Source organism: Rhizobacter sp. P2_H2, from assembly GCF_056403375.1.
The window spans coordinates 1-48,447 of record NZ_JBFUFP010000005.1; the positions used below are offsets into that span (position 1 = coordinate 1).

Here is a 48,447-nt window from a genome sequence, read left to right on the forward strand (position 1 = left end):
GGCGCAGGCCGCCGGCGTGGCCGCGCCGCCGCCGGCCGCGCCGCGCCTGCCGGTGCTGGTGGTCGACGATTCGCTGACGACGCGCATGCTGGAGCAGAGCATCCTCGAATCGGCCGGCTACGCCGTGCATGCCGCGGTGTCGGCCGAGGACGCGCTGGAGCAGGCGCGGCGCCAGCGCTATGCGCTGTTCCTGGTCGACGTCGAGATGCCGGGCATGGACGGCTTCAGCTTCATCGAGCACGCGGGCGCCGATCCGGCGCTGCGCGACGTGCCGGCGATCCTCGTCACCTCGCGCTGTTCCCCGGAAGACCGCCGGCGCGGCGAGCAGGTCGGCGCGCGCGGCTACATCGTGAAGAGCGAGTTCGTGCAGGCCGACTTCCTGCGCCAGGTCGAGCAATGGGTGCAGGTGCCATGACGCGCGTGCTGGTCGCCGAGGACTCCGTCACCGTGCGCAAGCGGCTGTGCGAGGTGCTGGCGGGCGACCCGGCGATCGAGGTGGTCGGCGAGGCGGCCAACGGCAAGGAGGCGGTCGCGCTGTGCCAGGCGCTGCGGCCGGACGTGATGACGATGGACATGATGATGCCGCTGATGAGCGGGCTGTCCGCCACCGAGTACATCATGGCGCACTGCCCGACGCCGATCCTGGTGGTGTCGTCGTCGACCAACCGCGGCGAGCTGTTCAAGACCTACGACGCGCTCGCGGCCGGCGCGGTCGACGTGCTCGACAAGGCGCCGGCCGACGCGGCCGAGGGCGCGTGGGAGCAGCAGCTGGTCACGCTGGTGAAACGGGTGGCGCGCATCCGCGTGATCACGCACCTGCGGGCGCGCCAGGCCGACCGGGTGCCGCGCGCCGCGGACCCCGGCCGGGCCGCCTGCCGCCTGGTCGTGCTCGGTGCCTCGACCGGCGGGCCGGGCGCGATCGTCGACGTGCTGCGCGGGCTGCCGGCCCCGCTGCCGGTGCCGATGCTGGTGCTGCTGCACATCAACGAGCCGTTCGGCACCGCCTTCGCGGAGTGGCTGGATGCGCAGACGCCGCACCGCGTGCGCTGCGCGCGCGACGGCGAACCGCTGGCCGGGCTGGCCGGGCAGATCGTGACCGCGCCGCCCGGCCGGCACCTGGTGGTCAGCGCAGGCGTGCTGCGCCTGACGCAGGAGCCGCCACGGCATTCATGCCGCCCGTCGGTGGACCGGCTGTTCGAATCGGTCGCCGCCGAGTGCGGCGCAGCGGCCGCCGCCGGCCTGCTGACCGGCATGGGCCGCGACGGCGCCGCCGGCCTGCTGCAGATCCGGCAGGCCGGCGGCGTGACGATCGCCCAGGACGAGGCGAGCAGCGTGGTCTACGGCATGCCGCGCGAGGCGGCGCTGCTCGGCGCCGCCGGGCAGGTGCTGCCGCTGGCCGAGATCGGCCCGGCGCTCGCGCGGGCGGTGCACACCCTCGGAGGACCGCTGCCATGAGCGACAGCGTGCTGATCGTCGATGACAGCCTCACGGTTCGCATGGACCTGCGCGAGGCCTTCGAGGACGCCGGCTTCGGCGTGCAGCTGTGTGCCACGGCGGCGGCCGCCCGCGCGGCCTTTGCGCGCGGTGCCGCCGACGTGGTGGTGCTGGACGTGCTGCTGCCCGATGGCGACGGCGTCCAGCTGCTGGGCGAACTGCGCGCCGCACCCGGCGCCGCGCAGGCGGTGGTGCTGATGCTGTCGAGCGAGGCCGAGGTGAAGGACCGCTTGCGCGGGCTGCGCACCGGGGCCGACGAGTACGTCGGCAAGCCCTACGACATCCACTTCGTGGTGGCGAAGGCGCGCGAGCTGCTGCGCGCACGCCGCGCGCAGGCGGTGCGGCAGGGCCCGACGGTGCTGGTGATCGACGACAGCCGGACCTTCCGCGAGGCCCTGCGGGAGGCGCTGGAGCCCGCCGGCTATCCGGTGCTGGTGGCGGCGAGCGGCGAGGAGGGCCTGCGCGTCGCCGCGGCCGAGCGGCCCGACGCGGTCATCGTCGACAGCGTGCTGCCGGGCATCGACGGGCCGACGGTGATCCGCCGGCTGCGGCTGGACATCGCGCTGCGCGCCGTGCCCTGCCTGTTGCTGACCGGATCGGAGGAGGGCACGGCCGAGGCGCGCGCGCTGGACGCGGGCGCCGATGCCTTCGTGCACAAGGACGAGGACGTCGAGGTGGTGCTCGCGCGGCTGGCCGCGATGCTGCGCAGCGCCGCCACCGGCCTGCCCGCGCGCAGCGGCAGCCTGCTCGCGCCGAAGCGCATCCTGGCGGTGGACGACAGCCCGACCTACCTCGCCGAAACGGCACAGCTGCTGCGCGGCGAGGGCTACGACGTGGTGGCGGCGCGCTCCGGCGAGGAGGCGCTGGACCTGCTGGCGGTGCAGAAGGTGGACTGCATCCTGCTGGACCTGCTGATGCCCGGGCTCGGCGGGCGGGCCGCCTGCCAGCGCATCAAGGCCGCGCCGGTGATGCGCGAGATCCCGCTCATCATGCTGACGTCGATGGAGGACCGGGCGACGATGCTCGACGCGCTCGAGGCCGGCGCGGACGACTTCATCCAGAAGTCCAGCGAGACCGAGGTGCTGAAGGCGCGCGTGCGGGCCCAGCTGCGGCGCAAGCAGTTCGAGGACGAGAACCGGCGCATCCGCCTGGAGCTGCTCGCGGTGGAGCACGAAGCCGCCGAGGCCCGCGCCGCGCGCGCGCTGGCCGACAGCCGCGCCGAACTGGTGGAGGTGCTGCAGCAGAAGCAGCATGCGCTGGAGGCGCTGAACACGCAGCTGGCCAGCGCCAACCAGGCCAAGACCGAGTTCCTGTCGACCATGTCGCACGAGCTGCGCACGCCGCTGAACGCCATCATCGGCTTCTCGGAGATCCTGCGCGAAGGCCTGGGCGGCGCGCTCGAGCCGCGCCAGCGCGAGTTCATGGTCTACATCCACGACAGCGGCAAGCACCTGCTGGCCCTGATCAACGACATCCTCGACCTGTCGAAGATCGAGGCCGGCAAGGCCGATCTCGATCTCGAAGCCATCGAGCTGGACGGCCTGCTGCACGGCGCGCTGGCGGTCGTGCAGGACCGGGCGGCGAGCCACCGGGTGCGGCTGACGGTGCAGGGTGCCGGCTGGCCCGAGCCGATCCGCGCCGACCGGCGGCGCCTGAAGCAGATCGTCTACAACCTGCTGTCGAACGCGGTCAAGTTCACGCCCGACGGCGGCGAGGTGGTGCTGCGGGCCAGCCGCGTCGACCGCCGGCAGGCCGGGCACGGGCTGCCGGGCTTCGCAACCGGTCGCCACCTGCCGCTGCCCGACAGCCCGTTCCAGTCCTTCCTGCAGATCAGCGTCACCGACAGCGGGATCGGCATGGCGCCCGACGCCCTGGACCAGCTGTTCACGCCCTTCACGCAGATCCGCAACGAGCTGACGCGCCGCGTCGAGGGCACCGGGCTGGGCCTCGCGACGGTGCTGCGGCTGGCCCAATTGCACGAGGGCACGGCGGCGGTGACGAGCGAGCCGGGGCGCGGCAGCTGCTTCAGCGTCTGGCTGCCCTGGCGCGGCAGCGCCGCCGCCGCGCCGGCTTCGGCCGACGCCGCTGCGCAGGCCGAAGCCGAGGCCGAGGCCGGCCTGCGGCCGCTGGCGCTGGTGGTCGAGGACGACCAGCAGGCGGCCGCGCTGATGCGCGTGCAGCTCGGGAGCATCGGCTTCCGGGTGCGCCACGCGCCGTCCGCGGAGGCCGCGCTCGCCCTCGCCGGCGACTGCCGGCCGGACCTGATCACGCTCGACATCCGGCTGCCCGGCATGGACGGCTGGGACCTGCTCGCGCGCATCAAGGAGCTGCCGACCTGGCACGACATCCCGGTGGTGGTGGTGTCGGTGGCCGACGAACACGAGATCGGGCTGTCGGTGGGCGCGTCGGCCGTGCTGCAGAAGCCGGTCGGCCGCGGCGACTTCGCGCACGAGCTGGCGCGCATGGGCTTCGCGCCGACGCCGTCGCGCGGGGTCAGCGTGCTGCTCGTCGACGACGACCCGGCCGCCGTCGAGCTGATGAGTGCCTACCTGAGCCAGCCGGGCTACCAGGTGCTGCGCGCCTTCGGCGGGCAGGAGGGGATCGAGCTCGCACGGCGCCACCGGCCCGACCTGGTGGTGCTGGACCTGCTGATGCCCGACATCGGCGGCCTCGAGGTGATCGAGGCCTTGAAGCGCGACTCGCACACCGCGAACATCCCGGTGGTGATGGTGACGGCGCGGCAGTTCAGCGACGAAGACCGGCAGCAGCTGGAGGGCCACGTGCTGAGCGTGGTGCGCAAGGGCGAACTGGGCGAGGAACGCTTCCTCGGCGAGGTGCGGCGGGCCTTCGGCCAGCCGGAACGGCTGGAACCGGCCGCCGATCCGTGAGGACGGCCGGCGGCGCGCGTCAGCCGCTGCCGCTGTCGCGCCGGTAGTCGGCCGGCGCGACCCCGCACCAGCGCTTGAACTGCCGGCTGAAGTGCGCGCCGCTCGCGTAGCCGAGCCGCTCGCCGACCTCGGCGATGCCGAGCTGCGCATCCATCAGCAGCAGCTTCGCGCGGCGCAGCTTCAGCGTCGAGCGGTACTGGCGTGCCGACATGCCGTACACCTGACGGAAGAGGGCATTGCCGTGGTCCGGCGTGTAGCCCAGGCGCCGGATCGCGGCCTCGAGCGAGGTCTCGGCGCCGCCGCTCTGCACCTCGCGCTCGATCAGCTCGGCCAGCCGGCCGGCGGTCTGCAGCGCGAGCTGCGGCACCGGCGCGGCGGCGATGTCCTCTTCTTCGAGCCCGCGCGTCAACGCGGCGAACAGCGCCATCAGCGAGGCGCCCAGCTCCAGCCGGTGCACCAGCGGCGACAGCGCCGCATGGTCGGCGGCCAGCGCCAGCATGCGCTGCAGCGCCGGCTGCAGCCGCTGCGTCAGCGCGCTGTCGGCCGCGAAGATGCGCGTGCCGGCACGGCACAGCAGGCGGCGCAGTTCCAGGTCGTCGAGGTCGAAGTGCACGCAGTACAGGCGCGCGGCGACCGGCGTGCTCGACGCATGCGCCTCGAACGGCGTGATCAGCAGCAGGTCGCCGGCCTGTTGCGCGAGCGTGCGGCCGGTCAGCCGCACCTGCTGCTGGCCCGCGAGCAGCAGGCACAGCTCGAAGTACGGATGGTCGTGGCGCGGGTACTGCCAGCGCGGGCCGACGCGGCGCGTGTGCGCGTCGGTCATCGTGACGGTGGTGCGCACGTCCGGCTGCTTGGCGTAGTCCGGCAGGGCGGTCTCGGGGCGGACGGGGTACATGAAGGAGTGGGTCGATCGTCGCGGCTCAGGGCAAGCCCGTCCCGCATCGGGACATGGCCCGGCACGGGCGGCGCTCGCAGAATCGCGACCTTACACCGAGGCTGCCGATGAATCGCTTTTTCAACACCCAGCATGCGCCGGTCGGCGCCCACGCCAGCCTGACGCTCGGCTTCCCCGGCGCCCGCGGCGGCATGGACCTGGAGCTGTGCGGCGCGCCCGGCCAGTCGGTGCTGGTCGCGCTCGAATCGGCGCAGCAGCCCGGCCTGTTCGAGACGCTGCCGTTCTGCGAGCCCCCGGACGATGCGGAACGCCAGCGCTTCGTCAGCGACCAGGGTGATTCGCACCTCGGCGTGTCGGGCCTCGGCGCGCGGCTGTTCGCGCTGGACGAGGTGCAGCGCGAGTTCTCGCTCGCCACCGACAGCTGGCAGGCCGGCGACCTGCGCTTCACGCTGTACACGCCGGTGCGCGACCTGCCCGATCCCGATACCGGCGAACCGCTGGCCGCGAAGCGCGCGTTCGTGCCCGCGGTGCGCGCCGAGATCGAGGTGGACAACCGGGCCGGCACGCGGGCCCGCCGGGTCGCGGTCGGGCTGTCGGGCATCGATCCGCTGCGCGGGATGCGCCATCTGTCGCTTGACCAGGGCGCTGGCATTGGCGACGGCCTGGAGCAGGGCTTCGCCACCGACGCGCCCGGCGCCTGGTCGGGCATCGGCTTCGACCCGCTCGCGGTGCTGGGCGACCGGCACGCGAGCAACCGCGCGACGATGCTCGGCCGCTGGGGAGTGGTCTGCGCCGAAGTGCCGGCCGGCGAGCGGCGCACGCTGCGCTTCGCGTTCTGCTTCCACCGCGCCGGCGTCGTCACCGGCGGCATCGCGACCCGCCAGCTCTACAACCGCTGGTTCGATTCGGTGGAGTCGGTGGCGCGCTTCGCGCTGTCGGATTTCGACGAGGCGGTGCAGGCCAGCCGCGCCGCCGACCAGCGGCTCGCGGCGAGTGCGCTGTCGCCGGCGCAGCGCTTCACGGTCGCGCACGCGACCCGCTCCTACCTCTACTCGACCCAGCTGCTCGAACGCGACGGCCGTGCGCTGTGGGTCGTCAACGAGGGCGAGTACAACATGCTGAACACGCTCGACCTGGTGTCCGACCACTCGCTGTACGAAGGCCTGCACCACCCGTGGACCATCCGCAACGTGCTCGACCAGTACGCCGCCGGCTACTCGTACGACGACGAGGACGGCGTCAGCTTCACGCACGACATGGGCGTCGACGGCATCTTCTCGCCGCCGGGCCGCTCGGCCTACGAGCGCGCCGGGCTGACCGGCTGTTTCTCGCAGATGACCACCGAAGAGCTGCTGAACTGGACGCTGTGCGCCGGCCTGTACGTGCACCAGGGCCGCGACCTCGCCTGGGCACGCCGCCACGCCGCGCTGCTGGAGCGCTGCCTGCAGAGCCTGGAGCGGCGCGACCACCCCGAGCCGGCCCGGCGCAACGGCGTGCCGCGTGCCGACAGCAGCCGCTGCGAGGGCGGGCGCGAGATCACGACCTACGACTGCCTCGACCCGTCGCTCGGCCAGGCCGCCGGCAACACCTACATCGCCGGCAAGGCCTGGGCGGCGCAGGTCATCCTGCAACAGTTGTTCACGCAGCTCGACCGGCCGGCGCTGGCCGAACGGGCCCATGCGCAGGCCCGGCGCGCCGCCGCGACGGTGGTGGCGGTCACCCGGCCCGACGGCCTGATCCCGGCGCTGCTGGAAGCGCCCGACGACGACGCGGTGATCCTGCCGGTGATCGAGGCGCTGGCCTACCCGTGGTTCGCCGGCTGCCGCGACGCGCTGGCAGCGGACGGCGAATACGCGCCGTACCTCGCCGCACTGAAACGCCACGTCGGCGAGCATGTGCTGCGCGAGGACACCTGCCTGTTCCCCGACGGCGGCTGGCGCATCACCTCGCGCAGCGACAACACCTTCCCGGCCAAGGCCTACGTCTGCCAGTTCGTCGCCCGCGAGATCCTGCAGATGGACCTGGGCGCCGCCGGCGCCCGCGCCGACGAGGCCCATGCCGCCTGGCAGCTGCATCCGGAGCTCAGCGTGCACTGCTGGAGCGAGCAGGTGAAGAACGGGCTGGTGTTCGCGGCCAAGTACTACCCGCGCGGCGTCAGCAGCCAGATCTGGCTGACCGAGGGTTGACCGGGTTCACGCCGGCCGCCTTGTTTGAAACCAAACGTAAGCTGTGCGACAGGACGAGTACCAAAGCAGACCGGTATATAACCAATTCAATACCTGTTGATCGCTCGCATTGACGACCGATGGCACCGGCTTGGCGGCTGGAGCCAGCATCGTTACGTTTCTGAAAGCGCTCGCATCTTGTTGCAAGACACACGTCGCTGCCTGTGAAGGCGGCTTCGAGAATTCCCTCAGTGCTTCGTTGTCAACAACACTGAAAGGGACAGATCATGAAGAGCGTGGGAATGACCGTGGTGGCCGTGGCCATCGGCGGTTTGTGGTCGCAGGTGCAGGCAGCGACCCTGCAGCCGGCGACGGCGGCCGTGGCCGCACAGGCCTCGTCGTTCGACGGGATGCTGCTGGCGCAGGCCACGACGGCCCCGGCCTGGCAGGAAGGCGTGACCTACACCGCCGGCACCATCGTCAGCTACAACGGGGTGCTGTACGTCGCCCTCGTGACCCACACCGCATGGGCGGGCACCAACTGGAACCCGGCCGCGACGCCGACGCTGTGGTCGCCGACCGGCTCTGCCCCGGCCCCGGCGCCCGCTCCGGCACCTGCTCCCGCGCCTGCGCCGGCCCCCGCGCCGAGCCCGGCGCCCGCCCCCGCGCCCGGGACCTGCGCGATGCCGTGGTCGGCCAGCACCGCCTACAACGGCGGCGCAGTCGTCAGCGTCAACGGCGTGAACTACAAGGCCAACTGGTGGACGCAGGGCMASAACCCGTCSWCCAACARCGGCCCGGTCGGCAGCGGCCAGCCGTGGACGGCCACCGGCAACTGCAGCACCGCCCCGGCGCCGGCACCGGCCCCCGCGCCGTCGCCTGCCCCGGCTCCTGCACCCGCACCGGCGCCGGCCCCGGCTCCCGCTCCCGCGGGCGACCTGCCGGCCGGCGCGCTCTCGGCCAACCAGAGCAAGCGCGTCTACGTCGGCTACTACCCGAGCTGGAGCGACAACTGGTTCGACGCCACCGGCAAGAGCCCGGCCGAGGTCTACAACGCCAGCAAGCTGGCGCGCGTGCCGGCGACCTACACGCACGTGATGGCCTCGTTCGCCGACCCCAACTTCTCGTGGGCCGGCATCGCGACGAACAGCTTCTCGGGCACCGGCATCAACTTCAACGCGACGCCGCGTGACATCAAGGCCGCGATCGACGTGCTGCACAAGCGCAACCAGAAGATCATCCTGGCCGTGGGTGGCGCGACCTACAACAACTGGGGTCCGATCGCGGCGGAAGGCGCGGCCGGCGGCGGCCCGATCATCAACGCCCTCGCGAAGATCCAGACCGAGATGGGCTTCGACGGCCTGGACGTCGACTACGAGGTCGACGGCGACGTGGACCGCTACGCCAACGCCATCAAGGCGCTTCGCAAGGCGGTCGACCTGGCAGGCGGCGGCCGCGTGCTGACGCTGGCCGGCTGGTCGAGCGGCGCCGATTGCACCTCGGGCACGACGGCCGACTCGCGCTGTGCCGGCAAGCTGTCGTACTGGGGCGGCAACGCCGGCCGCGAACGCGGCGTGGTGCTGAAGTATCCGGCGACGGCGGCGATGCTCGACCTCGTCAACGTGATGAGCTACGACGCCCGCTACGAGCACTTCGACGGCGTGGTCGCGTACAACCAGTACCGCAGCCTCTACCCGTCGTCGACCATCGTGTCGATCGGCTTCGAGCCGGCGCCGGAAGGCTGGGCGGGCGGCCAGCTGGTCATCAACGACGGCGACGCGCAGTGCGAAGGCTCGCGCAACCTGCAGGACCAGTACGGCGCCACGCTGAACCTGCCGTACTCGGTGCAGCGCTACACGACGGCGGTGCTGAACAGCACGGCGTCGAACCGCAACCCGCGTGACGGCGCGATGCTGTGGGCCATCATCAAGCCGGCCAGCGGCTCGTGCGGCAGCGCCGCATTGGCGGCCCCGGGCACGGTGGGCCAGAAGGTCGGCAACAGCTTCGGCCTGCCGGTCGACCCGCTGCTGCAGTCGGCCGACTGGAAGTAGACAGGGCCCCCCAGTCGCTGCGCTCCTGCCCCCAAGGGGCGCCGCCTGGCGGACCGGCAAAGCCGGATCCGCGGGCGTAGCTGGATCCTTCAGCGCCTTCTCCCTTCGCGGGGGAAGGCGTCTTTCATTTCAAATTCGCTATCCGCATGACCTGATCCGGTTTCATTCGTTGCGACGGCCGCGCCGCGTGCCCATCATCGATGCTCACTCTCACCCCGAGGTCATTCATGAGCATCACCGCCATCAACGTGCGCAACCAGTTCCGCGGCAAGGTCAAGGAAATCATCGAAGGCCCGGTCGTCTCCGAGATCGACGTCGAGACGCCGTCCGGCCTGATCGTCACGTCGGTCATCACGACGCGTTCGGTGAAGGAGCTGAAGCTGGCCGTCGGCAAGGACGTGATCGCGCTGGTCAAGTCCACCGAGGTGTCGATCGCGACGCTCTGACGCAGCGTCCGAAGGAGACGGCGCGATGGCATTCCACGGCAGTCCGGTGCGCGTGCTGGTGATTCCCGGCTTGCGCGGCAGCGGTCCGGCGCACTGGCAGAGCTGGCTGCAGGGTCACTTTCGCCGCGCGGTGCGCGTCGAGCAGGACGACTGGGACAGCGCCGACCTCGAGGCCTGGGCCATCCGCATCGGCGAGACGCTGGCCGCCGAGCCGGCCGGGCCGTGGGTCGCGGTGGCGCACAGCTTCGGCTGCCTGGCGCTCGCGCAGCACGTGCTGTCGACCTGCGGCCGCACCGCCCACGGCGTGCGCGGCGCGCTGCTGGTGGCGCCGGCCGACCCGGGCCGCTTCGCGCTCGACGACCTGCCGCTGCGCCAGCGCCTGCGCGTACCGGCCACGCTGCTCGCGAGCGACACCGATCCGTGGATGAGCGCACCAAGAGCAGAATCGTTCGCCCAGGCCTGGGGCAGCGGCTTCGTGAACCTGGGCGACGCCGGCCACATCAATGCCGAGGCGGGCTTCGGCCCGTTGCCGGCGGCGAAGAAGCTGACCGAGTTCCTGATCCACCGTGTCGAGCAATCGCGCCGGCCGGAGCGCGCCGACCTGCACGAGTTCTCGTTCGCCGTCTGACCGGCCATTCGACCTGTCATTCATCCATCACCAGGAGACCACCATGAGCTTGCGACTGGGCGACATCGCCCCCGACTTCGAACAGCAATCCTCCGACGGCCCGATCAGCTTCCACAAGTGGCTGGGCGACAGCTGGGGCGTGCTGTTCTCGCACCCGGCCGATTTCACGCCGGTGTGCACCACCGAGCTCGGCCTGACCGCCAAGCTGAAGGACGAGTTCACGAAGCGCAACGTGAAGGCGATCGCGCTGAGCGTCGACCCGGTCGACTCGCACACGAAGTGGATCCAGGACATCAACACGACGCAGAAGACGCGGGTCAACTTCCCGATCCTGGCCGACGCCGACCGCAAGGTGGCCGAGCTGTACGACCTGATCCACCCGAACGCCAGCACCACCGCCACCGTGCGCTCGCTGTTCGTGATCGACCCAGCGAAGAAGATCCGCCTGACGATCACCTACCCGGCGAGCACCGGCCGCAACTTCGACGAGATCCTGCGCGTGATCGACTCGCTGCAGCTGACCGATTCGCACAGCGTCGCGACGCCGGGCAACTGGAAGGACGGCGACGACGTCGTGATCGTGCCGTCGCTGCAGGATCCGGAGGTCATCAAGAAGAAGTTCCCGAAGGGCTACACGGCGGTGACGCCGTACCTGCGGTTGACGCCGCAGCCGAACAAGCCTTGAGAGGTAGGCGGCAGGGGTTTGTTGGACGCATGACTTGCCGACAAGTCATGCGGAAACTAAACTCCGCCGATGGCATCCACCCAGGCCGACCAGATCCTCGAACTTGCGCGGCGGCAGCGCCTGCTGAAGGCCGCCGACGTTCGCGCCCGGGGCTGGTCGCCGCAACTGCTGCTCAAGCTTCATCAGGCCGGCAAGCTGCAACGGGCGGCCCGCGGGCTCTACAGCCTGCCGGATGCGCAACCCACCGAGCACCAGACGCTGATCGAGGTCTGCCACCGCGTGCCGAAGGCGGTGGTGTGCCTGCTGTCGGCGCTGCAGTTCCACGGCATCGGCACGCAGCTTCCGCACGAGGTCTGGATCGCACTGCCTGAAGGCACSCAGACACCGGCCATTGACTACCCGCCGCTGCGCATCGTGCGGCTGCGCGGCGATGCCGGCACGGCCGGCATCGAGACGGCGGTCGAACAGGGTTCGCCGATCCGGGTCTACGGCATCGCGAAAACGGTCACCGACTGCTTCAAGTTCCGCCACAAGATCGGGCTGGACGTCGCGCTCGAGGCCCTGCGCGATGCCTGGCGATCGCGCCGGCTCGGCATGGACGAAGTCACCCATTTCGCGCGCATCAACCGCGTCGAGACGGTGATGCGGCCGTACCTGGAAGCGCTGGTGGCATGAGCGACGCGAGCGCGGCGTCGGTACTGGCCCGGCTGTTGAACCTCGCCAAGCAGTCCGGCGAAGACTACAACCTGCTGCTGAACCGCTTCGCGCTGGAGCGCCTGCTCTGCCGCATCAGCGTGTCGGAGCATGCCGAGCGATTCCTGCTGAAAGGAGCGCTGCTGTTCACGCTCTGGTACGACACGCCGCACCGGCCGACGCGAGACGCCGATCTCCTCGGTTTCGGCCCCGACGGCCCGGACCACCTGACGGACACCTTCCGCAGCATCGCCGGCATCGACCTCGGCGATGGCATCACGTTCGCGCCCGACTCGGTCCGCGTGGAGTCCATCCGCGAAGACACGACCTATGGCGGCTGGCGGGTGCGGCTCGAAGCCCGCATCGGCAACGCACGCTGTGCACTGCATGTCGACGTCGGGTTCGGCGACGCCGTCACGCCGGCCGCCGAGTCGGTGACCTTTCCCGTGCTGCTGGCCGACCTGGCCGCGCCCCGGCTGCAGGCCTATCCGGTCTATACCGTGATCGCGGAGAAGTACCACGCGATGGTCTCGCTCGGCATCGCCAACAGCCGCATGAAGGACTTCTTCGACCTGTCCGTCATCGCCCACCGGTCGACATTGGACGGCGCCACGCTCGCACGTGCCATCGGCGCGACGTTCGCCCGGCGCCGGACCCCGCTGCCCGCCGAGCCCCCGCTCGCGCTGACGGCCTTCTTCGCGGACGACGACGCCAAGCGCAGGCAGTGGGCTGCGTTCCTCGGCAAGGCGCGCCTGGGCGCGCCCCCGTTGCCGCAGGTCATCGCGCTGCTTCACGACCTGCTGTGGCCGCCCACGCAAGTGGCCGCTTCCGGCAGCCTCGCCAACGCGGCCTGGCGGCCCGAGCACGCTCGCTGGGCGTGATCCGGTGCGTGATCGGGGATCCCCCGTTCTTGCCAGTCGCCGGGTTCGTGCGGCACACTCGCCCCCGACAACAAGTAGAAACACACCACGTTGGGGGGCGTGCGTCGTCGACGCGCTGCCTCGTTCCCATCTTGCGAGGCACCGATGTCCCACAGCTTGAAGGATCTGCTTGCCCATGGCGCCGATGACGACATCGCCATCTCCGCCCCCGACCGCCCCCCGCTGCGCTACCGCGAACTGCGCCGGCTGATCGCCGAGACGCTCGCCCGGCTCAACGGCCTGGGCATCGCCCGCAACGACCGCGTGGCGATCGTGCTGAACAACGGCCCCGAGATGGCGACCTGCTTCGTCGCCTGCGCCTGCGGCGTGACCAGCGCGCCGCTGAACCCGGCCTACCGCGCCGACGAGTTCGAGTTCTACCTGTCCGACCTGAACGCGAAGGCGCTGGTCGTCGAGCGCGGCAGCGCCTCGCCGGCGATCGACGTGGCCGCGAAGCTCGGCGTGCGCGTGATCGACCTGGTGGTGCCCGAAGGCGCCGGCGCCGGCAGCTTCGTGCTGGAGCCGCGCGATGGCGCCATCGCCGCATCGGCCGCGCAAGCCACCTGGGCCGAGCCCGACGACGTCTCGATGGTGCTGCACACCTCCGGCACCACCTCGCGCCCGAAGATCGTGCCGCTGTCGCAGCGCAACCTGTGCGCCTCGGCCACCAACATCCGCAGCACGCTCGCGTTCACCCCCGCCGACCGCGGGCTGAACATCATGCCGCTGTTCCACATCCACGGCCTGATCGCCGGCGTGCTCGCGCCGCTGTCGGCCGGCTCGCAGGTGTTCTGCACGCCGGGCTTCAATGCGCTGAAGTTCTTCGGCTGGATGGAGGAGGCCAGGCCCACCTGGTACACCGCGGTGCCGACCATGCACCAGGCCATCCTGTCGCGCGCCGGCAAGAACGCCGACGTGATCCAGCGCCACCCGCTGCGCTTCCTGCGCTCGTCGTCGTCGTCGATGCCGCCGCAGGTGATCCGCGAGCTCGAGGAGGTGTTCGGCGCGCCGCTGATCGAGGCCTACGGCATGACCGAAGCCACGCACCAGATGGCGTCGAACCCGCTGCCGCCGAAGGCGCGCAAGCCGGGCGCGGTCGGCCTCGCGGCCGGGCCCGAGGTGGCCATCATGGCCGAGGACGGCAACCTGCTGCCGGCCGGCGGCATCGGCGAGATCGTGATCCGCGGCGCCAACGTGACGCGCGGCTACGAGAACAACCCGAAGGCCAATGCCGAGGGCTTCACGAACGGCTGGTTCCGCACCGGCGACCAGGGCACGATGGACGCCGACGGCTACATCAGCCTGACCGGGCGCCTCAAGGAAATCATCAATCGCGGCGGCGAGAAGGTCAGCCCGCGCGAGGTCGACGAGATCCTGATGGACCACCCGGCCGTCGCGCAGGTGGTGTGCTTCGGCATGCCGCACCCGAAGCTCGGCGAAGAGGTCGCCGCGGTCGTCGTGCTGCGCGAGGGCCAGCCGGCCACCGAGCGCGAGCTGCAGGCCTTCGTCGCGACGCGGGCCGCCGACTACAAGGTGCCGAAGAAGATCCTCTTCATGGACGAGATCCCGAAGGGCGCCACCGGCAAGCTGCAGCGCATCGGCCTCGCGCAGAAGCTCGGCCTCGGCTGATACCGTTTTCTTCCCGGGCGAACCCTGCCGGTCGCCCGCGGTCGGCGTCCGTGAGGACGTTGGCGGCCGCACCCACAAGAACGACACCGACGGACCCCGGGGGGCGATTCCCCCAGTGTGACAACCACAAGGAGCGATCTTGAAGTACCAGCAGTTCAAGCAGTGGGCGGCGGCCGCGATGGCGCTGTGTGCGATGGGCGGGGGCGGGGCGGCACAGGCCTGGGAGCCCGCCAAGCCGGTGGAGTTCGTCGTGCCGGCCGGCACCGGCGGCGGGGCCGACCAGATGGCCCGCTTCATCCAGGGCGTGGTCGCGAAGAACAACCTGATGAAGCAGCCGATCATCGTCGTCAACAAGGCGGGCGGCGCGGGCGCCGAGGGCTTCCTCGACGTGAAGGGCGCGAAGGGCGATGCGCACAAGATCGTCATCACGCTGTCGAACCTGTACACGACGCCGCTCGCCACCGGCGTGCCGTTCAACTGGCGCGACCTGACGCCGGTGGCGATGCTCGCGCAGGACGAGTTCGTGCTGTGGGTCAACGCCGAGTCGCCGTACAAGACCGCGAAGGAGTACATCGACGCGATCAAGGCGCAGCCGGCCAACAGCTTCAAGATGGGCGGCACCGGCTCGAAGCAGGAAGACCAGATCATCACCGCGATGCTCGAGAAGGCGGTCGGCAAGAAGCTCACCTACATCCCGTACAAGGGCGGCGGCGACGTCGCGGTGCAGCTGGTGGGCAAGCACGTCGACTCGACGGTCAACAACCCGATCGAGGCCGAGTCGCACTGGCGCGCCGGCAAGCTGCGCGCGCTGTGCGTGATGGACAAGGACAAGCTGCCGTACACCGCCAAGCTGACGCCGACGCAGAGCTGGAACGACATCCCCACGTGTGCGTCGGCCGGCGTGCCGGTCGACTACCTGATGCTGCGCGGCATCTTCATGCCGCCGGGCGCGACGCCGGAGCAGGTGGCGTTCTACATCGAACTGTTCAAGAAGGTGCGCGCGCTGCCGGAGTGGAAGGACTTCATGGACAAGGGTGCGTTCAAGCAGACCTTCATGAGCGGCCCGGAGTTCGTCGACTGGCTCGGGAAGAACGAGCAGATGCACCGCGAGTTGATGAAGCAGGCCGGCTTCCTCGCGCAATAGGCCCGTCCCACAACGAGGTGATGCATGAGCGAACCTGATTCCGCAACGGTCGGCAAGCGGTGGCCGGAGGTCGGCATGGCCGGCGTACTGGCCGCGATCGCGCTGGTGGTGATCGTCGACAGCCTGCGCGTGGGCATCGGCTGGGCCGACGACGGCCCGCGCGCCGGCTACTTCCCGTTCTACATCGGGCTGCTGCTGCTCGCGGCGGCGGGCAGCATCCTGTTCGGCGAGTTCCGCCGCCGCAAGCAGCCCGACCCGGCGTTCGCCGAGCGCGCGCAGCTGCGCATGGTGGTCGCGGTGCTGCTGCCGATGGTGGTGTACGTCGCGCTGATCTGGGGGCTCGGCATCTACCTCGCATCGACGCTGCTGATCGGCTACTTCATGCGCCGCCACGGGCACTACCGCTGGCCGCTCACCGCGGCGGTGTCGGTCGGCGTGCCGCTGCTGCTGTTCGCGGTGTTCGAGAAATGGTTCCTGGTGCCGCTGCCGAAGGGGCCGATCGAGCGTCTGTTCGGTCTTTAGTCAGGGCTGTAGAAGTTCCTCCGCCCGCGCACACAAGAACCCACAGGGAGAGAAGCGCATGGAAGAAATCACCAACCTGATGCACGGCTTCGGCGTGGCCCTCACGCTGCCCAACCTCGGCTTCATGCTGATCGGCCTCACGCTGGGCGTGCTGATCGGCGTGCTGCCGGGGCTGGGCGGCGCCAACGGCGTCGCGATCCTGCTGCCGCTCACGTTCTCGATGAACCCCACGTCGGCCATCATCATGCTGTCGTGCATCTACTGGGGAGCGCTGTTCGGCGGGGCGATCACGTCGATCCTGTTCAACATCCCCGGCGAGCCGTGGTCGGTGGCCACCACCTTCGACGGCTACCCGATGGCGCAGCAGGGCCGCGCGGCGCAGGCGCTGACGGCGGCTTTCACCTCGTCGTTCGTCGGCGCGCTGTTCGCGGTGGTGCTGATCACCTTCCTCGCGCCGCTGCTCGCGAAGTTCGCGGTGAAGTTCGGCCCGCCGGAGTTCTTCGCGGTGCAGCTGCTCACGTTCTGCAGCTTCGTCGGCACCAGCAAGGAGCCGCCGGCCAAGACCATCGCGTCGATGATGCTCGGCTTCGCGCTCGCCGCCGTCGGCATGGACAGCGTGACCGGCCAGCTGCGCATGACCTTCGGCGTGCCCGAGCTGCTGAAGGGCTTCGACTTCCTGATCGCGGTGATCGGGCTGTTCGGCATCGGCGAGATCCTGCTGACGATGGAGGAGGGCCTGGCCTTCAAGGGCAAGAGCGCGAAGATCAACTTCAAGGTGGTGTGGCAGACCTGGGGTGAGCTGCTCAGGCACTGGAAGACCTTCCTGCGCTCGACGGCGATCGGCTGCTGGATGGGCATCACGCCGGGCGGCGCGACGCCGGCCTCGTTCATGAGCTACGGCATGGCGCGCCGCATGTCCGACGACCCGCAGAGCTTCGGCAAGGGGCAGATCCAGGGCGTGATCGCGCCCGAGACCGCGGCGCACGCGGCCGGCACCTCGGCGCTGCTGCCGATGCTGACGCTGGGCATCCCCGGCTCGCCGACCGCGGCCGTGCTGCTGGGCGGCCTGCTGATCTGGGGGCTGCAGCCGGGGCCGATGCTGTTCGTCGAGCAGAAGGATTTCGTCTGGGGGCTGATCGCCTCGATGTACCTCGGCAACCTGGTCGGCCTGATCGTGGTGCTGACGACGGTGCCGTGGTGGGCGGCGATCCTGCGCATCCCGTTCTCGGTGATCGCGCCGGTGATCATCGTGATCTGCGCGATCGGCGCGTACACGGTGCACAGCGCGATGTTCGACGTGGTGATGATGCTGGTGTTCGGCGTCGTCGGCTACGTCTTCAAGAAGCTGCGCTACCCGCTGGCGCCGATGGTGCTGGCGCTGGTGCTGGGCGACATGGCCGAGGCGAGCTTCCGGCAGTCGATGCTTGCATCTCAGGGCAAACTCTCGATCTTCTGGTCGAACCCGCTGGTGGGTGGGATCACGGCGCTGGCGCTGGTGATCCTGCTGTGGCCGGCGGCGCAAAGCGGGCGCAGGTGGTTGCGCTCGCGCGAAACCCACGCTGTCGGAGAAATCCCTTGAAATTCGCGATCGTCGGCGCCGGTGCCATCGGCGGCTACCTGGGGGCCCGGCTGGCGCTGGCGGGCGAAGAGGTCACCTTCATCGCCCGCAACCGCAACCTGGCGGCCATCAACGCGAACGGCTTCAAGCTGATCGAGGAAGACGGCCGCGAGCAGGTCGCGCGCAACCTGCGGGCGGTGCAGCGCATGGCCGAGGCCGGCCCGCAGGACGTGGTGCTGCTGACGCTGAAGGCACACCAGGTGAAGGACGTGCTGCCCGAGCTGCGCGAGCTGTTCGGCCCGCACACGCTGGTCGTCACGATGATCAACGGGCTGCCGTGGTGGTACTTCCACAAGCTGGCCGGGCCGTACGAGGGGCGCTCGCTCGAGAGCGTCGACCCCGGCGGCGTGATCGGCGCGCACATCGAGCCCGAGCGCGTGATCGGCGGCATCGTCTACCCGGCCTCGGAGCTGGTCGAGCCGGGCGTGGTGCGCGTGATCGAGGGCAACCGCTTCACGCTGGGCGAGCTGGACGGCTCGCGCAGCGAGCGCATCGAGGCGCTGTCGCAGGCGATGATGCGGGCCGGCTTCAAGTCGCCGGTGTCCAAGGACATCCGCGGCGAGATCTGGGTCAAGCTGTGGGGCAACCTGAGCTTCAACCCGATCAGCGCGCTGACGCATGCGACGCTGCAGGACATCTGCCGCTTCCCGGCCACGCGCGAACTCGCGGCGCGGATGATGACCGAGGCGCAGGCGATCGGCGAGAAGCTCGGCGTGGAGTTCAAGATCTCGCTGGACAAGCGCATCGCCGGCGCCGAGGCGGTTGGCGCGCACAAGACCTCGATGCTGCAGGACGTGGAGCACGGCCGCGCGCTGGAGCTGCAGGCGCTGGTGGGCTCGGTGGTCGAGCTCGCGCAGATCACGCAGACGCCGGCGCCGAACATCGAGGCGGTGTACGCGGTGACCGGGCTGCTGGCGCAGACGCTGTCGCAGCACGCAGGCAAACTCGCGCTCTCGCCCGCCTGAGAAATCACAAGGAACCCTCATGAAATTTCCCTTTGCGTTGTGCGCAGCGGCCGTGCTGCTGGGCCTGTCCGCTTCGGCCGGTGCCCAATCGCTGCGCTGCAGTTCCGCCACCATCGGTGTCGGCGAACCGCGCTCCGGCGTGCTGCAGARATGCGGCGAACCCATCGCCCGCGATTCGTTCTGCAAGCCGGTCGATCCGCAGTCGGTCGCCGCCAGCGCGCCCGGTACCGCCGTCGTGCTGCCGTGCGAGAAGATCGACGAGTGGACCTACAACCCCGGCTACGGGCAGTTCATCACGACGCTGCGGCTCGAGGCCGGCAAGGTCACCGCGGTGACCTACGGCGACCGGGTCAAGTAGGCGTGCGGCGATGAGTTCACCGGCCGCCGACAAGCCCACCTCGGTCAACGCCGACGGCATCTTCGAGCCGTTCCCGATCAGCCGCGTGCCGATGGAGGAGTTCCTGCGCGGCGAGCGCTTCGGCATGCGCTACCGGCACCTCAGCTCGTTCGGTGGCGGCACGCAGGTGAGCGTCTCGATGGAAGAGCTGCCGCCGGGCCGCCAGGCCAACCAGGCGCACTACCACCTGCTCGAGGAAGAGCACCTCTACCTGATCGAGGGCAGCCTCACGCTGACGCTGGGCGACAAGCGCTACCTGATGACAGCCGGCGACTACGTGTGCTTTCCGGCCGGCCAGAAGGCGGGCCACGCGATCTTCAACCACACCGAGGCGCCGTGCCGCTACCTGGTGCTGGGCACCTCGAACCCGCATGACGTGGCGGTGCACACCGAGACCGGCCGCGTCAGCGTCAGGCTGATGGGCGAGGGCTACCGGCGCTCATCGGTGATGGGCTACTGGGACGAGGTCGACGTCGACCGCACGCCTTGACGACGGCATGGACTTCGCCGTCTTCTTCCGCAACCTCAACCTCGGGCGGACCAACTGCCCGACGAAGCTGCAGCTGGAAGCCGCCTTCCTGGACGCGGGTGCCGTCAGCGCCGCCTCGTTTCTGACCAACGGCACGCTGGTCTACACAGCTTCGTCGACCGATCAAGCACGGGAGGTGTTCGACCGCGCATATGCATTGCTGAACACGCGATGCGGCCTGAAGGAGCCCGCCTTCGTGCGCACCGTCGACTACCTCGAAGCGCTGGTCGACACCGACCCGTTCGCCGGCATCGACCGTGCGAGCGTCTACGAGTTCTGCGTCTCCTTCCTGCATTCGCCCGAGGTGGTGCCGCCGACGCTGCCGCTCGCGTCCGCGCGCGGCGATGTCGAGCTGATCGCGGTGACGCCCGCCGAGGTGCTGAGCCTGAGCCGCAAGTTCGGCGCCTCGCCCGGCAGCCCGAACGCCTTCCTCGAGAAGCGGCTGGGCTCGCCGCTGACGACGCGCGCCTGGAACACCCTCGTGCGGCTGGTGCGCAAGCATCGCGCCGCGTCCGCCGACTGACCCGGACCCTGCCGCCATGAAACCCGACTTCACGATCCGCCCCGTCGCGCGCGACGACTTCGCCGCCTGGAAGCCGCTCTGGGACGGCTACAACGCGTTCTACGGCCGCGAGGGCCCGACCGCGCTGCCCGACGAGATCACGCAGGCCACCTGGTCGCGCTTCTTCGATGCCTACGAGCCGGTGCACGCGCTGGTGGCCGCGCGCGGCAGCGAGCTGCTGGGCCTCACGCACTACCTGTTCCACCGCAGCACGACGCTGCTCGGGCCGACCTGCTACCTGCAGGACCTGTTCACGACGGCCGCTGCACGCGGGCGCGGCGTCGGCCGCGCGCTGATCGAAGGTGTGTACGAGCGCGCCGCGGCGGGCGGCTCCAACCGCGTCTACTGGATGACGCACGAGACCAACACGACCGCGAGGACGCTGTACGACCGGGTCGCGACGAACTCCGGCTTCCTGATCTACCGCAAGATGCTCTGAGCCCCCGATGCCGACGCCCTACTCATTGACCCTCACCGACACCGCCGATGAAGCGCTGCGCCAGGCGATCCTCGCGCCGCTCGTCGAGTACAACCTGTCGCAGGCCGGCGCCAGCGGCAACCGGCCGCTCGCGGTGCTGGTGCACGACGCGCAAGGCAACGTCGCCGGCGGCGCCTGGGGCTACACCGGCTTCCAGTGGCTGTTCATCCAGTTGCTGGTGGTGCCGGCCGATGCACGCGGCCAGGGCCTGGGCACGCAGATCATGCAGCGCGCCGAAGCGGAAGCCATCGAGCGCGGCTGCGTCGGCGCCTGGCTCGACACCTTCGAGTTCCAGGCGCGCGGCTTCTACGAGAAGCTGGGCTACGCCTGCTTCGGCCAGATCGACGGCTACCCGCCCGGGTATGCGCGCTACTTCATGAAGAAGGCGCTGCAGCCCGCTCAGCCGATTCAGCCGGCCCCGTAGACGTTCGCCAGCGTGCCGATGCCGGCTATCGTGACCTCGACGGCCGTGCCGGGCTTCATCGGCAGCACGCCGAGCGAGGTGCCGCACAGGATCACGTCGCCGGGCTCCAGCGTCATGTCGTGCGACAGCCGCGAGACCAGCTCGGCCGGCGTGAAGAACATGTCGTTCAGCGCGTAGTTCTGGCGCTCGCGGCCGCCCACTGTCGTGCGCAGCGTCGCCGCAGCCGGGTCGAACTCGGTCTCGATCACCGGGCCGAACACGCCGAAGCCATCGAAGCTCTTCGCGCGCGCCCACTGCGCAAAGCTCGGGTCGCGCGCGATCAGCTCCATCGCGGTCACGTCGTTGGCGCAGCTGTAGCCGAAGATGTGCGACGCGGCCTGCTCGAGCGGCACCGCCTTCGCGCGGCGGCCGATCACGATCGCCAGTTCGCCCTCGTAGGCCACGCGGCCGACGTCCGGGCTCGGTACCGCAATCGTTTGGCCGTGCGCGGCGAAGCTGCTCGGTGCCTTCAGGAAGTACAGCGGCTCGGCCGGCCGCGACCAGCCGTTCTTCTCGGCCGCCGCGGCGAAGTTGTTCCACAGCGCGATCATCTTCGACGGCCGGCACGGCGTCAGCCACTCGAGGCCGGCCAGCGGCAGCCGCTCACCGGTGGGGGAAGGGGAGGCGAACAGGCCGCCGGCATGGACGACGATCTCTTCGCCGTCCAGCTGCCCGAAGATCTCACGCCCGGCGTGTACCCCGCGCAGCCATTTCATGCGCCGTCGACGCAGGCGGCGGCCAGCAGCTCGCGGATGAAGCGCGACTTGCCCTCGGTGTAGGCCTCGCGGTCGTCGCGGTAGCGCGCGGCAAGCGCCCGCTTCACGTCCAGGTACTGCGCCGCCAGCTCGGGGTGGGCGCGCAGCTGGTCGCGGAACCGCAACTCGGCCTGCGCATCGGCCGGCATGCGCACGTGCACATGGTGGGTGCGGCCGGTGCCGTACGGCGGCATGCCCTTCACGAAGAACATGCGGTCGCGCCGCGGGTTGTCGGGCCAGAACACGTAGTCCAGGCCCTCGAGCGGCGCGATGAACGACGACCACTGCGCCGCCACCGGGGCGATCAGCAGGATGTCGATGATCGGCTTGGCCGGCAGGTCCGGCACCGCGGTGCTGCCGATGTGCACGATGCAGACCTCGATGTCCGGCCCGAGCGCGGCGCGGATCGCCTGCTGCTCCGCCTTGAACAGCGCAGGCCAGCGGGCATCGTAGGGAGCGAGGGCTATCGTGTCGGTGGTATCTGRCATGGCGGGCCTCCAACGGACGCGCCCGCACAGTATCACTGTGCGGCCCCGAAGTCAGCCCCCCGGCCCCACCCTCAGAAGGCCGGCACCATCGATCCGCTGAAGGTCGACTCGACCAGCTGCTTCACCTCCGGCGACTGGAAGGCCTTCACCAGCTTCGCGACCCAGGGCTTGTCCTTGTCCTCGGTGCGCACCGCCAGCAGGTTGGCGTACGGGTTCTTCGGGTCCTCGATCGCGATCGCATCGCGCGTGGGCACCAGCTTCGCCTGCACCGCGTAGTTGGTGTTGATCGCGCTCGCGTCCAGGTCGTCGAGCGAGCGCGGCAGCTGCGCCGCCTCGACCTGCACGATCTGGATCTTCTTCGGGTTCTCGACCACGTCCTGCACCGTCGCGCTGATGCCGGCGGCCGGCTTCAGCTTGATCACGCCGTACTTCTGCAGCAGCGCGAGCGCGCGCCCGCTGTTCGACGGATCGTTCTGGATGCCGACCTTCGCGCCGGCCGGCAGGTCGGCCAGCGACTTGTAGCGCTTCGAATAGAAGCCCATCGGGAAGGTCACCGTGTAGCCGACCGCGCTGATCCTGTAGCCGCGCGCCTGGATCTGCGACTGCAGGAACGGCAGGTGCTGGTAGCTGTTGGCTTGCACGTCGCCGGCATCGAGCGCGGCATTGGGCTGGATGTAGTCGTTGAACTCGACGATCTGCAGCTTCAGGCCGTCGCGCTCGGCGACCTTCTTCGCCACCTCGGCGATCTGCGCATGCGGGCCGGCGGTGACGGCGATCTTGATCGTCTCCTGCGCGGCGGCCGGGCCGGCGACGGCGACGAGGAGGGCGGACAACAGCAGGGTACGGCGATGGAGGCTCATGGTCTTTGGAGGTCAGGGACGACAGGAAACATCAAGGGCCCGGCTCGAACGCATCGCGCCACGCCAGCAGCCGGCGCTCCAGCGCGCGCATCGCGCCGTCGCTCAGCTTGCCCAGCAGCGCCAGCAGCGCGATCGCGGCGAGCACGATGTCGGCGCGGCCGGTCTCGCGGCCGTCGGTCAGCAGGTAGCCGAGGCCGCTGCTCGCGGCGATCAGCTCGGCGGCCACCATGAACATCCACGCGAGGCCGAGGCCGTTGCGCAGCCCGGTCAGCACCGACGGCAACGCGGCCGGCAGCAGCACGCGCCGCACCAGCGCCAGGCGTGAGAAGCCGAACAGCCGGCCGACCTCGACCAGCTTGCGGTCGACGCCGCGGAAGCCCGAGGCCACGCCCAGGTAGACCGGAAAGAACGCGCCGATCGCGATCAGCACGATCTTCGGCGTCTCGTCGATGCCCAGCCACAGCAGCAGCAACGGCACCCAGGCGAGCGACGGGATCGCGCGCAGGCCCTGCACGGAAGGATCGAGCCAGGCCGAGACGCGCTGCGACAGCCCGACCGCCGAGCCGGCCGCGAGCGCGAGCCCGCTGCCGAGCGCGAAGCCCGCGGCGACGCGGCCGGTGCTGGCCAGCAGATGCAGCCCGAGCGTCTGGCCGCCCAGGCCGATCAGCGTGCGCAGCACCTCGCTCGGTGGCGGCAGCGCGCGGCTGCCGGACCAGCCGAGCCAGGCCGCCAGCTCGATCGCGCCCAGCACCACGGCGGGCAGCACGATGCCCACCGGCACGCGCCAGCGGCGCTTGCTGCGCAGGCGCGGTGCCGTCGATGCTGCAGGCGCAGCCGTCAGCGTCAGTTCAGGCGGCACGCTGGATCACGCCGGTCGCGAAGCGGGTGTCGACCAGCTCCGTGATCGTGCGCGCGAGGTCGGTGCCCGGCTTGACCAGCTGCTCGTCGAGCAGGATCGGCGCGGCCGCCTGCAAGGCCTTCACATGCTCGGCCGACGGCTGCGGGTTGCTGAGATCCGTGCGCAGCTTGATCTGCAGCAGCGCGACCTGCAGGCTGACCTTGGCCTCTTCGGACAGGATCTTCGCGGCCTCGCTCTGGTTCGCGAGGATCCACAGCCGCGCACGCTCGTAGGCCGCGATCACGCGCTTCACGTCGTCCGGGCGCTGCGCGAGCACGTCCTCGCGCACATTCAGGAAGCCGTAGGTGTTGAACGCGACGTTGCGGTACAGCAGCGTCGATCCTGCATCCAGCTCGCTGGCCGCCATCAGCGGATCCAGCCCGGCCCAGGCGTCGACGCGGCCCTGCTCGAGCGCGGTGCGGCCGTCGGCATGCTGCAGCGCGACATGCTCGATGTCGCTGCGCTTCAACCCCACGCTGTGCAGCGCGCGCAGCAGGAACAGGTACGGGTCGGTGCCCTTGGTGGCCGCGACCTTCCTCCCCTTCAGGTCGGCCAGCGACTTGATCGGCGAGCCCTTGGGCACGACCAGCGCGGTCCATTCCGGGCGCGAGAAGATGTACGGCGTGCGGATCGGGTTGCCGTTGGYCTTCGCGAGCAGCGCGGCCAGGCCGGCGCTCGAGCCGATGTCGATGCTGTTGCTGTTCAGGTACTCCAGCGCGCGGTTGCTGCCGGCACTCAGCACCCATTTGACGTTGACGCCGTCGCGCCTGAAGTCTTCCTCGAGCCAGCCGAAGCGGCGCAGCACCAGGCTGGACGGCGAGTAGTAGGCGTAGTCGAGGCGCAGCTCCTTCGCATCGGCGGCACGCGCCAGCGTAGGGACGGCCAGGGCAGCAGCGGCGGCTTGCAGGACGGTACGGCGTTTCATCGGCAACTTTCGGGAATGAAGGGATCAGGCGGCGGCGTGCACGGCATCCAGCCGCAGCCGCTTCGCGATGTGGTCGGCACCGAGCCGCGGGCCGCGGCCGAACAGCTGCTCGCGCAGCGTGCCGCCGGCGTACTCGCGGCGGTAGCGGCCGCGCTTCTGCAACTCGGGCACCACGTGCTCGACGACATCGCGCATCGATTCATGCGCCACCGCATACGCGAGGTTGAAGCCGTCGACGCCGGTCGCCTCGACCCAGCGCTCCAGCTCGTCGGCCACCTGCACCGCATCGCCGACGATCACCGGCCCGCGGCCGCCGAGGCCGATGAACTGCGCCGCTTCCTGCACCGTCCAGACGCGCGTCGGGTCGGCCTGGTTGAACGACGCGAGCGCGCTGCGGCCGGCCTCGGTGTCGATGTACTCGACCGTCGCGTCGGGCGCGAAGCGGCTGAAGTCGACGCCGGTCCAGCCCGACAGCAGCGCGAGCGAGGCGTCGAGGTCGATGTGCTCGCGGTACTCCGCATGCCTGGCCTTCGCGACGGCTTCGTTCTCGCCGGTGACGATCAACGCCTGCGCGTAGATCAGCACGTCGTTCGCCGGGCGGCCTTGCGCCACCAGCGCAGCGCGGATCCCGTCGACATACTTGCGCACCACCGCGACGCTCGGCCCGCTGACGAACACGCACTCCGCATGGCGCGCCGCGAAGGCCTTGCCGCGCGGCGAGCTGCCGGCCTGGTACAGCACCGGCGTGCGTTGCGGCGACGGCTCGCACAGGTGGATGCCCGGCACCTGGTAGTGCTCGCCGCGGTGGCGGATCGGGCGCACGCGCGCCGGGTCGGTGAAGACGCCGCGCGCCTTGTCGCGCACCACCGCGTCGTCCTGCCAGCTGTGTTCCCACAGCTTGTAGACGACCTCCAGGTACTCGTCGGCCATGTCGTAGCGGTCGTCGTGCGCCGGCTGCTGCGGCAGGCCCAGGTTGCGCGCGGCGCTGTCGAGGTAGCCGGTGACGATGTTCCAGCCGATGCGCCCGCGCGTCAGGTGGTCGAGCGTGCTGATGCGGCGCGCGAACGGGTAGGGGTGCTCGTAGGTCAGCGCGCAGGTCACGCCGAAGCCCAGGTGCTGCGTCGCCTGCGCCATCAGCGGCACCAGCGCGAGCGGGTCGTTCAGCGGCACCTGCACGCCATGGCGCAGCGCGGCATCGGCCGCGCCCTGGTACACGTCGTAGACGCCCAGCACGTCGGCCAGGAACACGCCGTCGAAGCGGCCGCGCTCCAGCAGCTGCGCGAGCTCGACCCAATGGTCCGGATCGGTGTAGCGGTGCGAGCGATCGCGCGGGTGCGTCCACAGCCCGGGCGACTGGTGCCCGACCGTGTTCATCTGGAAGGCGTTGAAGCGGATCACTTGCTTGCGAGGGCCTGCTGGTAGTCGGTCTTCACGAAACCGGCGAACTTCGTTTCGGTGATGGCGAGGAACTCCTTCGAGCGGTAGGCCTCGGCGATGTCCTTGACCCACGGCGCGTCCTTGTCCGCGGTGCGCACCGCGACGACGTTCTGGTAGGTCGGGCCGGTCTTCTCGAGCGCGAGCGCCTCGGTCAGCTTCAGGCCCGAGGCCAGCGCGAAGTTGCCGTTGACGAACGAGTAGTCAGTGTCGTCCAGCGAGCGCGGCAGCTGCGCGGCCTCGATCGGCACCAGCTTGATCTTCTTGAGGTTGACGGCCACGTCCTTCTCCGACGCGCGGATCGGGTCGGTGCCTTCGCGCAGCCTGACCCAGCCGATCTCCTGCAGAACGACCAGCGCGCGCGCCGCATTCGTCGGGTCGTTCGGCAGCGCGACGACGGCGCCTTCCTTCACGTCCAGCGTCTTGTGCTTCCGGCTGTAGATCGCGATCGGCGCGGTCGGCACCTTCAGCAGCTCGCTGATCGCGAGCTTGTTCTCGGTCGCGAACTTCGTCAGGTAGACGATGTGCTGGAACGCGTTCGCGTCGAGCGCGCCCTGGGCCAGCGCGTGGTTCGGCTGGATGTAGTCGTTGAACTCGACGATCTTCACCGTGTAGCCCTTCTTCTCGAGCAGCGGCTTGATGCCGAGCTTGATCTGGTCGGCGTACGGGCCGGCGGTGGCGCCGAACACGATCTCCTTCTTCTGCTGGGCGGTCGCGCCGAGTGCGACGGCAGTGAGTGCGAGGGCCAGCAGCGAGCGGCGTGCGAACAACATGGGTACAACTCCAGGGAGAGATGAAGAAATCGGGAATCGGATCAGCGCTTGTCCAGCCGGCGCGCGACGGTGTTGCCCACCAGCTGGATCGCCTGCACCAGCACGATCAGGATCGCGACGGTGAGCACCATCACGTCGGTCTGGAAGCGGTAGTAGCCGTAGCGGATCGCGAGGTCGCCGATGCCGCCGCCGCCGACCACGCCGGCCACCGCCGAATACGACAGGAAGCTGATCGCGAGCACCGTGAGCGCGAGCACCAGGCCGGAACGCGCCTCGACGATCAGCACGCGCCAGATGATCTGCAGCTCGGAGGCGCCCATCGCATGCGCGGCCTCGATGACGCCGCGCGGCACGTCGCGCAGGTTCTGCTCGACCATGCGCGCGAAGTACGGGATCGCCGCGAACGACAGCGGCACCGCGGCGGCCACCGGCCCGATCGAGCTGCCGGCGATCACGCGGGTGAACGGCACCAGCGCAACCAGCAGGATGATGAACGGGAACGAGCGCACGGTGTTGACCGCCCAGCTGACGACGGCGAACAGCGGGCGATTCGCAAGCGACTGGCCGGGGCCGAGCAGGAACAGCCAGATGCCGAGCGGCCCGCCCAGCAGCACCGCGGCCGACAGGCCGATGGCGAGCATCAGCAGCGTCTGGCCGAGCGCGGTGCCCAGCTCGGGGAGGATGGCGACGATGTTCTCAGGCATACGCGGCCTCCTGCGGCGGCGCGGCCACCAGGCGCGCCAGCGCGCGACCCAGCGCGGTCTTGCGCGCGGCGCCAGCTTCGGCGAGCGCGAACTGCTCGGCCACCGCGCCGTCCTCGATCACCGCGACATGGCGGCACAGCGTGTGCACCACCGCCAGCTCGTGCGTGACGATCACGATGGTGACGCCGAGGCGGGCATTGATGTCGCGCAGCGTGGCCAGCAGCGACTGCGTGGTCTCGGCGTCGAGGGCAGACGTAGGCTCGTCGCACAGCAGCACCGACGGCCGCGAGGCCAGCGCGCGGGCGATCGCGACGCGCTGCTTCTGGCCGCCCGACAGCTGCGCCGAGTGCACGTCGACCTTCTCGTCCAGGCCCACCAGCGCGAGGCACTCGTGCACGCGCTGCTCGATCTCGGCCGCGCGCCAGCGGCCGTGGATGCGCAGCGGGAACGCGACGTTGTCGAACACGCTCGCGTTCTGCAGCAGGTTGAACTGCTGGAAGATCATGCCGATGCCCTGGCGCGCGTCGCGCAGCACGCGCTTGCCGAGGGCCGTCAGCTCGCGGCCGTCGACCGTGACGCTGCCGTGGTCGGGTCGCTCCAGCAGGTTGATCAGCCGCAGCAGCGTCGACTTGCCGGCGCCGCTCTTGCCGACCAGCCCGAAGATGTCGCCCTGGCGGACCTGCAGCGAGACGTTCTTGACGGCGTCGAAGCGGGTGCCGTTGGGCAGGGCGAACGACTTGCTCAGGCCGTCGAGCCGGATGAGAGGCGGCGGCAGGCCGGGGTCGAGGTTCTGGATGTTGCTCATGAGTAGGCCGTCGGCTCGGGGATCTGCCCGTTCAGCACGTAGCGGCCGATGTCGCGCAGCTTGTAGTCGATCGGGTCGTGCAGCGTGTGCACGCGGGCGTTGCGCCAGAAGCGGTCGAGCCCGTAACACTGCGAGGTGGAGCGCGCGCCGGTCAGCTCGAAGAGTTGCGAGCTGACCTCGAGGCCGGCGCGGTGCGACAAGGCCTTGGCCTCGGCCACCGCGATCGCGACCTCGCCGCGCTCGGCGGCCGTCAGCGCCGGGCCCTGGCGCAGCGCCTGGTCGAGCCTCACCGCTGCCACATCGGCCAGCGCGATCGCAGGGCGCAGCAGCAGCCACAGCTCGCCGTAGCGGTGCTGGATGAACGGATCGTCAATGGCCTGCGCGACACCGGCGGCGAACCACGGCTTGCTCGATTCGCGGGTGTAGCGGCGGGCCTCGTCGAACGCGCCGAGGCCGATGCCGAGGTACAGGTTCGCCATGATCAGCTGCGCCACCTGCGAGCGCAGCGTGGCGCGCGCGGTGGGCACGACGCCGGGCGCCTGCAGCACCTCGTCGTGCGAGACCGGCACCTGGCGGAACGCGACGTTGCCGCTGTCGGTCTGGCGCTGGCCGAAGGCGTCCCAGTCGGCCTGCACGCTGACGCCTTCGCGTCGTGTCGGCACCGCGGCGATCAGCGCCGTCTGCGTCGGCTCGTGCCAGGCGGAGACCGTCAGCTGGTCGGAGCCGACCGAGCCCGACGCGAAGCTCTTGATGCCGTCGATCACGAAGCCGCCGTCGACCTCGCGGGCGAGCGTGCGCTTGTCGAGCGGATTCAGCGCATTGCCCCAGAAGAGCTGCTCGTCGACGGTGCGGCGCAGCAGCGAGCGCTGCTGGTCGGCGCTGCCGTACAGCAGCACGCCGGCGAGCTGCAGGTGGTGGAAGCCGAACAGGTGGGCGAGCGCGCTGTCGGCCTGCGCGAGCTGGCGCAGCACGCCGAAGAAGGTGGGCCAGTCGGCGCCGAGGCCGCCGAGCTCTCGCGGGATCGTCAGCGTCAGCAGGCCGCTCGCGCGGATGTGTTCGCGCTCGGCCGCGGCGTGGCCGCCGGCCTGGTCGCGTTCGACCGCGGTGGCGGCGAGCTGCCGGACGAGGGTGGCGGTGGCGGCAGCGATTCGCTCATGCACGTCGGCATGGCGGGACAACGGGAGAACCTGGGACATCGTGGGCCGCAGTGTCGAGCGCGGACATCGCGCGGCGAACGAAGGAAAACGCGACTCGATCTGCGGTTTGCGATGAAGCGGACCGGAGAGCCGTTCAAGCCCTTCGAACATTGGCTTCAGAAAATTCGGATACTCACGTTCTCGTGGTCCCCGACCATCCCTGGCCCCATGAATGAGGAAGCGCCCTTGAACAACTCACGCACCCATGTTGCTCTCGCCGATCGCGTGCGGGCCCGCCGCCGCCTGCTGCAATTCCTGGCGGGCAGTCCCTTGCTGGCCGGCTCCGCAGCCCCGGGCGTGATCGCCGCCCTGGCGGCGACACTGTCCGATGCGGCGTCGGCGCAGAGCTACGACGTGCTGCGCGCCCAGACACGCAAGGTCGGCGACATCATCGAAGCGCCCGAAGACGCGCTCAACGTGATGGACTTCGAGCCGGCGGCGCGAAAGGCGCTGCAGGCCCAGGGCGCTCCTGCACAYTGGGGTTACATGGCCACCGGCGTCGACGACGACGCCACGCTGCGCGCGAATCATGACGACTACGACAAGCTCCGCATCAAGGTGCGGCGGCTGGTCGACGCGCGCAAGATCGACACGCGGATCCGCCTGTTCGGTGCCGAGTACGCCAGCCCGATCTTTCTGTCGCCGGTGAGCAGCCAGGGTGCATTCCACCCCGAAGCAGAGATCCCGGTCGCACGCGCGGCGGGCGCGAGGAAGCAGCTGATGGTTCTGTCGACCTCCAGCAATTCGTCGGCCGCCGACGTGGCCAAGGCGCACGGCGCACCGATCTGGTTCCAGCTCTATCCCACCGACGACTGGGACGTGACGCGGGCGCTCGTCAGGCGTGCCGAAGAGGCCGGGGTCACTGCCATCGTGCTGACGGTGGACCGGCAGGGCGGGCGCAACACCGAGACGCTGTTCCGTGCGCGCAGGCAGGACGATCGGCAGTGCGTCGCCTGCCATGCCGGCGGCTTCAAGAACGAAGTCTCGCGCAAGCCCGCGTTCAACGACATCGACGTGTCGCACGTGACCAACCTGTACGGGACAGGCATGACCTGGGACTTCGTCGCCAAGCTGCGTGCCGCGACCAAGGCGAAGGTCGTCCTGAAGGGCATCATGACCGGTGAGGACGCTGCTCGCGCGGTGCGGGCCGGCGTCGACGGCATCATCGTGTCCAACCATGGCGGACGCGCGGAAGAGAGCTTCCAGTCGACGATCGGCGCGCTGCCCGAGGTCGTCAAGGCGGTCGCCGGCAAGATCCCGGTGCTGGTGGACGGCGGAGTCCGCCGCGGGACCGACGCCTACAAGGCATTGGCACTGGGCGCGACGGCGGTCGGCATCGGGCGCCCCTACTGCTGGGGGCTCGCGGCCTTCGGCGAACCGGGCGTCGCGGCCGTGCTCGGCATCCTGCAGCGCGAGTTCGAGACCATCATGCGTCAAACCGGGGCGACCCGGCTGAAAGAGATCACCGCCGCGACGGTCGCTGCCGGCCCGTCGTTCGCCTCGCGATGATCACACTTGAGTGGGCGAGGGCGCGTTTGCGGCAAAAGCATGAGCTCAGGTGAAGAATCCCCGCAGAGGTGCTACGCTGTGTAAGGAATTCCTGGCGGATACACATCATGCGAACGAACATCGAGATCGACGACAAGCTCATGAAGGACGCCTTGAAGGCCACGGGCGCGAAGACCAAGCGCGAGGCCGTGGAGTTGGGCCTGCGAACCCTGGTGCGACTTCGTGCGCAGGAGAAAGCCCGCGAACTCAAGGGAAAGATCACCTGGGAAGGTGACCTGGAATCCATGAGGACGGACCGGTGATCCTGGTCGACTCCAGCGTCTGGATCGACTACTTTCGCGCGGCGGACACGCCGCAGGTCGCGCTTCTGGACTCGGTCCTCGGGCGCAGCCCCGTGGCCGTGGGCGACCTGATCGCGGCGGAAGTCCTGCAGGGAGTTCGCAGCGAGCGCGAGTTCAAGCTGGTGAAGCAGACCCTGGAGACCTTCGATCACATCGATCTGGTCGGCTACGGCCTGGCGGTGAAGGCTTCCGCGAACTACAGGACTCTGCGCGCCATGGGCATCACCATCCGGAAGACCATCGACACGCTGATTGCAACCCGGTGCATCGAAGACGGATTGATGCTGCTCCACGCGGACAGGGATTTCCTTCCCTTTGCCGAGCACCTCGGGCTCAAGCAGGCATATTCGGGGAACTGACGCGAGCCCCCAACCCCGCGGGTCCCTCCATGTACCAACACATCCTCGTCCCGGTCGACGGCAGCGACACCTCCACCCGCGGCCTCGACGAAGCGATCCGCCTCGCGAAGCTGACCGGTGCCACGCTGCGCCTGATCCACATGGTCGACGAACTGAGCTTCGCGACCGGCTTCGGCGGCTACGCGGGCGATGTGGCGGGCGTGCTGAAGAGCGCCGGCAACGAGGTGCTGGCCCGGGGCAAGGCACGCGCCGAGGCGGCCGGCGTCCCCGCCGAGGTCGCGCTGTTCGAGACGATGCAGCGCCGGCTGGCTGACGTGGTGGTCGACGAGATCGGCACATGRCCGGCCGACCTCGTCGTGGTCGGCACGCACGGCCGCCGCGGCATCGGGCGCTGGGTGCTGGGCAGCGATGCCGAGCAGATCCTGCGCAGCTCGCCGGTGCCGGTGCTGCTGGTCCGGCCACCGGCGCATTGATCGGCATCAGGCCAGCGTCGCGCCGACAACACACGGGCCTGCGCTTCAAAGCGCTTTGTTGAGAACAATTCTTATTAGCCTGTAGACTTGCCCGCCAGGAGCGCCGGCAAGCCGCCATCCCCATTGCGGGACGAGCCGCGGGCAACCCCAACCCACCGCCACCACGACAGCACGCGTCCGGCATCGGCCCGCGTGGCGCAGCCCTGCCCGACAAGACGCGGCGTCCAACGCATTTGGAGAAGTACCCGTGAACCACCCCTTCCTGATGACGGCCTGCGCCATCGCCGCCAGCCTGGCCCTGGGCGATGCCCGTGCGCAAGACGCCAGGCCGCAAGAGACCAAGCCGCCGGAAGCCGCACTCGACAAGGTCTCCGTGACCGGCAAGCGCGTGCACCGCGTCTCCAAGGGCGCCACCGGCCTGCCGATGGACGTGAAGGAAACGCCGCAGACCATCAGCACCATCGACCAGGGCGAGATGGCCGATTTCGGCCTGACCGGCAGCAATGAGGCACTGGGCCTGGCCACCGGCATCAATGTCGAGCAGTACGAGACCAACCGGGCGACCTTCAATGCGCGCGGCTTCGAGATCCAGCTGACGCAGGTCGACGGCCTGGGCATGACCAACTCCTGGGGCACCGTCGTCGGCCGCGAGGACACCTTCCTGTTCGAGCGCATCGAGCTGATCCGCGGCGCCAACGGGCTGCTGACCGGCGTGGGCAACGCGTCGGGCACGATCAACTACGTGCGCAAGCGCCCGAAGAACGAGGACGGCGGCGCAGCCAACGTGACGCTCGGCTCCTACGGCCTCAAGCGCGTGGCGCTGGACTACAACAAGGTGCTGGCCGAGGACGGCTCCTGGGCCGGCCGCTTCGTCGTCGCCCATGAGGACAAGGACTCCTGGATCCGCAACCTGCACAACGAGCGCACCTCCCTCTACGGCGTGGTCGACGGCCAGATCGGCACCGACGGCGTGCTGACGCTGGGCGTCACCGCCGTCGACGCCAAGCAGGATTCGCCGATGTGGGGCTCGCTGACGCTGCTGCGCTCCGACGGCACGCAGGCCGACTTCGACGTCGGCTCGTCCACCTCGCAGAAGTGGACCTACTGGAACAACAAGTCCTACAACGCGTTCGCCGAGTACTCGCATCACCTGACCCCCGACTGGGAGGCCAAGGCCACCTACAACTTCCGGCACGGCAACGAGTCGACGCGCCTGCTGTACGCGTACTCGCCGACCGGTGTGCTGAACCCGGACAACACCGGCCTGGTGGGCTGGCCCTACCGCAGCGAAGGCAGCGCGGACAACCACGTGCTGGACGTCAGCCTGAACGGCGAGTTCTCCGCCTTCGGACGCAAGCACAGCCTGCTGGTCGGCGTGAGCCAGTCGCGGGAGAAGACCTCCGTCGACGCCTTCGCCCCGTCGACCGACCTGGGCAACCTGCCGTCGCTGCCGGCCTTCCCGTACGGCGACGACGCGTTCCCCGAACCGGCGTGGGGCCCGCGCCTGCCCAGCACCCGCGGCGAGCAGACGCTGACCCGCGTGTACGCGGCCTCGCACCTCACGCTGACCGATTCGCTGAAGGGCGTCGTGGGTGTGAACGCGGTGCGCCTCGCGCGCGAAGGCGCGTCGATCTACGGCACCACGGCCACCAACACCGACTATCCGGTGACGAAGGAGACGAGCCCCTACGTCGGTCTCACCTATGACTTCATGCCCGACCTGCTGGGCTACGTGTCGTACTCGAACATCTTCCAGAACCAGGACCAGACCGACTACAACGGCAAATACCTGGACCCGATGAAGGGCGTCAACGCCGAGCTCGGCGTGAAGGCCGAGTGGCTCGACAAGGCGCTGCTGACGACCTTCGCCGTGTTCACCGCCAAGCAGAACGGCCTGGCGACCTACGCCGGCACCATCACCGAGGTGCCCACCGACGACCCGCGCTACAACCAGTCGTGGTACGAGGGCAAGGACGTGACGTCCAAGGGCTACGAATTCGAAGCCACCGGCCGCGTCGCGCGCGACACGAAGCTGACCTTCGGCTACACCCGCCTGATCCTGACCGGCCCGGACGGCAACGCCATCTACGAATGGGTGCCGCGCAACACCGTCAACTTCCGCATCGACCACCGCTTGCCGGCGCTGCCGGCCTTGCGCGTGGGCGCGGGCGGCCGCTGGCAGTCGGACGTGAGCAAGAACGGCAGCGCGAAGCAGGGCGCCTTCCTGGTGGCCAACGCCTTCGCCGCGTATGAGCTGACCCCCGCCGCCACCGTGCGGCTGAACGTCAACAACGTGTTCGACAAGAAGTACATCACCGGGCTGGCCTACGGCGCGATCTACGGCGCGCCGCGCACGGTCGCGGTGTCGCTCGACTACAAGCTCTGACCCGGGCCTCAGGGGGGCGTGAGAGAGGGTCCCGGATTGGCATCCGGGCTGCGCATCTCGCCCAGCCAGCGCGCGGCGTCTTCCGGCGACAGCGGCCGCGCATACAGGTAGCCCTGCAGCACGTCGCAGCCGGCGGCCGTCGCCGCCCGCGCGTGCTCGCGCGTCTCGACCCCTTCGGCCACCACGTCCAGGCGCAGTGCCGAGGCCAGGTCGCAGATCGCCTTGACCACCGCGGTCGCGTCCGGCGCCGGCATCGGGTCGATCAGGCTGCGGTCGATCTTCACGGTGCGCAGCGGCAGGCTGCGCAGCATGTTCAGCGACGAGAAGCCGGTGCCGAAGTCGTCCAGCGCGACCTCGATGCCGTGCGCCCGCATCTGCCGGATCTGCTCGCGCGCCTGCTCCATGTAGGTCACCGCCGCGCTCTCGGTGATCTCCAGCGTCAGCAGCCCCGGCGGCACGTCGAAGTGCCGCAGCGTGCGCAGCACCAGCTCCGGGAAGCCCGGGTCGAGCAGCTGCAGCGGCGACACATTCACCGCCACCGGCACCGTCTTGCCGAACGCGCCGCGCCACTCCGAGATCTGCTGGCAGGCCTGCGTCAGGATCAGGTTGCCGAGCGGCCCGATCAGCCCGGTGCGCTCGGCCGCCGGGATGAACTCCATCGGGCTGATGCGCCCGAGCCCCGGCCGGTCCCAGCGCACCAGCGCCTCGAAGCCGACCAGCGTCTTGTTCTGCGCATCCACCTTCGGCTGGTAGACCAGGCAGAACTCGTCGTTCTTCATGCCCGCCCGCAGCGCCTGCTCGGCATCGAGCGACGCGCCCGAGCCGCGCTCGAAGCGCTCTTCGGCGAACTGCACCGAAGTGCCCGGCGTGCGCTTGGCCTCGTGCATCGCCGCATTGGCCGCGCGCAGCAGCGCCTCGGGCTCGCGCGCGGTGGCCGGGTAGGTCGCCATGCCCATCGACACGTCGAGAAAGAACTCGTGCTGCGGCAACGCGAGCGGCTGCATCAGCATCTGGCGCACCGCCTGCGCGACGCTGTGCGCGGTGCGGTCGCTCTCGCTGCCCGGCGCGAGCAGCGCGAACTCGTCCTCGCCCAGGCGCATCACCTCGGCGCGCCCCGCCAGCGCCTTCTGCAACGCGGCCGCCAGCGAGCGCAGCACCGCATCGCCGATCGACGGGCCATGCGCCTCGTTGAAGAGCTTGAAGCGGTCGACGTCCATCAGCACCAGTGCGAACGGCGTCGGCAGCTCCGCGCCGCACAGGTCGCGCAGCCGCTGCAGCAGCGCGACGCGGTTCGGCAGGCCGGTCAGCTCGTCGTGCGTCGCCTGGTACAGCATGGCCTGTGCCGCGTCGTGCTGCGCGGTCTCGTCGGTCACCACCACCTGCTCGGCCGGGCGGCCGTCCCAGTCGATGCGCCAGGCGCTGAAGCGCAGCTGGATCGGCGTGCCGTCGAAGCGGTAGCGCATGCCCTGCCAGCTGGCCTGCCGCAACTCGCCGGCGATGATCTTGCGGTGGCGGTCGCGCGCCTGCTCGCGCTCCTCGGGCGGCATCGTCGCCTCGCGCCACAGCGTCAGCACCTCGGTCAGCGCGCTCAGGCCGTAGATCTTCAGCAGCGCCGGGTTGGCGTACAGCAGGTCTTCGCCGCGCACCACCGCGACGCCCTGGTGCGAATGCTCGGTGAGCTGCAGGAAGCGGTCGCGCAGCCGGCGCGATTCTTCATTCGAGCGACGCACCGCGGCGTGCAGCAGCGCGAGGCCGAGCGTCAGCCGCAGCATCGCCGCCACCGTCGCCTGCAGCGTGATGCCGGCCGGGCCGAAGAACACGAAGGTGAACTGGTTGATGCCCAGCAGCATCAGCAGCAGCCCGGCCAGGCGCTCCGAGCCGCCATGCCGCCACAGCCAGATGGTGGCCACCAGGCCGGCGGCGACGTGCAGGCTCGCGCTCACCGCCTGCGCCGCCTGCACGTTCAGCGGCACCAGCAGCGCCGCCACCAGCAGCAGCACCGCGCCGAGCGCGAAGGCCTCGGCGCGGCTCGGCATGCGGCCGGCCAGGCGGGCGCTGCCGACCAGCAGCAGCGACAGGTACAGCGCCGACACGCCGACGATCACGACCGTGCCGAGCGCCGCGACGACACCGTCGTTCTGCGCCTGCATCAGGTAGGCGGCGGGAATCATCGCCTGGCTCGCGAACGCCCAGCCGAGGTCGCGCGAGAACAGCTGCGCCCGGTCGCTGCGCCAGGCGAGCAGCAGCGCCCAGCCGACGATCAGGTTGACGCAGGCGTTGATGGCGAGGGCGAGCGTCACGTGCGGGCCGCTTCCTCGCGGATCCACTGGGCGGCGCGCTCGGCGATCATCAGCGTCGGCGAGTTGGTGTTGCCGCTGGTGATGGTGGGCATCACGCTCGCATCGACCACGCGCAGCTTCTTGACTCCGTGCACCCGCAGCTGCGCATCGACCACCGCGTCGGCATCGCTGGCAGGGCCCATCTTCGCGGTGCCCACCGGGTGGAAGATCGTCGTGCCGATGTCGCCGGCCAGCCGCGCGAGTTCATCGTCGGACTGGAACTGCACGCCCGGCTTGATCTCCTTCGGGCGGTAGGGCGCCAGCGCCGCCTGCTCGACGATGCGGCGCGTGACGCGCAGCGAATCGGCCGCGACGCGCCGGTCTTCGTCGGTGCTCAGGTAGTTGGCGCGGATGCTCGGCGCGACGGCGGCATCGCCGCTTCGGATGTCGATGCGCCCGCGGCTGGTCGGGTTCAGGTTGCACACGCTCGCGGTGAAGGCGTTGAAGCGATGCAGCGGCTGGCCGAAGGCATCGAGCGACAGCGGCTGCACGTGATATTGCAGATTGGCGAATGGCTGCGCGGCATCGCTGCGCGTGAAGGCCCCGAGCTGCGACGGCGCCATGCTCATCGGCCCGCTGCGGCGGAACACGTACTCGGCCCCGATCATCGCCTTGCCCCACAGCGAATTGGCCATCGTGTTCAGCGTGCGCACGCCATCGACCTGGTAGACGGCCCGCACCTGCAGGTGGTCCTGCAGGTTGCCGCCGACGCCGGGCGCGTCGCGCATCACCATCACGCCGTGCTGCTGCAGCAGCGCGCGCGGGCCGATGCCCGACAGCTGCAGCAGCTGCGGCGTGCCGACCGCGCCGGCGCACAGGATGACCTCGCGCGCCGCGCGGGCGCGCACGCGCTCGCCACCGCCCTGCGGGATCACCTCGACGCCGTTGGCTTGCGGTTGGCCATCCCACGAACCGTCGCTCGGCCCGGGCTCGACCAGCACGCGCGCGATCTGCGCGCCGGTCCACACCTGCAGGTTGGGCCGGCGCAGCACCGGCCGCAGGAAGGCCTTGGCCGCATTCCAGCGGATGCCGCTGCGCTGGTTGACGTCGAAGTAGCCGACGCCTTCGTTGTCGCCGCGGTTGAAGTCGTTGCTGTGCGGGATGCCGGCCTGCTGCGCCGCCTGCGCGAACGCGTCGAGGATCTCCCAGCGCAGGCGCTGCTTCTCGACCCGCCATTCGCCGCCCGCGCGCTGGCCGGTCCGGTCGAAGCCGGGCGCGGCATGGAATTCATCGGCGCCCTTGTGGAAGTCTTCGTGCTGCTTGAAGAAGGGCAGGCACTCCTGCCAGCTCCAGCCGGGGTTGCCGAGCGCGCCCCAGTGGTCATAGTCGCGCGCCTGGCCGCGCATGTAGATCATGCCGTTGATGCTGGAGCAGCCACCCAGCACCTTGCCGCGCGGGTAGCGCAGCGAGCGGCCGTTCAGGCCGGGGTCTTCGTCGGTGTGGAACAGCCAGTCGGTGCGCGGGTTGCCGATGCAATAGAGGTAGCCGACCGGGATGTGGATCCACAGGTAGTCGTCGTTGCCGCCGGCCTCGATCAGCAGCACGCTCTTGGTCGGGTCGGCACTCAGCCGGTTGGCCAGCAGGCAGCCGGCCGTGCCGGCGCCGCAGACGATGTAGTCGTAGGTGATCTCGCGCATCGGGGGGGGCTCAGGGAATCAGCAGGACCTTGCCGGTCGACGCACGGCTCTCCAGGCGGGCATGCGCCTGCGCACCGTCGGCCAGCGCGAAGCGCGAGTCGACCGGCACGCGCAGCCGGCCGCTGCGCACCCAGCCGAACAGCTCGCCGGCCCGGCTGCGGCGCTCGTCGGCGCTGGTCAGCACGTTCCACAGGTCGCCGCCGGTGAGGGATTTCGAGGTGTCCATCAGCAGGCGCGGGTCGACCGGCGCCGGGTCGCCGCCGGCCATGCCGTAGAAGACGACGTGGCCGCCGGTGCGCACCGCGGCCAGGCTCTGCGCGAGCGTGGACCCGACCGAGTCGTAGACCACGTCGACGCCGCCCGGCGCGAAGGCCTGCGCCGCGGCCACCCAGTCCTGCGAATACAGCTCCACCGCATCGGCGCCGGCCTCGCGCGCCTGCGCGGCCTTGGCCTCGCTCGACGTGAGCCCGATCACGCGGGCGCCGAGCGCCTTGCACAGCTGCACCAGCAGCCCGCCGACGCCGCCGGCCGCGGCATGCACCAGCACGCGCTCGCCGGCCTTCAGCGCGTGGCTGTCGCGCACCAGGTACTGCGCAGTGAGGCCTTGCAGCAGCACGGCCGCCGCGGTGTCGAAGCCGATGTCGTCGGGCAGCGGGATCAGCTTCGCGAGGTCGACCGCCACCAGCTCGGCGTTGGCGAACGGCATGTCGGCGAAGCCGACGCGGTCGCCGGGCGCGAAGCCGCTGCCGGCCGGCGCCGCGACGATCTCGCCGGCGCCTTCATAGCCGGCGATGTACGGCGGCGAGCCGGCCAGGTGGTAGGTGCCCTTGCGCCGGTAGACGTCGGCGAAGTTCAGCCCGATCGCGCGGGTGCGCACCAGGGCCTGGGCGGGCCCCGGCGCCGGGTCGGGATGCGGGCGATAGCGCAACACATCCGGCGCACCGAAGCTGTCGAAGCTGAGCACATTCATGGTGCGGCATGGTACCCGCCGCCCGGACGGCCTCAGCGCGGCGCAGTGACGCCGTACCAGTCGAAGCGGCGCGTCGCGACCATCACCGCGGCAAGCACCACGAACAGCAGCACCGAGCCGATCACGAGGGCCGTCTGCTCCATCTGCAGCAGCGTGTACAGCGCGCCATAGAGCCCGGCGATGCCGGCCCCGAAGCCGAGCCCTTCGCGCCAGCCGCCCAGCACGTGGCGCCCGTAGAAGGCGAGCAGCGCGACGCAGGCCCCCGCCGCCACCGCGTACGACGCGGCGAACGGGAAGTGCTCCGACAGGCTCAGCAACAGCAGGAAGAACAGGCTGATCGCGCAACCCACCAGCAGGTACTGCACCGGGTGCACGCGGCGGCGCAGCAGCAGCTCGACCATCGCGACCGCGACGAAGGTGAGGCCGATGAAGAGCAGGCCGTACTTGATCGCCCGGTCGCTCAGCGAGTAGGGGTTGACCGGGTCGATGAAGGCGACGCTGAACGCCTCGGGTTGGCCGGACGGACGAGCCCCGCGCACCTCGTCGGGCGACCCGGCGACGGCGGCCGCCGTCAGCGGCACCGCCGTCGACACCGCGACCTCGCCCGACAGGTCGGTCGCCGCGCCGGTGGCGAGCGCGGACACATCCCAGGTGGCATCGAAGCCGTTCTTGCGCACCTCGCGCCGCGTCGGCAGGAAGCGGCCGCCGAACGACGGGTGCGGCCAGTTGCCCGCGAGCGTCATGTGGTTCTCGCGCCCCACCGGCACCAGGCCCAGCTCACTGGTGCCGGTCAGGTCGAGCGACAGCTTCACCGGCGCCGGCACGGCGGCGCGCAGCCAGCCGTCGGGCAGTCGCGCCTGGAAGCCTTGCGGGCGCTTCTCGTCGCCGGTGCCGGGCTGCACCACCAGCAGGTCGCTGCCGACGCGCACGTCGGCGCGCCGGATGCCGCGCGGGTCGGTCACCTCGACCTGCAGCACCGGCGGCTCGCACTGCAGCCGCCCATTCGCATGCCGCAGCGCCGGCCGCACCGGTGCCCAGGCGGCCTCCATCTCGGCGTGCAGCCCGTAGGTGTTGACCTTGAACAGGCCGCGCCAGCGCGGCTCCATCGTCGCGGTGGCGGTCACGTCGAGCCGGGCCGGCACGCTGGTGACGATGAACTCGCGCGTCTCGACGCCGCTGCGGGCAGCGGCGCCATGGCCGTACTGCACGTCCCACGACTCGGTGCAGCGCGTGCGCAGCAGCGGCCCGAGCAGCGCCTGCCGGCCGGCCTGGCTCTCCTCGACGTTCTGTTCGGCCTCGGCGAGGCGCCTCTGGCGTTCATCGACCAGGGCACCGATGCGGCCCAGGGCCAGGGACAACAGGACGGCGATCGCGCCGATGGCGGCCGCCTTGACGAACAGCGGGTGGGGCTTCATGCGGGCTCCAGGAGTTGAAGCGCCGCACTGTGGCCAGCACCGTTGAAGGCGCCATGAAGTCGCGGTGAAGTCGGCTCAGTGGATGCTGCTCGCGAGGATCGGGAACAGCTTCACCAGTCCGTCGGACATCACCTCGACCGCGAGCGCCGCGAGGATCAGCCCCATCAGCCGCGTCATCACGTTGATGCCGGTCTTGCCGAGCACCCGCGCAATGCGGCCGGACGCGCTGAAGGCCAGCCACACGGCGATGCCGATCACCACGCCGTAGCCGACCAGCACCGCGATCTCCCACCAATGCCGCGTCTTGTCGGCATAGATCACCATCGTCGAGATGGTGGCCGGGCCGGTCAGCAGCGGAATGGTCAGCGGCACCACCGCGATGCTGTCGCCGGCATCGACCTTGGTGTTGCCTTCGGTCACATCCTCCTGCCGCGTCTCGGCCGGCTGCGCGTTCAGCATCTGCAGCGCCGAGATCAGCAGCAGCGTGCCGCCGCCGACCTGGAACGACGCCAGCGAGATGCCGAAGAACTCGATGATCCTCAACCCGGCCACCGCGCTGACCGCGATCACGATGAAGGCGCTGAACGCGGCGACGCGGATCGTGCGCTGGCGCTGTTCGCGGGTGAAACCACCGGTAAAGTGGATGAAGAACGGGATCACGCCGATCGGGTTCACGATGGCGAGCAGGGCGATCAGCGGCTTGTAGATGTCCATGCGGCATTCTGACTTCAGCTGCGGCCCAGCTCGCGCAGGTAGCGCAGCCCCGGCACCGCGCGCGGCCCGTACCAGCTCAGCAACTCGCCGTCGACCCGCTGCACGCGCGCCTGCGGGCACAGCGCCTGCGCCAGCGCCAGGTGTCGGTCCTTGAACATGAACGGCTCCGAACTCAACAGCACGCGCTCCACCTGCGCGAGCCAGGGCTCGTCGCCGCGCACCACCGGGTAGCGCGCCGCGCCGTGCGGGCCGCCGTCGAGCGCCGGCTCGGTGTGCCAGCCGATGCGCGCCAGCATGCGTGACAGGTAGGTGTCGCGCGCGACCGTCATCCACGGGTCGTGCCAGATCAGATAGAGCACGCGGCACCGCAGGCCAGGCAACAGACTTTCTTCACCACGGGTTTCCCCTAGCTCGTGCTGCAAGGCCTCGCGCAGCACCCGTGCGCGGTCGTGCACGCCCGGCTCGTGGCCGAACACCGCGGCGAGCTGGTCGACCAGCGCGAGGTTGTCCTCGGGACCACACGGGTGCGTCACGATGACCTGCGCACCCATCTCGTGCAGCGCCGGCACGATGTCGTGCCGGTTCTCATCCACGTTGACGAGGACGTGGGTGGGCGCAAGGCGCCGCAGCCGGTCGAGGTTCACCGCCTTGGTGCCGCCGACCTTGGGCACATCCCGCACGACGGCCGCCGGATGGATGCAGAAGCCGGTGCGCGCGACCAGGCGCGGACCGAGGCCGAGCGCGACGACGAGCTCGGTCAGGCTGGGCACAAGACTGGCTATGCGTGTGTTCACGACAACACTTTTCGTTTCCCTCGGCTTGCAAGGGGTTTCCACAATTTGCACCGCTTCGCGCAATTACTCGATAATCAAAATTCTGTGTCTGGAAGCAGCGCCTTCACTTGAATGGTTCAGGATGGGTACACGCTCCACATGGTTCTCGTGACTTCAGGAAAGAAAGGCGCTCTCCATGGGCAATAAACTCTACGTCGGCAACCTCGCCTACAGCGTTCGCGACGACGATCTCCAACAAGCATTCGCACAATTCGGTACTGTCTCGTCCGCCAAGGTCATGATGGACCGCGACACCGGCCGCTCCAAGGGCTTCGGCTTCGTGGAGATGGGCTCGGATGCCGAAGCGCAATCGGCCATCAACGGCATGAACGGCCAGGCCCTCGACGGCCGTGCGCTGGTCGTCAATGAAGCCCGTCCGCGCGAAGAGCGTCCGGGCGGCTTCGGCGGCGGCGGTGGCGGCCGCTCCGGCGGTGGTGGCTTCGGCGGCGGCGGTGGTGGCGGCTACGGCGGTGGTGGTGGCGGCGGTGGCCGCTCCGGCGGTGGCGGCGGCTACGGCGGTGGTGGCGGCAGCCGCTCCGGTGGTGGCKGCGGCTACGGCGGTGGCGGCGGTGGCCGTTCCGGCGGTGGCGGCAGCTACGGTGGTGGTGGTGGCGGCGGCAGCCGCGGCGGCTACTGATCAGCCCCAGCGATCCGGTTAGAACAAGAAGCGGTGAGTGCGAAAGCGCTCACCGCTTTTTTCATGGCCCGTCGCGTCAGAGCCCCAATCAGAGCTCCAACGCGAAGGCCGCCTTCACGAACACCTCGGTGTCCTTCGGCGCGCTCACGCCCGGGCGCTGGCGGCTCATGCCGACGCTGAAGACCCGGCCCAGCCCGATGCGGTGCTGGGCCACCAGCGACCCCACGGTGTCCCGCTCGCGCGCCGCCGCCAGCCCGGCGGCATCGTCGGCGACGCGGTCGATGCGATGGCGCTGCCAGACCGCCCGCACCGAATCGCGTGCATCGAGGTGCAGCACGGCCAGCCACTGCAGCGCGGTGTCGGTCAGCGCGCGGCGGCCGTCGGGCCCGCGCACGAAGCCCTGCTCGGCGCGCTGTTCCGATTCGACGCCCCAGCCGTTGGGCAGGCTGCCGCGCAGCTTGGCCTCGAGCAGCCAGACCGCGCCGCGGCCGACCCGATCGGCCTCGACATCGATGCGCTGCCCCCATTCCAGTTCGGCCGTGAAACGGGTGAACCACGGCGCCGGGTTCACGCCGTAGGTCAGCGCCAGCGCGTTCGTGCGGTGCGCCTGACCGCCTGCCGACACCGGTTTCACGCGCTCGGTGTGGGCACGCCACTCGACCGATGCCTCGGTGTTGTACGCCGCCGACCACCACAGCCCGGGGTGCAGGCGCCGTGACACCAGCTCGCCGTCGGCGATGCCCTCGCGCGGGTCGGCGAGCGCGGTGCGCTGCTGCGCCCACAGGTAGGCCTCGAATTCGTAGAGGTTGATGCCGGGCAGCGCGACCTCGCCGAAGCGCCGGATCGCCTCGGCCTGCAGCGAGCGCACGCCGGCCTGCTCGACGAAGCCGTTGTCGTTGCGAAAGCGCGGGCTGATCTCGGCGGCCTCGGCGTTGAGGTTCCAGCCCGGCACGCGCCGCGCCCACGCAGCCCACAGGTAGCGGCCGTCCTCCGGCGCGCCGGCCGACGGCGCGCCATCGGCGTCGAACAGCGCGGTGGTCTGCGAACCGAGCGCCCGCAGGCGCAGCTGCTCCTCGGCGGTGCGGCGCCACAGCAGGTCGGCACCGGCGACGCGGTTCTCGCGCGCGGCCTCGTAGCGGCGCACCGAGACCAGCCCGCCGGCACTCAGCGCCTCGCCGTGCACCCGAGCGCGCAGCAGCGTGGCCTGCGAGCGCTGGTCCTGCAGCGCGACGCCGGTGCCGTAGGCGCCCGGCCGCAGCACCAGCCCGCCGCCGTCGTCGCTCAGGCTGAGGCCGGTCGCGTCAGCCTCGGCACCGCGCCAGGTGGCGCGCAGCCCCCAGCGCGGATCGGTCACCGAGCGCGAGTAGAACGAGGCGAGCGGCAGGTCCAGCACATCGGTGCTTTCGAGGAAGAACGGCCGCTTTTCCTCGACGCTCAACGCGAAGCGGGTGTTGCCGGCCAGCTGCGGAACGTCCAGCTCGACCTGCGAGAAATCGGGGTTCAGCGTCGCATCGAACACCCAGTCGGCGCGCGGGCGCCACTTGATCTCGGCACCGACGGAGGTGCGGTCGGCCGGCTCGCTGCCGCGCGTCGAGCGCATCGTCAGCTCGGGGCGCACCGTCAGGAACGAGCGCTCGCGCACCCGCTCCGTCACGTCCTCGAGCCCGTCGACCGGCTGCAGCTCGGCGATGAAGTTCAGCGCGTCCTTGGTCAGCGGCGCGCTGAGCAGCAGCATGCTGGCCTCGCGCGGCACGCTGCGGCCGACCATCATCCGCCACGGCGCGCCGCCCTCGTACGGGTAGCGCAGGCCGAGCAGCGGCATGCGGATCTCGACGCTGTAGCCGTCGACTTCGCGGTGCACCGCGGCATCCACCTCGAAATCGGGTGCGAAATCCTCGGTGTCGGTCTCGGCGATGTACATGCCGTCGGCCACCACGCCGGCCGCGTTGACGCGCACGAACTGCGCCGAGCGGCGCGTGCCGGCCGCATCGAGCATCACCGAGACGAAATCCTGGTCGCGGCGCACCTGGTCGCGGCGCAGCAACGGGGCACGGATCAGCTCGGGCTGCGGGTCGTAGGCCCGGATGCCGAACGTGATCGCGTGCTCGTCGACCAGCACCTGCACCGTGGTGCGCAGCGGCGCCGGCAGCCGGTCGACCGGCAGGTACTGCACGAAGGCATCGTGCACCGGGGCATGGCGCCAGCCGGCGTCGTCGAGGCGGCCGTCGATGACCAGCGGCGGGTCGTCGGCGAGCAGCCTGGACGCGCGCGGGTGCGGCAGCTGCGCGGCGGCCTCCTGGGCCGGCGCTTCGGCCGTGAAGGCCTGCAGCGCAAAGGCACAGGCCGCAGGCGCCCACCAGCGCCAGCGCGAGAGGTTCATCGGGAGGACCGGAACGAAGGGAGGCGCGCAGTATAGGTTTGCAACAGGGAGTGCAACTGCGGCGCGTCCTCCGCAACTGTCCGCGCTCAGCGGGCGCGCCGGCGGCGGCGCCACGCGGCCCGCACGCCCCAGCCCGCCAGCACCAGCGCGATCCCCCACGGCAGCAGGCCGACCACTGCAGTGATCAGCACCCCGATGCTCGACGCGATGACATGCCCCGCGCCGCGCAGCGCATCGGTGACCGGCCGCCACATGCCGGTCTCGATGACCGAGGGCTGGGCCCCGAAGCTGATCGACACGTGCACCCGTTCGGTCTCGTTGGCCAGCACCTTGCGCTGCGACGCCAGGCTGTCGAGTTCGCTCTGCACCTGGACCAGCTCGCGCTCGACCTCGATCAGGTCCTTCAGCTTCGCGCCGGGCGTCGCCATCAGCACGCGCAGGTGGTCGCGGAACGCGGTCTGGTTCTTCAGCCGCGCCTCGGTGTCGAGCACGGTGTCGGTCTTGTCTTCGGCGGTGCGCGCGTTCAGGCCGGTGCGGCCCAGGCCGCTGATCCGCGCGAGGAAGGCCTCGAGCTGCTGCGGCGGCACGCGCGCCTCGAGCGTCGCTGTGGCGGGACGGCGCTCGTCGTTGCGCTCGAGCGCGGCGTTCAGCACCTCGCAGCCGGCGGCGGTGCAGGCGTCGGTGGCATCGCGCCAGGCGGCTTCGACGCCGTCGGCCGCGGTGAAGATCTGCAGCGTGTGGCGCACGGCCACGTAGCGGCGCACCTCGCTGGCCGTGTCGGCGCCGGCCTTCGCGGATTGCGCCAGCTCGGCAGCGGCCGCGCGCTTGGCCTTCCCGAACGCGGCGGGCGCCGGGGCCGGCGCCGCCCCCTCGAGGGTGCCGCTGTCGGCCTCCATCGATCCGCCGCGGCCGCAGGCAGTGAGGGCTCCCAACAGGAGGGACAGGGTCAACACGGGCAGAACGGAAGAACGGCGCATCGGGCGTCTCACGTGAAAGTTCAGGTGAAGGCTGATACGCACGACCCCGCCGAACGGGGTGAAACCGTCACTCGCCCTGGCGTTTCTTGCGCGGCCGCCCGGCCAGCGCCAGGTCGTACAGCCAGTTCGGCAGCGCACGCAGCAGCTTCGCGACGACGCCCATCTGCCACGGGATCACCCGGTAGGTGACGCCGGCCTCGATCGCGCGGAAGGCCCGGTCGGCGAACACCTCGGGCTGCATCAGGAACGGCATGCCGTAGCGGTTCTCGCGCGTCAGCGGCGTGTCGATGTAGCCCGGGCCCAGCGTGACGACCTTGACGCCGTCGGGCCGCAGTTCGCCGCGCAGGCTCTCGCAGTAGGCGATCACCGCCGCCTTGCTCGAGCAGTACGCGCCGTGACCGGGCAGCCCGCGGATGCCGGCCACGCTCGCGATGCCGACCAGCGCACCGCTGCGCCGCGCCCGCATCGCGGTGATGAACGGCTGGAAGGTGGCCGCCATCCCGAGGTTGTTGGTCTCGTAGGTCGCCCGCATCACCGCCAGGTCGTCGAACACCGCGGTGTCGATGCCGACGCTGATGCCGGCGTTCGCGATCACCACATCGGGCAGGCCCTGCGCCGCGATGCAGGCCCGCCCGGCCGCGGTGATTGCGTCGATGTCTCGCACGTCGGCGGCGTACACCGCGAAGCGCGACGCGTCGAGGCGTTGCGCATCGGCCCACTTGCGGACCTCGTCGGTGCGCCGCGCCACCAGCGCCAGCCGGTAGCCGGCCTGGTGGAAGCGCCAGGCGAGCGCCTGGCCGATGCCGCTGGAGGCGCCGGTGATGAAGACGAGGCGATCGCCGCTCATTTGGATTCCCGGGGGCTGAAGACGGCCCGCATGCGTCCGCCGAACTTGATCACCCGGTCGAGGTGGCTGTATTCCATGCTGTCGGCGCGCAGCTCGGTGCCGCCCTGGGTCATGGTGACCGGCAGGTGCGACTTGATGCGCTCGGTGTCGATGAAGGCCTGCAGGAACTCGCTGCGGAAGCTGATCGGCGGGCCGCCGTCGACACCGTCGCGGATGATCTCGGCCTGGCCGACCAGCTGCACCTCGGTGGCGTCGCCGTTCGCGATGGCCTGGCGCGCGGTGGCGTGCAGCACGCGGCCGTCGGTGCCGACGGCGCGCAGCCGCACGTTGTCGATCTCGACGGTGTCGGTGTCGGGGTAGTGGCGCAGCACGTCGCCCTCGATCTGCGCGCGCAGCTGGCCTTGCGGCGTGAAGCGCTGCAGCGCGAAGTGGCGCATCTCGTAGTCGGGCACGTGACGCAGCGGCGCGGCGATGCGCGGGTCGTCGGACAGCGGCGTGTTCTTGACGAGCCACCAGGTGCCCATCGCGAGCACGCCCATCAGCACCAGCGGCAGGTAGGACGACAGCAGCTCGACCAGCCGCCAGCGCAGCGGCTGCGGCGTGCGCCGGCCGCCCGGGCG

The 48,447-nt window shown here is 70.3% G+C and carries 47 protein-coding genes; 26 read left to right on the forward strand and 21 right to left on the reverse strand.

Going from position 1 to position 48,447, the window contains the following annotated elements; genetic code table 11:
• The 3 genes from AC1D15_RS01175 to AC1D15_RS01185 form a co-directional block, all read left to right on the forward strand.
• Positions 1–415 (forward strand): response regulator (locus tag AC1D15_RS01175; protein ID WP_477824595.1); only part of this gene is annotated, 415 nt, incomplete at its 5' end.
• The gene (gene cheB / locus AC1D15_RS01180) at positions 397–1,455 is read left to right on the forward strand and encodes a chemotaxis-specific protein-glutamate methyltransferase CheB (RefSeq protein WP_465110145.1); all 1,059 of its coding nucleotides are present in this window, start codon (positions 397–399) and stop codon (positions 1,453–1,455) included. The genes AC1D15_RS01175 and cheB, both read left to right, overlap by 19 nt.
• Positions 1,452–4,382 carry a response regulator gene (locus AC1D15_RS01185; RefSeq protein ID WP_477824596.1) on the forward strand — a complete coding sequence of 977 codons (2,931 nt, stop codon included), beginning with the start codon at positions 1,452–1,454 and terminating at the stop codon, positions 4,380–4,382. Before cheB ends, AC1D15_RS01185 begins: the two co-directional genes overlap by 4 nt.
• Before the next feature lie 19 nt (positions 4,383–4,401).
• Here the strand turns inward: AC1D15_RS01185 and AC1D15_RS01190 are convergent, their stop codons facing one another.
• Positions 4,402–5,277: an AraC family transcriptional regulator gene (locus tag AC1D15_RS01190; protein WP_465110143.1), complete on the reverse strand. Its 876-nt coding sequence runs from the start codon at positions 5,275–5,277 to the stop codon at positions 4,402–4,404.
• 107 nt (positions 5,278–5,384) lie between these two features.
• On the opposite strand from AC1D15_RS01190, the gene AC1D15_RS01195 reads away from it, so the two are divergent.
• From AC1D15_RS01195 to AC1D15_RS01275, 17 genes are all read left to right on the forward strand, one after another.
• A complete protein-coding gene (locus AC1D15_RS01195; RefSeq protein WP_477824597.1) occupies positions 5,385–7,463 on the forward strand; it encodes a glycoside hydrolase family 52 protein in 2,079 nt (692 codons plus the stop codon).
• 266 nt (positions 7,464–7,729) lie between these two features.
• The gene (locus tag AC1D15_RS01200; protein WP_477824598.1) at positions 7,730–9,493 is read left to right on the forward strand and encodes a carbohydrate-binding protein; all 1,764 of its coding nucleotides are present in this window, start codon (positions 7,730–7,732) and stop codon (positions 9,491–9,493) included.
• A 227-nt stretch (positions 9,494–9,720) separates the two neighbouring features.
• Positions 9,721–9,939 carry a TOBE domain-containing protein gene (locus AC1D15_RS01205; RefSeq protein ID WP_047503889.1) on the forward strand — a complete coding sequence of 73 codons (219 nt, stop codon included), beginning with the start codon at positions 9,721–9,723 and terminating at the stop codon, positions 9,937–9,939.
• A gap of 25 nt (positions 9,940–9,964) precedes the next feature.
• Positions 9,965–10,567 (forward strand): RBBP9/YdeN family alpha/beta hydrolase, encoded by a 603-nt coding sequence (locus AC1D15_RS01210; RefSeq protein WP_477824599.1) that lies wholly within the window; start codon positions 9,965–9,967, stop codon positions 10,565–10,567.
• 43 nt (positions 10,568–10,610) lie between these two features.
• Positions 10,611–11,252 (forward strand): peroxiredoxin, encoded by a 642-nt coding sequence (locus tag AC1D15_RS01215; RefSeq protein ID WP_465110139.1) that lies wholly within the window; start codon positions 10,611–10,613, stop codon positions 11,250–11,252.
• Between the two features lie 69 nt (positions 11,253–11,321).
• On the forward strand, positions 11,322–11,927 hold the full coding sequence (locus tag AC1D15_RS01220; RefSeq protein WP_477824600.1) for a type IV toxin-antitoxin system AbiEi family antitoxin domain-containing protein: 606 nt from the start codon (positions 11,322–11,324) through the stop codon (positions 11,925–11,927).
• A complete protein-coding gene (locus tag AC1D15_RS01225) occupies positions 11,924–12,826 on the forward strand; it encodes a nucleotidyl transferase AbiEii/AbiGii toxin family protein (RefSeq protein ID WP_477824601.1) in 903 nt (300 codons plus the stop codon). The genes AC1D15_RS01220 and AC1D15_RS01225 overlap by 4 nt, the downstream gene beginning before the upstream one ends.
• Positions 12,827–12,970: 144 nt before the next feature.
• Positions 12,971–14,494 carry an acyl--CoA ligase gene (locus AC1D15_RS01230; RefSeq protein ID WP_047503883.1) on the forward strand — a complete coding sequence of 508 codons (1,524 nt, stop codon included), beginning with the start codon at positions 12,971–12,973 and terminating at the stop codon, positions 14,492–14,494.
• A 178-nt stretch (positions 14,495–14,672) separates the two neighbouring features.
• Complete coding sequence (locus AC1D15_RS01235) at positions 14,673–15,638, forward strand: Bug family tripartite tricarboxylate transporter substrate binding protein (RefSeq protein WP_465110793.1); 966 nt, start codon at positions 14,673–14,675, stop codon at positions 15,636–15,638.
• Positions 15,639–15,662: 24 nt separating this feature from the next.
• The gene (locus AC1D15_RS01240; RefSeq protein ID WP_047503878.1) at positions 15,663–16,160 is read left to right on the forward strand and encodes a tripartite tricarboxylate transporter TctB family protein; all 498 of its coding nucleotides are present in this window, start codon (positions 15,663–15,665) and stop codon (positions 16,158–16,160) included.
• 58 nt (positions 16,161–16,218) lie between these two features.
• The gene (locus tag AC1D15_RS01245) at positions 16,219–17,739 is read left to right on the forward strand and encodes a tripartite tricarboxylate transporter permease (protein ID WP_477824602.1); all 1,521 of its coding nucleotides are present in this window, start codon (positions 16,219–16,221) and stop codon (positions 17,737–17,739) included.
• Positions 17,736–18,743 (forward strand): 2-dehydropantoate 2-reductase, encoded by a 1,008-nt coding sequence (locus AC1D15_RS01250; protein ID WP_477824603.1) that lies wholly within the window; start codon positions 17,736–17,738, stop codon positions 18,741–18,743. The genes AC1D15_RS01245 and AC1D15_RS01250 overlap by 4 nt, the downstream gene beginning before the upstream one ends.
• 19 nt (positions 18,744–18,762) lie before the next feature.
• The gene (locus AC1D15_RS01255; protein ID WP_477824604.1) at positions 18,763–19,101 is read left to right on the forward strand and encodes a DUF2845 domain-containing protein; all 339 of its coding nucleotides are present in this window, start codon (positions 18,763–18,765) and stop codon (positions 19,099–19,101) included.
• A 10-nt stretch (positions 19,102–19,111) separates the two neighbouring features.
• Entirely contained in the window at positions 19,112–19,630 is a 519-nt protein-coding gene (locus AC1D15_RS01260) for a cupin domain-containing protein (RefSeq protein ID WP_477824605.1), read from the forward strand.
• Between the two features lie 7 nt (positions 19,631–19,637).
• Positions 19,638–20,192, forward strand: coding sequence for a DUF1697 domain-containing protein (locus AC1D15_RS01265; RefSeq protein ID WP_477824606.1), 555 nt, complete (start codon positions 19,638–19,640; stop codon positions 20,190–20,192).
• Positions 20,193–20,208: 16 nt separating this feature from the next.
• Complete coding sequence (locus AC1D15_RS01270; protein ID WP_477824607.1) at positions 20,209–20,670, forward strand: GNAT family N-acetyltransferase; 462 nt, start codon at positions 20,209–20,211, stop codon at positions 20,668–20,670.
• Between the two features lie 7 nt (positions 20,671–20,677).
• Entirely contained in the window at positions 20,678–21,133 is a 456-nt protein-coding gene (locus AC1D15_RS01275; RefSeq protein ID WP_477824608.1) for a GNAT family N-acetyltransferase, read from the forward strand.
• On the opposite strand, the gene AC1D15_RS01280 is transcribed toward AC1D15_RS01275, so the two are convergent.
• The 10 genes from AC1D15_RS01280 to AC1D15_RS01325 form a co-directional block, all read right to left on the reverse strand.
• Positions 21,118–21,888 (reverse strand): fumarylacetoacetate hydrolase family protein, encoded by a 771-nt coding sequence (locus tag AC1D15_RS01280; RefSeq protein ID WP_477824609.1) that lies wholly within the window; start codon positions 21,886–21,888, stop codon positions 21,118–21,120. The genes AC1D15_RS01275 and AC1D15_RS01280 overlap by 16 nt on opposite strands.
• The gene (locus AC1D15_RS01285; RefSeq protein ID WP_477824610.1) at positions 21,885–22,415 is read right to left on the reverse strand and encodes a GrpB family protein; all 531 of its coding nucleotides are present in this window, start codon (positions 22,413–22,415) and stop codon (positions 21,885–21,887) included. Before AC1D15_RS01285 ends, AC1D15_RS01280 begins: the two co-directional genes overlap by 4 nt.
• Before the next feature lie 71 nt (positions 22,416–22,486).
• Positions 22,487–23,275 (reverse strand): MetQ/NlpA family ABC transporter substrate-binding protein, encoded by a 789-nt coding sequence (locus AC1D15_RS01290; RefSeq protein WP_477824611.1) that lies wholly within the window; start codon positions 23,273–23,275, stop codon positions 22,487–22,489.
• 31 nt (positions 23,276–23,306) lie between these two features.
• Positions 23,307–24,134, reverse strand: a complete 828-nt coding sequence (locus tag AC1D15_RS01295; protein ID WP_477824612.1) for an ABC transporter permease — start codon at positions 24,132–24,134, stop codon at positions 23,307–23,309.
• Complete coding sequence (locus AC1D15_RS01300; RefSeq protein ID WP_477824613.1) at positions 24,124–25,098, reverse strand: aliphatic sulfonate ABC transporter substrate-binding protein; 975 nt, start codon at positions 25,096–25,098, stop codon at positions 24,124–24,126. Before AC1D15_RS01300 ends, AC1D15_RS01295 begins: the two co-directional genes overlap by 11 nt.
• Before the next feature lie 24 nt (positions 25,099–25,122).
• On the reverse strand, positions 25,123–26,496 hold the full coding sequence (locus AC1D15_RS01305; RefSeq protein ID WP_477824614.1) for an LLM class flavin-dependent oxidoreductase: 1,374 nt from the start codon (positions 26,494–26,496) through the stop codon (positions 25,123–25,125).
• The gene (locus tag AC1D15_RS01310) at positions 26,493–27,305 is read right to left on the reverse strand and encodes a MetQ/NlpA family ABC transporter substrate-binding protein (RefSeq protein ID WP_047503849.1); all 813 of its coding nucleotides are present in this window, start codon (positions 27,303–27,305) and stop codon (positions 26,493–26,495) included. The genes AC1D15_RS01305 and AC1D15_RS01310 overlap by 4 nt, the downstream gene beginning before the upstream one ends.
• Positions 27,306–27,346: 41 nt before the next feature.
• Entirely contained in the window at positions 27,347–28,009 is a 663-nt protein-coding gene (locus AC1D15_RS01315; RefSeq protein ID WP_477824615.1) for a methionine ABC transporter permease, read from the reverse strand.
• Positions 28,002–28,814 (reverse strand): methionine ABC transporter ATP-binding protein, encoded by an 813-nt coding sequence (locus tag AC1D15_RS01320; RefSeq protein ID WP_477824616.1) that lies wholly within the window; start codon positions 28,812–28,814, stop codon positions 28,002–28,004. The genes AC1D15_RS01315 and AC1D15_RS01320 overlap by 8 nt, the downstream gene beginning before the upstream one ends.
• Complete coding sequence (locus AC1D15_RS01325; protein WP_477824617.1) at positions 28,811–30,010, reverse strand: acyl-CoA dehydrogenase family protein; 1,200 nt, start codon at positions 30,008–30,010, stop codon at positions 28,811–28,813. The genes AC1D15_RS01320 and AC1D15_RS01325 overlap by 4 nt, the downstream gene beginning before the upstream one ends.
• A 72-nt stretch (positions 30,011–30,082) precedes the next feature.
• Between AC1D15_RS01325 and AC1D15_RS01330 the strand changes: the two genes are divergently transcribed.
• The 5 genes from AC1D15_RS01330 to AC1D15_RS01350 all read left to right on the forward strand — a co-directional run bounded on the left by AC1D15_RS01330 (position 30,083) and on the right by AC1D15_RS01350 (position 35,078).
• Positions 30,083–31,519 carry an alpha-hydroxy acid oxidase gene (locus tag AC1D15_RS01330; RefSeq protein ID WP_197066847.1) on the forward strand — a complete coding sequence of 479 codons (1,437 nt, stop codon included), beginning with the start codon at positions 30,083–30,085 and terminating at the stop codon, positions 31,517–31,519.
• A gap of 107 nt (positions 31,520–31,626) precedes the next feature.
• The gene (locus tag AC1D15_RS01335; protein WP_477824618.1) at positions 31,627–31,821 is read left to right on the forward strand and encodes a type II toxin-antitoxin system VapB family antitoxin; all 195 of its coding nucleotides are present in this window, start codon (positions 31,627–31,629) and stop codon (positions 31,819–31,821) included.
• On the forward strand, positions 31,818–32,219 hold the full coding sequence (vapC, locus tag AC1D15_RS01340) for a type II toxin-antitoxin system VapC family toxin (RefSeq protein ID WP_477824619.1): 402 nt from the start codon (positions 31,818–31,820) through the stop codon (positions 32,217–32,219). Before AC1D15_RS01335 ends, vapC begins: the two co-directional genes overlap by 4 nt.
• A gap of 29 nt (positions 32,220–32,248) precedes the next feature.
• Positions 32,249–32,692 carry a universal stress protein gene (locus AC1D15_RS01345; RefSeq protein WP_477824620.1) on the forward strand — a complete coding sequence of 148 codons (444 nt, stop codon included), beginning with the start codon at positions 32,249–32,251 and terminating at the stop codon, positions 32,690–32,692.
• A 247-nt stretch (positions 32,693–32,939) separates the two neighbouring features.
• Complete coding sequence (locus AC1D15_RS01350) at positions 32,940–35,078, forward strand: TonB-dependent siderophore receptor (protein WP_477824621.1); 2,139 nt, start codon at positions 32,940–32,942, stop codon at positions 35,076–35,078.
• An 8-nt stretch (positions 35,079–35,086) separates the two neighbouring features.
• On the opposite strand, the gene AC1D15_RS01355 is transcribed toward AC1D15_RS01350, so the two are convergent.
• From AC1D15_RS01355 to AC1D15_RS01380, 6 genes are all read right to left on the reverse strand, one after another.
• Positions 35,087–37,378, reverse strand: coding sequence for a putative bifunctional diguanylate cyclase/phosphodiesterase (locus AC1D15_RS01355; RefSeq protein ID WP_477824622.1), 2,292 nt, complete (start codon positions 37,376–37,378; stop codon positions 35,087–35,089).
• Positions 37,375–39,054 carry a GMC family oxidoreductase gene (locus AC1D15_RS01360; protein ID WP_477824623.1) on the reverse strand — a complete coding sequence of 560 codons (1,680 nt, stop codon included), beginning with the start codon at positions 39,052–39,054 and terminating at the stop codon, positions 37,375–37,377. The genes AC1D15_RS01355 and AC1D15_RS01360 overlap by 4 nt, the downstream gene beginning before the upstream one ends.
• A 10-nt stretch (positions 39,055–39,064) precedes the next feature.
• On the reverse strand, positions 39,065–40,024 hold the full coding sequence (locus AC1D15_RS01365; RefSeq protein ID WP_477824624.1) for a quinone oxidoreductase family protein: 960 nt from the start codon (positions 40,022–40,024) through the stop codon (positions 39,065–39,067).
• Between the two features lie 32 nt (positions 40,025–40,056).
• Positions 40,057–41,439 carry a cell envelope integrity protein CreD gene (gene creD, locus AC1D15_RS01370; RefSeq protein WP_477824625.1) on the reverse strand — a complete coding sequence of 461 codons (1,383 nt, stop codon included), beginning with the start codon at positions 41,437–41,439 and terminating at the stop codon, positions 40,057–40,059.
• A 75-nt stretch (positions 41,440–41,514) separates the two neighbouring features.
• The gene (locus AC1D15_RS01375; RefSeq protein WP_047503815.1) at positions 41,515–42,153 is read right to left on the reverse strand and encodes a MarC family protein; all 639 of its coding nucleotides are present in this window, start codon (positions 42,151–42,153) and stop codon (positions 41,515–41,517) included.
• Between the two features lie 14 nt (positions 42,154–42,167).
• On the reverse strand, positions 42,168–42,947 hold the full coding sequence (locus tag AC1D15_RS01380) for a helical backbone metal receptor (RefSeq protein WP_465110112.1): 780 nt from the start codon (positions 42,945–42,947) through the stop codon (positions 42,168–42,170).
• 175 nt (positions 42,948–43,122) lie between these two features.
• Between AC1D15_RS01380 and rbp the strand changes: the two genes are divergently transcribed.
• Positions 43,123–43,623, forward strand: a complete 501-nt coding sequence (rbp, locus tag AC1D15_RS01385) for an RNA-binding regulator (RefSeq protein WP_477824626.1) — start codon at positions 43,123–43,125, stop codon at positions 43,621–43,623.
• Between the two features lie 88 nt (positions 43,624–43,711).
• Here the strand turns inward: rbp and AC1D15_RS01390 are convergent, their stop codons facing one another.
• From AC1D15_RS01390 to lptC, 4 genes are all read right to left on the reverse strand, one after another.
• Positions 43,712–46,003, reverse strand: a complete 2,292-nt coding sequence (locus AC1D15_RS01390) for a carbohydrate binding family 9 domain-containing protein (protein ID WP_477824627.1) — start codon at positions 46,001–46,003, stop codon at positions 43,712–43,714.
• Between the two features lie 86 nt (positions 46,004–46,089).
• Positions 46,090–46,953: a DUF4349 domain-containing protein gene (locus AC1D15_RS01395; RefSeq protein ID WP_477824628.1), complete on the reverse strand. Its 864-nt coding sequence runs from the start codon at positions 46,951–46,953 to the stop codon at positions 46,090–46,092.
• Positions 46,954–47,047: 94 nt separating this feature from the next.
• Positions 47,048–47,827 (reverse strand): SDR family oxidoreductase, encoded by a 780-nt coding sequence (locus AC1D15_RS01400; RefSeq protein ID WP_047503811.1) that lies wholly within the window; start codon positions 47,825–47,827, stop codon positions 47,048–47,050.
• A partial coding sequence (gene lptC / locus AC1D15_RS01405; protein ID WP_477824629.1) for an LPS export ABC transporter periplasmic protein LptC occupies positions 47,824–48,447 on the reverse strand: 624 nt, incomplete at its 5' end. The genes lptC and AC1D15_RS01400, both read right to left, overlap by 4 nt.

Bases quoted from the DNA above. Each gene is read 5' to 3' on its own strand.
- AC1D15_RS01190 (WP_465110143.1), bottom strand. From the start codon at position 5,277: ATGTACCCCGTCCGCCCCGAGACCGCCCTGCCGGACTACGCCAAGCAG.
- AC1D15_RS01365 (WP_477824624.1), bottom strand. From the start codon at position 40,024: ATGAATGTGCTCAGCTTCGACAGCTTCGGTGCGCCGGATGTGTTGCGC.
- AC1D15_RS01210 (WP_477824599.1), top strand. From the start codon at position 9,965: ATGGCATTCCACGGCAGTCCGGTGCGCGTGCTGGTGATTCCCGGCTTG.
- AC1D15_RS01400 (WP_047503811.1), bottom strand. From the start codon at position 47,827: ATGAGCGGCGATCGCCTCGTCTTCATCACCGGCGCCTCCAGCGGCATC.
- AC1D15_RS01240 (WP_047503878.1), top strand. From the start codon at position 15,663: ATGAGCGAACCTGATTCCGCAACGGTCGGCAAGCGGTGGCCGGAGGTC.
- AC1D15_RS01260 (WP_477824605.1), top strand. From the start codon at position 19,112: ATGAGTTCACCGGCCGCCGACAAGCCCACCTCGGTCAACGCCGACGGC.
- AC1D15_RS01275 (WP_477824608.1), top strand. From the start codon at position 20,678: ATGCCGACGCCCTACTCATTGACCCTCACCGACACCGCCGATGAAGCG.
- AC1D15_RS01325 (WP_477824617.1), bottom strand. From the start codon at position 30,010: ATGTCCCAGGTTCTCCCGTTGTCCCGCCATGCCGACGTGCATGAGCGA.
- AC1D15_RS01375 (WP_047503815.1), bottom strand. From the start codon at position 42,153: ATGGACATCTACAAGCCGCTGATCGCCCTGCTCGCCATCGTGAACCCG.
- AC1D15_RS01280 (WP_477824609.1), bottom strand. From the start codon at position 21,888: ATGAAATGGCTGCGCGGGGTACACGCCGGGCGTGAGATCTTCGGGCAG.
- AC1D15_RS01185 (WP_477824596.1), top strand. From the start codon at position 1,452: ATGAGCGACAGCGTGCTGATCGTCGATGACAGCCTCACGGTTCGCATG.
- AC1D15_RS01360 (WP_477824623.1), bottom strand. From the start codon at position 39,054: ATGCGCGAGATCACCTACGACTACATCGTCTGCGGCGCCGGCACGGCC.
- AC1D15_RS01335 (WP_477824618.1), top strand. From the start codon at position 31,627: ATGCGAACGAACATCGAGATCGACGACAAGCTCATGAAGGACGCCTTG.
- AC1D15_RS01320 (WP_477824616.1), bottom strand. From the start codon at position 28,814: ATGAGCAACATCCAGAACCTCGACCCCGGCCTGCCGCCGCCTCTCATC.
- creD (WP_477824625.1), bottom strand. From the start codon at position 41,439: ATGAAGCCCCACCCGCTGTTCGTCAAGGCGGCCGCCATCGGCGCGATC.
- cheB (WP_465110145.1), top strand. From the start codon at position 397: ATGGGTGCAGGTGCCATGACGCGCGTGCTGGTCGCCGAGGACTCCGTC.
- AC1D15_RS01215 (WP_465110139.1), top strand. From the start codon at position 10,611: ATGAGCTTGCGACTGGGCGACATCGCCCCCGACTTCGAACAGCAATCC.
- AC1D15_RS01195 (WP_477824597.1), top strand. From the start codon at position 5,385: ATGAATCGCTTTTTCAACACCCAGCATGCGCCGGTCGGCGCCCACGCC.
- AC1D15_RS01235 (WP_465110793.1), top strand. From the start codon at position 14,673: ATGGCGCTGTGTGCGATGGGCGGGGGCGGGGCGGCACAGGCCTGGGAG.
- AC1D15_RS01310 (WP_047503849.1), bottom strand. From the start codon at position 27,305: ATGTTGTTCGCACGCCGCTCGCTGCTGGCCCTCGCACTCACTGCCGTC.
- AC1D15_RS01205 (WP_047503889.1), top strand. From the start codon at position 9,721: ATGAGCATCACCGCCATCAACGTGCGCAACCAGTTCCGCGGCAAGGTC.
- AC1D15_RS01270 (WP_477824607.1), top strand. From the start codon at position 20,209: ATGAAACCCGACTTCACGATCCGCCCCGTCGCGCGCGACGACTTCGCC.
- AC1D15_RS01225 (WP_477824601.1), top strand. From the start codon at position 11,924: ATGAGCGACGCGAGCGCGGCGTCGGTACTGGCCCGGCTGTTGAACCTC.
- AC1D15_RS01315 (WP_477824615.1), bottom strand. From the start codon at position 28,009: ATGCCTGAGAACATCGTCGCCATCCTCCCCGAGCTGGGCACCGCGCTC.
- AC1D15_RS01390 (WP_477824627.1), bottom strand. From the start codon at position 46,003: ATGAACCTCTCGCGCTGGCGCTGGTGGGCGCCTGCGGCCTGTGCCTTT.
- AC1D15_RS01290 (WP_477824611.1), bottom strand. From the start codon at position 23,275: ATGAGCCTCCATCGCCGTACCCTGCTGTTGTCCGCCCTCCTCGTCGCC.
- AC1D15_RS01265 (WP_477824606.1), top strand. From the start codon at position 19,638: ATGGACTTCGCCGTCTTCTTCCGCAACCTCAACCTCGGGCGGACCAAC.
- AC1D15_RS01245 (WP_477824602.1), top strand. From the start codon at position 16,219: ATGGAAGAAATCACCAACCTGATGCACGGCTTCGGCGTGGCCCTCACG.
- AC1D15_RS01230 (WP_047503883.1), top strand. From the start codon at position 12,971: ATGTCCCACAGCTTGAAGGATCTGCTTGCCCATGGCGCCGATGACGAC.